Raw genomic sequence first — 57671 nt, forward strand, 5'->3', positions numbered from 1 at the left:
TCGACTGGGGGCTCGATGCGCAGCAGTCCGCCGGGCTCGTCGACTTCGGCGCAAGCAACAGCCCGACGACCACGATCGGCGGCGAGCATCCGAACGTCAACGCGGCGAACAACGGCGCGAACGATCCGCTGATCACGGGGCTGCTCGCGCTCGGGCACAAGGTGTCGACGTCCGCGCAGGCGAGCGGCGTCAACACCGTGATGCGCGTGACGGTCGGCCAGTCGCCTGCGTTGCAGGGCGGTACCGATCCGCGCCGTGAAGGCGTCGTGCTGGGCGATACGTTCCGGCCGTAATCGCGCGGAACGCACGCGGCCCCGATCTGCCTGTTGCTGCCAACAGGCGGCCGGGGCCGTGTTTCCTGAAGGGGCGGCAATGGCGCATGCGCATCTGCTTGAAATGGACACGGTCCTGTCGGCGCCGGGTTTTTTCGATTTCCTCGGCGATGTCGATTGCGACAGCGCGCTGGACCGTCGCGATGCCGGGCCGTTCGATGCGCAGTGGATGGCCGCATTCGACGCCACCGACGGCGATCCGGGTGCTGCGATCGATACGCCGGCGGTGGATGCGTTGCGCGAAAAGGCGTTCAAGCTCGCCTTCGTCGCATCGGGCAACGCCGGGGTGGCCGCATGCGTGTCCGACGATATCGAACTGATTGCGAGGAGCCGGTTGTCGGGCTGCGTCGACGGCTGGCCGGAACGCATCCTTTGGGATGCTTATAAAGACGGCCGGTTTCCCTGCTAGCCGTTTTGCCGGCGTGGATTCCCGATGCAGGGCGATCGGGAGTCCACACCGCGACCGCCATCGGGCTCGCGCCCGCCCGCCTGCAAGTACCCGACGCGTTTCGCCGCAACCCCCCGATTGTCAAACTGTGTGAGTCAATCGTCAGCATTTGCAACGGAAGTAACAGTCCCCGCAAATCAAGCGTTTTGCGCGCCGGCGCCGCTACATTAGCTCCACCTGCCGCACGTCGCGGCAAGGCATGCGACAAGCCGCACGAAGGCGGCCCGCAGCAACAACGTCTTTGGGGAGAATGACCATGAACAAGATTCGTACGATCCTGCTGGGCGCCGCACTGACGGCCGTGGCAACTTCGGCTGCTTTCGCACAGACGGCCCAGACGGGCGCAGCAGGTACGGCTGGCGTCGGCGCACAGGTTCAGACGCCGCTGCTCGGCGGCGGCGTGGGCGTGCAGGCGGGCGCCGGCGCGAACGCCGCAGGCTCGGGTTCGGGCGCGGGTAACGCCGTTGGCGGCGCGCTGAATGGCGTCGGCAAGACGGTGGGCGGCGTCGGCTCGGCAGCCGGCAATGCGGTGGGCGGCGCGACGCACGCGGTGGGTTCGGCGGCGGGCACGGCGAAGGATGCCGCGGCATCGGCCGCGCACACGACGAAGTCGCACGTGAAGCACGTCGCCGGCTCGGCGAAGAGCCACGCGCAAGGCGCGGTGTCGACGGCAGGCGACGTCGCGGGCGGTGCGAAGGCGAAAGCCGGCGAAGCGCTCGAAGGCGCGACGAATTCGGTGCAGGGCGGCGCGTCGGTCGGCGTCAAGGGCTCGGCATCGGCGCAAGGCGGCGCGCTGTAAGCGACACGCATCCCGTCAAGGCCCGGCCCGCTTCGATGCGGGCCGGGCTTTTTTCATGGCGCACGGCGCGTCATCCTCCTTCGCGCTATCGCGACATTTCTTCAGGACTTCGCACGGTCCGCGCGTCCAGTCCGGATCACGTCGAACTGCCTGTATGCGCTTGACGATCTCACTGCCGTCTGCGTAGAATCACCGCGCCCACGTTCCGTGGGCGTCATTTTTCCACGTTGAAGAAGGCTCATATGTTGGAGATTGCGGTAATCCGATAACCCAGACCCTGCGCAAGCAAGGGGTTTCGGTTATCGATGGGCAAAAAAGCCTGGCGAGCATCCATTCGATGCCCGCTGGTCGTGCACATTCAGATTACTGCGTTCGAATTTCCAACATGAACATCTCTCGGCCCGAGCAACGGACTCTCCACGTCCTCGCCAAAGGCGGTTGCATCGTGCATACGCGCGACGCGGCTGGCCACGTTACGTCCGTCCAGTGCTTTACCCGTGACGGGTACGTTCTTTCCGACTGCACGTTGTCCGTTTTCACCAGACTGAAGACCAAGCGTTTGATCGGATCCAGGGACGGTCAACCGTATCGGATCAATTCGGCCGGATTGCGTGCCGTCCGCCCGCAGCTGGACAACCGCTGACGCATCGGCCGGCCGTCGATCGCGCCGGCCGGCGGCGCATGCCGGCTCGTGATGACGTCCGGCAGGCTCATGGCGAGCTCCGCAACAACGTTTTGCGTCGCGAACCTTCACGGTTCGCGCGCCCCAACCGAGGTAACCGCATGCATTCCCGATTCTTCAGAATCGCCTTGATACTCGGCCTGCTCTCCGCGATCGGGCCGTTCGCCGTCGACATGTACCTGCCGGCGCTGCCGGTGATCAGCCGGAGCCTGGGCGCCGACATGAGCACCACCCAGTTGAGCTTGACGGCCTTCTTCGTGTCGCTGGGCGTCGGCCAGCTCGTCTATGGCCCGGTATCGGACGTCGTGGGTCGCAAGCCGCCGCTTTATTTCGGCCTCGCGTTGTTCGTCGTCGCGAGCATCGGCTGCGCACTGGCCACGAGCATCGACGCGCTTGTCGCGCTTCGCTTCGTGCAGGGTCTCGGTGCGGCCGCGGGCATGGTGATTCCGCGCGCCGTGGTGCGCGACCTGCATACCGGCAACGACGCCACGCGGCTGATGTCGCTGCTGATGCTGGTGCTCGGCATCTCGCCGATCCTCGCGCCGCTGGTCGGCAGCGTCGTCATCGCCCATACGAGCTGGCGCGGCGTTTTCTGGGCCGTGACGTTCGCGGCGCTGGCCGGACTGGTGTTGGCCGCGACGATGCTCGACGAATCGCGCACACGCGATGCCCGCATCGGCGGCGGTTTCGGCGCGACCTTGCGTGCGTACGCGCTGCTGCTGCGCGACGGCCGCTACCTGGGGCTGGTGCTCATCGGCAGTTGCGCGTTTGCGATCTTCTTCATCTTCCTCGCCAACTCGCCGTTCGTGCTGATCAACCACTATGGTTTGTCGCCGGCGCACTACGGCATGGCGTTCGGGATCAACGCCGCTTCGTTCTTCATCGCCGCGCAATTCAACGGCGCATTGTGCGAACGCTTCGGCATCGAGCGGGTGATCAAGGCCGGTGCATACGCGTGCGGCGCCGTCCTGCTGATCCTGCTGGCGTACTACGTTGCGATCGGCGACCGGTTGTGGGTATTGATCGCCCTTTACTTTCTCGCGAGTGCGTTCATGGGCATCGTGATCCCCACGACCGGCGTGCTTTCGCTGGAGCGGCACGGCCACATTGCGGGAACGGCTTCCGCGCTGCTGGGAACGGTGCAGATTCTGACCGGCGCGGTCGCAACGGCCGTGATGAGCGGGTTCGCGAGTGACGGTCCGTTGCCGATGGTCGCCGGCATGACGGCTTGCGGGTTGATTGCCGTCGGGTTGTCGTGGGTGACGCTGGGCGGCCGATCGGCAGCGAGCGTTCGCGCGATCTGATCGTGCGACGGGGCCGCCCACATCGTTGTTTTCAAACGCACGCCGCCGGAGGGGAGGTGCCTGCCGAAACCATGCGGGATGCGCGTCGTCGAGGCGCCGGCCGCCGCGCGCGGCTCGTGCATCAGGGGTAGATCGACGTATCCTCGCCGACGCTGATCAGGCGGACCTGTTCGAGGTGGTACGGAATGCGTACTTCGGCGCTCCATCGTTGATCGAGCGGAACGGTGGACTTCGCCATTGGCTCGCAGGCGTTGCCGATCCTGCAACGCACGATGAAGATCCGCAGCCGGTCGCCGTCCTTTTCGTAATCGACACCGGGCGAGTACTGCAGGCTTTCGGGCGGCACCCGGTAACGGATGGCGATCGCATCGTCGGCGACCCTGCTGACCGTGACGGGCTCGACCTGCGATCTCGCGTAGGCGGGGTGCAGAGGGGCCGCGCCGGCGCAGCCGGCGACGCCCAGCAGCGCGAGCATGGACAGAAAGGGCGTGAGATACGCGCGCCGCGCGCGCTGGCCATGTGGCGCCGCGAGACGGAGCATGGCGTCGTCAGCGCAGGGAATCCATCGCGAGTGCCTTGGCCAGGAAGCGGCGGCTGGCGGCGAGGATTTCCTTGCGCGTGCGTTCCGTCTCGACCGTGCGGGCGAGCACCAGCGCGCCGATGCACTGCGCCATGAGTGCCCACGCCGCATCGGAATCGCCCGTGCGGCTGCTCCAGCTTTTCTGGATCTGTTTGACCGCCTGCTCGACCGACGCGCGCACTTCAGGCGAAGCGCGCGAAATTTCCGGCCCGAGCGTCGGAAGGACGCAACCTTCCTCGGGGTGCAGCGCATGAAACGAGCTCAGATAGTTGCGCAGACACTTCGCGACGTGATCGTCGGGGGAGGTGTCGTCTCCGGCGAGCATCTCCGAGCTCTTCTCGACTTCCTCGTCAACCAGAGCCTGGAAGAGCGCCTGCTTCGACGGAAAGTGATTGTAAAAGGCGCCGCCGGTAAGCCCGATCGACGCCATCAGTTCGTCGATGCCCGTCGTCGCGAAGCCGCCGCGTTTCGCGATGGCGCGGCTGCTGGCGATGAGCTTCTGGCGAGTCTCTGCCTTGTGGGTGCTGGAGTAGCGCATGGTGGAGTTCCGCTCGAGTCGGGGCCGGGCCGACAGATACTGGCTCCATAGCATAACTGTCGTTTACCCATCGCTCAAGATCGCGTTAACACGGGCGTCCGGTGTTCGTGTCGTCACGCCGGCGCAATATTAGGGAAAGCGCTGACTAGGCATGGTCACGCTGCCGTCCTATAAGTAAACGATCGTTAATCAAAGGAGATGAGGATGGCAGGCGAAACGTCGAATAACCGGCCCGCGGCATTGGTGATCGGTGCGGGCGATGCGACCGGCGGTGCGATTGCCCGGCGGTTTGCGCGTGAAGGCATGGTGGCTTGCGTGGTGCGTCGCCATGCCGAGAAGCTCGAGCCGTTGGTCCGGCAGATCGAGGCGGAGGGGGCGCGGCGGTGGGGTTCGGGTCCGACGCGCGCAAGGAGGAGGACGTGATGGAGGTCGTGTCGCGCATCGAACGGGAGGTCGGTCCGATCGAGGCGATGGTGTTCAATATCGGCGCGAACGTGCCGTGCAGCATTCTCGACGAGACGGCCCGCAAGTACTTCAAGATCTGGGAGATGGCCTGCCTCGGCGGATTCCTGTACGGGCGGGAAGTGGCCAGGCGCATGGTCGCCCGCGGGCGCGGCACGATCATCTTCACGGGGGCGACCGCGTCGCTGCGCGGATCGGCCAATTTCGCGGCGTTTGCGGGGGCCAAGCATGCGCTGCGCGCACTGGCCCAGAGCATGGCGCGCGAGCTGGGGCCGAAGAACGTCCACGTCGCGCATGTGATCGTCGACGGGGCGATCGATACGGATTTCATCCGGGAGAATTTCCCGGAGCGGTACGCGCTGAAAAGCGAGGACGGCATCCTGAATCCGGAGCATATCGCCGACAACTACTGGCACCTGCATGCGCAGCCGCGCGATGCGTGGACGCACGAACTCGACCTTCGGCCCTGGCGCGAAACCTGGTGAAACACGTCGCTGATCTTCGCTGACCAAGGAACCGCCCATGTCAAAACGCATCGACTTCTACTTCGATTTCGGCAGCCCTGCCTCGTATCTAGCATGGACCCAGTTGCCGGCGATCGCCGCCGAGTACGGCGCCTTGCTGGCGTTCAAGCCGATGTTGCTCGGCGCCGTGCACAAGGCGACCCAGAACGCGTCGCCGGCGGCGATCCCGGCGAAAGCCGCATGGATGCGGCGCGATCTCGCGCGCTTCGCGCAGCGTTATGGCGTCCGCTACCAGCACAACCCGCATTTCCCGATCAACACGCTCGCGCTGATGAGGGGCGCGACCGGCACGCAGATGCGGGATGCCGCACTGTTCGAGCGTTATGTCTCGGTGATCTTCAGGGCGATGTGGGAAACGCCCCGCGATCTCGGCGATCCCGGGACGCTGGCGGGCGTGCTCGCACACGGCGAGATCGATCCGCAACTGATCCTGACCATCGTGCAGGACCCGTCGGTCAAGGACCAGCTCAAGGCCGACACGGACGCGGCGGTTGCTCGGGGAATCTTCGGGGCGCCGACGATGTTCGTCGGCGACGAGATGTTCTTCGGTCAGGATCGCCTCGATTTCGTCAGGGATGCATTGCAGCGCGAATGACGCAGGCCGATCGCGATTCGGCATCCGGTGTCGTCGGGCACGGCAGTTTCAGGAGGCGGATAAATGGAACGGATTTGGCAGGCGCGGTATCAGGAGGGCGTGCCTTTCGAGGTCGACCTGGCGGGACGCTCGTCGATCGTCGGGTTTCTCGAGCAGGCGCTGGCCGAGCGGCCCGACCAGGTGGCGTTCGCCTGCGCGGGGTCGTCGCTCGGCTACCGGGGGCTGGATGCGTTGAGTCGCGCCTTTGCCGGTTATCTGCGGGGCGTCGAAGGATTGGACAGCGGGGATCGTGTCGCCATCATGCTGCCGAATCTTCTCCACTATCCGGTCGTGGTGTTCGGTGCGTTGCGGGCCGGCCTGACGCTGGTCAATCTCAACCCGAACTACACCGCACGCGAAGTGCGGTTTCACCTGCAGGATAGCGGGGCGCGCGTGCTGGTCACGTGCGGAAGTTCGCTCGATGCGGTGCGGGACGCGGTCGATGGCATGCGGATCGGCATCGTCGTGGCGGAAGCGGACGAGATGCCTGCGTTCCAGGTGCTGGCCGCGGGTGGTGACGTACCGGCGTCCGCAACGGCGGCGCCGCCAGCCGGGCGCCGTTTCGTCGAGGCGCTTGCGGCGGGACGCGAACGCCCGTGTCCTGCGCCGTGCGTCACGCCCGACATGGCGGCGTTCCTGCAATATACCGGCGGTACGACCGGCAGGCAGAAGGCGGCTGTCCTCACGCATCGCAACCTGACGGCGAACCTGCTGATGATCCGCGACTGGTTCGCGGCCGGATTTGCGCGCGGCGATGAATGTCTGGCGACGATACTGCCGATCTATCACGTCATCGGGTTGTCGATCGGCTGCTTCTTCCCGGTCGCGATCGGGTGCAAGAACGTGCTGATTCCGAATCCCCGGAATCTCGGGCATTTCGTCGACGAACTGCGGGAGCACCGTGTGTCCTTTTTCGTCGGCGTGAATACGTTGTTCAACGCATTGCTCGAATACGAGCCGTTCCGGAACCTGAATCCCGGCTACCTTCGCCACACCTACGGCGCGGGCGCGCAGGTCGAACCCGACGTCGCGAAGCGCTGGCACGCGCTGACGGGCTGTCGCCTGCTGAGCGCATATGGCCTGACCGAAGCGTCGCCCGCCGTGTGCATGATGCCGCTCGATGCGGCGGGGCCTGCCGGCAGCGTCGGCCTGCCGCTGCCCTCGACCGACCTCAGGCTGCTGGACGGCGCGGGCGATGACGTGCCGCCGGGCACGTCGGGCGAAATCGCGGTCAAGGGGCCGCAGGTCATGACGCGCTACTGGAACCGGCCGGACGAGACGCGCGACGCGTTCACCGCGGACGGATTTCTGCTGACCGGCGATATCGGCACGATCGATCCGGACGGGTTCGTCAGGATCGTCGATCGAAAGAAGGACGTCGTGCTGGTATCGGGCTTCAACGTTTATCCGAACGAAATCGAAGCCGTGGTGGGCGCGCATCCGGGCGTGCTCGAATGCGCCTGCATCGGGGTGCCCGACGACCGGACCGGCGAGGCGCTCAGGGTGTTCGTGGTTGCGCGCGACCGCACGCTGACCGCCGACGCGCTTCAGCAGTTTTCCCGGGAACGCCTGACGGCGTACAAGGTGCCGCGGCAGTTCGAATTCGTCGATGCGCTGCCGAAGTCGTCGGTCGGCAAGGTGCTGCGCCGGGCGCTGCGAACGTGAGCGCAGGCGTTTCAGCCGCCTCGTCGCCCGCTGTTACACGTCGTGTCTGAAATCGGATAGTCGCCGCCGCCCATCCTCCCTAATCTCCGTGCATGCCGCGCGCCGCTACCGGCGCGCCTCTTCGTCACGGGAGACGGGAATGGTTACACGATGCATGCACGGTGTCGCGCTGATGATCATGCTCGCCGCGCTGACCACGGCCGGCGCGGCGCCGCCGCTGCGTACGGAGACGCTGAGCGTCGAGCCGGTACCGCAGCCGGGCCCTCACTGGGTCTACCTGATCGATGCCGCCAACAGCCACATGGTCGACGCGAAGCTGATCGTCTACGACGCCGATCGCCGGCGCATCGTCGCGCAGCTCGGCGCCGGCGCGTGGCCCGGCTTCGCGGCGGCGCCCGACCGCCGGGAGCACTACATCGCGACGAGCTACATGTCGCGCGGCACGCGTGGTGTGCGAACCGACGTCCTCGAGATCAACGACAACCGCACCTTCGAGAAAGCGGGCGAGGTCGTGCTGCCGCCGAAACACATGCAGGTCGTCACGGCGAGCTACGACACGACCGTCAGCGGCGACGGACGCTTCGCGTTCGTGTCGAACGTGACGCCCGCGATGTCGATCACCGTCGTCGATCTCGCGCACCGCCGGGTGGCCTCCGAAATCGACACGGCCGGTTGCGTGCTGGCCTATCCGTCAGGCGTTCGCCGCGTCACGGCGCTGTGCGAGAGCGGTCGTGCGCTGACCGTGACGATCGGCGACGACGGCCGCGAAACCGCGCGTCGCCAGAGCGACCCGTTCATCGACGTCGATCGCGATCCCTTCTACGTGAACGCGCGCCGCATCGGCGAGCGCTACCTGTTCCTGTCGCATCACGGCTGGCTGCGCGAAGCCGATTTCTCGCATGGCGCCGGGCGTTTCGGCACGCCGTGGAGCCTCGTGGACGAGCGGGAGCGTGCGGCCGGCTGGCGGCCGGGCGGCAACCAGCCGTTCGCGGTCAACACGCGCACCGGGCGGCTCTACGTCGCGATGCATCGGGGCGTCGACGGTTCGCACAAGGACCCCGGCACCGAAATCTGGGTGTACGACCTCGCGCATCACACCCGCCTTGCCCGCTGGAATCTCGCCGAGCGGCAGGTCGCGCCCGTCACGTCGCTCGAGGTATCGCAGGACGACCGGCCCGTCGTCTACGGCACGGGCGGCGCGGACCTGAGCGTATTCGATGGCGCGAGCGGCAAGCTGCTCGTCGACGAAAAGCAGATCGGAGAGAGCGTGGATCAGCTCGTCGCATTCTGAGCCTGGGAACGCCGTTGGGGGAGCAAGCAATGGGGTCGATCGATCCGGTGATACATGCCGCCGGCCTGGCGGCGAGCGCGGCGGTGTTCGGTATCGCGGCGTGGCGCAAATGGCGCAGGCTGCCTGCGTTCGAAACGGCTTTCGCCGCGTACGGGCTGTTGCCGGCTCGCGCCGCGCCGCTCGTGCCGCTGGCCGAGACGGCCGGCGTGATCGGCCTGCTGTACGGGCCGACGCGCGTCGCGGCCGCGCTGGGGCTGGAAGGGTTGCTCGTGTTGTTCGTGGTGGCGCTGATCGTCAACCTGCGCCGCGGCAACGACGCGATCGCCTGCGGCTGCGGCGGTTTCGCCGGTGCGGCTAACGACGACGCGACGGGCATCGGCTACCGGCATGTCGCCCGTGCGGCGGCGATCGGCCTGATTCCGCTACCGGTCCTGTTCGCGCCGGGCGAACGCACGCTGCTCGCCACCGACTATGCGACGGTGGCGTTCGCGACGCTGTTCGTGCTGGCGCTCGTTCATACGGTCGACTTCCTGTTCGCGCAGGCGGCCGACCTCGACAGAGGGAGGGTGAAGCCGTGATCGATGCATTGTGGATGTCGAACCTGCTGGCGTGGGTCGCGATCGTCGCGCTGATGCTGGTGGGTTTTGCGCTGGCGCGCCAGGTCGGCGTGCTGTCCGAGCGGCTGAAACCGGTCGGCGCGCTCGTGATCGACGCCGGTCCCGCGGTCGGCAGCGTCGCGCCTGTGTTCGAGCTGTTCGATCTCGCGCAGCGGGCCGTGCGGATCGGCGGCATCGATCGCGCCGGGGTCGGCACGTTGCTGTTCTTCGTGTCGCCGACCTGCCCGATCTGCAAGACGTTGCTGCCGCTGCTGCCGTCGGTCGTCGCGAACGAGCCGCGCGCGTACCGGGTCGTGCTCGCGAGCGACGGGGACGTGCGCGAGCACGCGGCGTTTCACCGCAACGCGGTCGCGCGCGATGGGCGCCGACACGGCATACGTGCTGTCGCAGGAACTGGGGCGCACGTACCAGATCGGCAAGCTGCCGTACGCGGTGCTGCTTGACGAACACGGGGTGGTCCGCGCGAAGGGGCTCGTCAATACGCGCGAGCACGTCGAAAGCCTGTTCGAGGCGCGCGAGGCCGGCGTCGCGTCGATCCAGGCCTACGCGGCCGGCAAGCGCGGTGCGGCAGAGGCCGCGTAACGACGCACGGCGATGTGTATCCATTGATCTCTTGCACGAGGAATGGCGATGAAATGGCTGGATGCAGTGTGTGAACGTTCCGTGCGCAGCGTCGCACGGCGCAGCTCGCGGCGCGGAATGCTCGCGCGTCTCGGCCGGTTTGCGGCCGGCGCGGCGCTTTTTCCGCTGCTGCCGTACGACCGTTCCGCCCGTGCGCAGGCGCGGGCGGCGTCCGCGCCGCACGGCGTGCCCGCGTCGGTCAACGATCCGAAGCACTGCGACTACTGGAAGCATTGCGCGATCGACGGCTGGCTGTGCAGCTGCTGCGGCGGCTCGTCGAGCAGTTGTCCGCCCGGCAGCACGCCGTCGCCGATCACGTGGATCGGCACCTGCCGCAATCCCAACGACGGCCGCGACTACATGGTGTCGTACAACGACTGCTGCGGCACGACGAGCTGCGGCCATTGCCTGTGCAGCCGCAATGAAGGGGAGAAGCCGCTCTACAAGCTGTCGCTCGACAACGACATCAACTGGTGCATGGCCAATCCGGTGTCGACCTATGTCTGTTCGGTGTCCTACATCCTCGGAGTTGCACAGAAATGATCCGGTTCATCGTCGGGATGATCGCGGCGGGCGCGTGCTGCATCGTGTTCGCAGGGGCCGCGCAGGCGGCGCACGACGCCGGCCGGGACGTATTCGCCGCGCGCTGCGCGGTCTGCCACCAGGCAGGCGGGCGCGGCATGGACGGGCTCGCGCCGCCGCTGACCACGTATCCGGCGCGCTACGCGGCGCTGGCCGAAGGCCGCGCACAACTTGTGCAGACCGTGCTCGACGGCATGTTCGGCGACGTGACGGTCGACGGCAAGCACTACAACTTCCGGATGCCGTCGTTCGCGGCGCTGTCCGATACCGAGATCGCCGACGTGCTGAACCATGTCGTGTTCGATCTCGCGGCGAAGCCTCCGGGGCGGGTTGCACCGATCAGTGCGTCGGACGTACGGGCGCAGCGCGCACGGCCGCTCGACGGCGCGCAGGTGCGCGAGCGGCGCGCCGCGTTGCTGCGGATGCTCGGACCATGACGGTCGCGCGGCGTGGTGCAGGGCGTGCCGGACGGCACGCGGTGGCCTGCATTGCCGCATGTGCGGCGTTCGGTGCGGTGCGCGCCGCCCCGGAGCAGGACACGGCGTCGCGCGTCCCGCAAGGCTATGTGCTGAACTGCATGGGATGCCATGGCCCGGCAGGTGCGGGCGTGCCGGGCCGGATTCCTCCGCTGCGCGATTCGCTCGGTTATTTCATGCGCATGCCGGAAGGCCGCGCATTCGCGGTGCGGGTGCCGGGTGCGTCGAATTCGGCGCTGAGCGACGCGGATCTCGCCAGGGTGCTGAACTGGATGCTGCTGCGCTACAACCGCGACCTGCTGCCGCGCGACTTCCGCCCCTACTCCGCCGACGAAGTCGCACGGCTGCGGCGGCCCGCGCTGATGGATGTCGCGAAGCGGCGCGCCTGGCTGATCGATGCGCTGCGTGCGCGAGGCAGCGGCAATGTGCCGCCGGCTTACTGAGGCGCCGCGTGCGCGCTGTCGCGACGCACGCGCTGCAGCGTGCGGGACGGCGGCTCGCCGAACATCGCGCGGTAGTCCTGTGCGAAGCGGCCGAAATGAACGAAACCCCAGCGCAGCGCCGCGTGCGTGACCGACGGCGCGTCGTACAACGATTGCCTGACCCGGTTCAGCCGGATCGCACGCAGGTAGTCGACCGGCCGCGCGCCCGTTACGTCGATGAAAGCGCGGTACAGCGCGTGCGACGGGACCTCGAGCCGCGCCGCGAGTTCGGACACCGACGCCGGGCACGCATTGGCCGTCTCGATCAGCTCGCGTGCCGCCGTGACGAGCGCCCAGTCGCGTGCCGCGCGCCGGCGCACGGGCCGTGGCCCGCACAGCTCGTCGTCGAGCAGCGCCGCGACGTCGAACGTGATCGCGCGCGCGTGATGGGTCTGCACGGCGGGGTCGGCAAGCGCCTCCGGTGCAGCCGAGGCCAGCCGGGTCAACGCGACGAGCCGCGCGCGCAGACCGTCGAGCAATGCACGGTCGACGGTCAGGATGCCCGGGCGCGCAGGCAGGTGCGCGCCGGCCGCCAGCCGCAAGCGCTCGGATGCGAGCGGGTCGGCCAGTGCGGCCGGATCGAATTCGACGTTGCAGTCGAGATAGCAGTCGGGCGACAGCAGTTCGAACGCGTCGCGTCCCGAGAACACGTGCAGGCCGTCGAGATCGCTGACATGCCCGCACATGCGGGCCTGCCCCGCAAGCTGCAGCGGGATGCCGAGCGCGATCCGGTCCGGCACGAAGCCGCGCTGGAACACGGTCCGGTTCATCCGCTCGACGTACACGCGCACGCCGCCGAGATCGATCGCGGTGACGGCGCCGTCGAATGCGCCGCGCGACAGTTGCCGATACGACTGGTGCCAGTCCGCGAGCATGCCGGCATGCAGATCGATGTCGTCACAGCTGCGCAGTGCGACGGCGGAAGCGATGGTGGCAGTCATCGGCCGTTCCCGGTCAATGCAGGCTCGCGCGGCCGCGCGGGATCGAACCGACGATGGCCCGTGCGTACAGCGCGAGCGCGTCGGTTGCGAAGTCGGGGAGCGACGCGTCGAGGCGGCCTGTCCGGTCCTTCCGGCAGCAGCGCATGCAAGAGCGGCCGCGCGTCATGGTGCGTTTCCAGTCATGGGTGCGCTCGAAGCGGCACATGGCGAACATTGTCATCCGGCAGCAGGGGAACTTGAATGTCCCGAAGGGGACAGGCGGAGAACACGGTGCACGGGGACCTGCATCCGGTTCCAGTATCAGACTGAAGTATGACCCGGCGATGGAGAGGGATCGCGCTCGCCGTTCTTTACCGGAGGATTGTCGGTGGTGGTGGTCTGACGGTCGCTACGCCGCATTCGTGCTGGATGTGAAGCTTTGAACAAGTCGGGGTGCTCGTGATTTGCGTTGATGCTGGTTGCCCGGCCTGCGTTTCCGGTGCTGCCCGGATAGGGTATCCATCGCATACCTGACGTCAATTACGCACCTGAAGCATCCCGGGTACGGTCGAGCACACCGATGAATTCTGATCGCATTGGCCGAGCAGGAATGATCCGCCGCACGACGTGACCTCGGGAGACAAATGCCCGCGGCGAGCGGCGGGTGCGCCCCCTGCCCATTGCCCGCCCGCCATGCTTAAATAGCGGGGCTCCCGGTTGCCGGGCGCCGCGATGGCGGCCCCGGCCGACGCGGGCAAGCACGTCCGATCGACACCGTGACGACAGACGACACAAAAACGCCGCTCCGGCTCGCCCGGCGCGGTCCGATAACATTCCGAGGCAACACGTCATGACCATCCTGTTCCGTCTTTTCGCGCTCGCCTGCGCACTCTGGCTGGCCGCCTGCGCCGCACCGCCTTCGCCGTCCGCCAGTACCGGCGCGTCCGCCGCCGCGCCGCAGGCGCCGGACGCCAGTGAACGCCGCGGGCTCGGCACCGCGTGGGGCGAGTCGGTACGATCCGAAACCCGCAACGTCGACTTCGAACGCGCGGATCCGGCGAAGCCGACGGATCTCGCGTCGGTCTACTACAACGACGCGTTGCCCGGGCATCCTCCCGCCTCCCAGGTTCGCCGGTTGCCGACCCGCGTCGCCCTCGCGAACGGCGACATCGCGCTGTCGTTTACCGACGAAAAAGGCGCACCGCTGCGTCTCGCACGCAGCAACGGCCGCTGGCACATGGCGGGCGTCGAGGGCTCGCGCTACATGATCGTGCTGCGCAACCAGGGGCGCCGCACGTTTGAAGTCGTGTCGACGGTCGACGGGCTCGACGTGCTGTCGGGGCGGCCGGGCAGCTACACGAACGGCGGTTACGTGCTGTACCCGGGCCGTACGCTGACGATCGAGGGCTTCCGCAAGAGCCGCGACGAAGTCGCCGCGTTCCGCTTCGCGTCGGTGCCCGACAGTTATGTCGCGAATTCGAAGTACGGCGATGCCGCGAACGTCGGCGTGATCGGCGTCGCGTTGTTCGCACAGAAGGAGAGCGAAGAGGAAGCGTTGCGCCGCAACGCGAATCCGTTCCCCGGCAACGACAACGGCTTTGCGCCGCCGCCCGTGCCGCGTGGCGAGTGATGGAGCGCGGCGGATCGGCCGCGTTCGTCGCGACGAACGACGTACACGGCGCGATCCATGCGAATACGGAACAGCCCGACGATGTCGGTTGCGGTGCCGGTGAAGAAGGCGCGCTGCACGTGCTGGAGCTGCGCCGCACCGCGTTTTTCGTTACCCGTTCAAAGCGGTCTTGATTCTGTTTCGCTCGAAACCGACGGCGAAGCGCAATCACCATATTTGGCGATTACGTGGCGTACCGCACCGGCAGGCATCGACATCCATCGGAAATATCTCGCGCACGGCGGCGCAACGCATCGCTTCCATCGTTGCTTGAACGGCACATGTGCCGAGGCCGAGGCGCGGCAGTAATACAGTCGTGCGATGGCACACCGGCTGTTCGAATTCGCATCGCGTGCTTCCCCTTCATCCGGATCGAGGAGAACCCCATGTCGTTACCCGCTTTCAGGTACCATCCCGACCCGCTGTCAACGGGCAGCGTGATCCGGTCGGACACGCGCTGTGTATGCTGCGGGGAAGCGCGCGGCCATGTCTACGCCGGCCCCGTGTACGCGGTCGACGAGTATGAGCAATGCATCTGCCCGTGGTGCATCGCCGACGGCTCGGCGCACGCGCGGCTCGAGGCAAGCTTTACCGACACGTACGAGATCGGCGGCGGCGAATGGGACGATGTACCCGAAGCGATCGTCGACGAGATCGCGTATCGCACGCCGGGCTTCCAGGGCTGGCAGCAGGAACGGTGGTGGACGCATTGCGGCGACGGCGCGCAATTCATCGGCCGCGCGGGTGCCGACGAATTGACGGCGCTCGGCCCGCAGGCCGTCGCGTCGATCCGGGAATCGACCGGGCTCGACGACGGCGCCGAGTGGGCGCGTTTCTTCGCGGCGCTCGACAAGGACGGCTCGCCGAGCGCGTATGTGTTTCGCTGCATTCATTGCGGCGAGTTGGGCGGTTACCAGGATAGCGATTGACGGCCGGGCCGGTGGCGTCGTGCGGCAGTCGCCTTCGTCATGAAACAGAGGAATCTTCGTGAAGTTCATCCACGCGGCAGACATTCACCTTGACAGCCCGTTGCACGGCCTGAGCGCGTATCCCGACGCACCGGCCGCGCAGTTGCGCAACGCGTCGCGCGAGGCGCTGCGGCAACTCGTGGATCGCGCGATCGAAGAGGAAGTCGCGTTCCTCGTCATCGCCGGCGATCTCTACGACGGCGACTGGAAGGATCACAACACCGGCATTTTCTTCGGCCAGCAGATGGGGCGCCTGCGCAAGGCCGGCATTCGTGCGTTCGTCCTCGGCGGCAACCACGATGCCGAAAGCGAAATGACGAAGAAGCTGACGCTGCCCGACAACGTCACCGTGTTCGGCCATCGCAAGCCGGAAACCCACAAGCTGCCGGAATTCGACGTCGCGCTGCACGGGCAGAGCTTCAAGGACAAGGCCGTCGTCGACAATCTCGCGATCGGCTATCCGGACCCGGTACCCGGGTACTACAACATCGGCGTGCTGCACACGGCGCTCGAAGGTTATGCGGCGCACGCGAACTATGCGCCGTGCACGCTGGCGGAACTGCACGCGAAAGGCTACGACTACTGGGCGCTCGGCCACGTGCACGAATTCCAGCAATGGTCGGGGTCGTCCACCGTCGTGTTTCCCGGCAACCTGCAGGGGCGTCATATCCGCGAGACGGGCCGCCGTGGCGCGGTGCTCGTGACGGTCGAGCAGGGCCGCACGCAGGTCGAGCGCCTGTATCTCGACGTGCTGCGCTGGGAAGCCGTGTCGGTCGATGCGTCCGATTGCGTCACGGTCGCCGATCTGTCGAGAAAGATCGGCCAGTCGCTGGAGGCGCTGCTGACCGTCGACGGTCACGTGCCGCGTGCGGTGCGCGTGACGGTCACCGGGCGCACGCCCGCGCACGGCCTCTTTTTCGGCCGCGCGCCGCAGTTGCGCGCGGAGGTGCTGAACCAGATCGGCATCATCGGCAACGAGCGACTGTGGCTCGAGAAGGTCCGCCTTGCGACGTCCGCCGCCGATCGGCAGCCGGGCGAGAGCGAACAGCTCGAGGCGCTGGAGGATCTCAAGCAGATCCTCGCCGACGCCGCGCACGATCCGGATTTCCTCGCGCTGCTCGAACGCGACCTGAAGCCGTTCGTCGGCAAGGTGCGCAGCGACGTGAAGGAGGAAGTGCCGTTGTTGGCGATGGCGCGCACGGGCGAGCTGACCGCGCTCGTCGAGCAGGTCGGGCCTGCGCTGCTCGCGCGGCTGGCGAGGGGGGAGTAAGCGATGCGCATCAGCCAGCTCGATCTGATCAAGTACGGCAAGTTCACCGACGAGACGCTGCGTTTCCCGTCGGCCGGCGAGGATTTTCACGTGATCGTCGGGCCGAACGAGGCCGGCAAGTCGACGATCCGCACGGCGGTGTCGGAGCTGCTGTTCGGGATGAAGCTGCAGACGCCGCTCGATTTCCTGCACAGCACACCCGAACTGCGGATCGGCGGCGTGCTCGAGAGTGCCGCCGGCGCGCTCGCGTTCCACCGCGCGCGCGGGCGCAGCTCGTTGCGCACGCCCGCCGACGACAAGCTGCCCGACGACTATCTGGCCGCGATCCTCGATGGCGCGACGCGCGAATTCTTCGAGCAGATGTTCGGGCTCGATCACGGGCGGCTGGTCGACGGCGGCCGGAGCATTCTCGATGCGTCCGACAAGCTCGGCCAGGTGCTGTTCGAATCGGCCGCCGGCGTCGGCAGTCTCGGGCCGGTGCGCGAGGAGCTCGAGGCGCGCTCGGGCGAGCTCTGGGCGCCGCGTCGTAGCGGCAGCGCCTTTGCGCTCGCCGAAACGTCGTTCAACGACGCCGTGACCGAACTGAAGGCGGTCCAGGTGCGCACGCGCGACTGGGCCGATCGCAAGGACGCGCGCGAAGCGGTCGAACAGCAGATCGAGCAGGCGCGCGCGGAACAGCGCCGGCTCGAATCGCTGCGCTCCAAGCTCGAACGCGTGCGGCGGCTGGCGCCGTACCTGAAGGAGCTGACGGTCAAGGACGCGGCGCTGGCCGAGCTGGGCGCGGTCGTCGAGTTGCCGCCGACCGCCTATGCGGATCTGCTGAAGGCGCAAGGCGATCTCGCAGCCGAACAGAAAGTGCTCGAAGAACGGCGCGCCGACCTGGTCGCGAAACGGCAGGCGCGTGAGGCGATCGACGCCGATGCCGACACGCTGGCGCTCGACGCGGATATCGAAGCGCTCGATCGGCTGCGCAGCGCGTGCATGAATCACGCGCAGGATCTGCTGTTGCTCGGTGCCGACGTCGAACGACACCTGTCCGCTGCATGCTCCGCGGCCGCCCAGCTCGGCTGGCCGACGGACGAAGCGTCGCTGCGCGCATCGCTGCCGACGGCGTTGTCGCTGCAGACGGTCGCGAACCTCCTGCGCGAACACGGCGCGCTGCATCAGGCCCGCGTCGGCGCACAAGAGTCGCTCGACGAACGCACACGCGAACTCGGGCAGGCGCAGGAGCAACTGGCGCGCCTGTCGACCGTCGACGTGCCGGAAGCGCTGCGCGCGGCGCTGGCCGATGCGCAAGGTTTTCGCAATAGCAGCCAGCGCGAGCAGGCGCTGGAACGCGAGATCGCCGCCGCCGAGCGCGTGCTGTCCGGTGCGCTCGATGCGCTCGGCCAGTGGCGCATGCCGGTCGAGGCGCTTCGTGCGCTCGATGTGCCGTCGGCGGCGCGGCTCGGCGCGTTGCTCAAGGAGGACGGCGAACGCGCGAGCGCGGCCGCGGCCGCGCGCGATGCGCGGGACGGCGCGCGTGAAGAGCTCGAGCGGCTCGAACTGCAGGAGAAGCATTTCGCGGAGAACCACAAGGTCGTCACGACCGCCGACGTGCTGGCGGCGCGCGCGCGGCGCGACGGCGCATGGGGGGACATCCGCAGCGGCGCCGTCGATCTTGCGACGGGCGCGCCGGCGGTCGACGACGCGATTCGCCTGGCCGACGAACTCGTCGACGTACAGCTCGGCGCCACGCAGGCGGCGGCGACGCTGCAATCGCTGCGTCAGCAGGTCGAATTCGCGCGTGCCGGCGTGACGCGCAGGCAAGCTGCGTCGGACGAGCGTGAGCGCGAGCTGGCTGCGCATCGCGACGCCTGGGCCGCGCTCGCGACGACGGCCGCGGTGCCCGGCATGCCGCTGGCGGCGATGGGCGACTGGCTCGCGAAGCGCGACACGGTGTTCGCCGCGCAGGCCGATCTCGACCGTCAGCGCCGCGAATTCGACACGATCCGCGCTGCGCGGGCCGGCGCCGAAGCCGTGCTGCGTGCGGCGTTGCGCACCGTGTCGCGCGGTGATGACGGGGACGCGCTGGCAGCGCTCGTGGCCATTGCCGAGACTTTCGTCCAGTCGGCCGAGAAAGCGATCGCGCAGAAGGACAGCCTCGAGGATCGTGCACGCGAAGCCGAACGCGGATGCGCGACGGCGCGATCGCGCGCCGGCCACGCGCAGGCGGCCTACGATGCATGGCACGCGCAATGGAACGACGCGCTGGCCGACGCGAAACTTGCCGCGAGCGCGGCGACGCTGGCCGCAGCGGAAGGTGCGCTCGGGCTCGCGAATGCTGTGACGGCCGAACTGGCCGACGCCGATGCGCCGCGCAACCGGATCGCCGCGATCCGCGCGGAGCTGGGCGCGCTCGAGGCCGGTGCGCGGCGGCTGGCCGAGGCGCTGGCCCCGGAATGGCTGATGAGCGGCGACTGGCCGGACGTGGCGCGCCGGCTGACGATGCGGCTTGCGGCCGCCAGGGAAATCGCGCGCTCGATCGAGCGTGCCGACGATGCCGTGCGGCAGGCCGACGGCAAGGTTGCGGATGCAACCGCCGCGGTGGCCGGTGCCGATGCGCGCATCCAGCCGTTGCTTCAACTGGCCGGCGTCACGTCGATCGACGCGGCGCTGCCGCTGGCAGAACGCTCGGATCGCCAGCGCCAGCTTCGGCAGGCGGTCGATGCCGCGCATGACACGCTGGTGCGCGACGGCGACGGCCTGGCGCGATCGGCCGTCGAGGCCGAGGTCGCGGAGCAGGATATAGCCGACGTGCCGGCGCACCTCGAAGCGGTGAAGCAGTCGCTGGGCGACGTCGGCAGGCGGCTGAACGAACTCGCGCAGCAGCAGGTCGTGGCCGACCAGGCGTTCGGCGCGATCGACGGCCAGGCGAATGCGGCCGTCGCCGAGGCGAAGCGGCAGGAAGCGCTGGCGGCGATGGGCGACGCGGCCGAACAGTATCTGGAGGCGGCCACGGCGAGCCGGTTGCTGAAGTGGGCGACGGATCGCTATCGCGACCAGAAGCAGGGGCCGATGCTCCGGCGCGCGGGCGAGATCTTCGCCGTGCTCACGCTGGGTGAATTCGCGAAGCTGACCGTCGATACCGAACGGACGCCGCCCGCGCTGTATGCGCGGCGCACGAAAGGCGCGTCGGTCGAGGTGGCCGGGTTGAGCGAAGGGACGCGCGACCAGTTGTTCCTCGCGCTGCGGATCGCGGCGCTGGAGTTGCAGCTCGGCAGCAGGACCGCGCTGCCGTTCGTGGCCGACGATCTCTTCATCAACTTCGACGACGCGCGCGCGAAGGCGGGGCTCGATGCGCTGCGCGATCTGTCGACGCGAACCCAGGTACTGTTCCTGACGCACCACGATCATTTGTTGCCGCTCGTGCGGGACGTATTCGGCGAGCGGGTCAACGTGGTCGAGCTGCAGCGCGGGCCGGCCGGCGCGTGATGCACGGCGGCGCGCGGGGATGCCGGTACACGGGGAGGGTCATCGCGTACAGGTAGTATGTGCGGTTCCGAAACGCACGCGGCCGGTTTTGCGGTCGCGGGACTGGCCACACGAGGGGGGAACATGAAAAAGCTGGTAGCCGCCATTGCGTTCGCGGCGGACAAGCATCGCAATCAGCGTCGCAAGGATGAAGAGGCGTCGCCGTACATCAATCATCCGATCGCGCTCGCCGACGTGCTGGCCAACGAGGCCGGCGTCGAGGACGAGCGCGTGATCGTCGCGGCCGTGCTGCACGACACGGTCGAGGATACGGAGACGACCGAGCAGGAACTGCTGCGATTGTTCGGCAAGGACGTGGCGGACATCGTGATGGAAGTCACGGACGACAAGTCGTTGCCGAAGGACGAGCGCAAGCGCCTGCAGGTCGAGCATGCGGCGACCATCAGCCGGCGCGCGAAGCTCGTGAAGCTGGCCGACAAGATCTGCAACCTGCGCGACATCGCGCGGCATCCGCCCGCGGACTGGCCGCTCGAGCGCAAGCAGGCGTACTTCGACTGGGCGAAGTCGGTCGTCGATCCGATGCGCGGCGTGCATCCCGGTCTGGAGGCGATCTTCGACGCCGCCTACGACGCGCGACCGGCAGACTGAGGCGCCGGCGTGCGATCGGCCCGATCCGTCGGATCTGCCGCGCGGCAATTGCTTGCCGTGGCGGGTGTCGATGTTGGCGGAGACAGGAAGCAATGCGATCTCGTGATCCTGCGCGGATCGGCGGTCGTCTGCCGCGAAGCGCGGATCGCGCCCGAGGCGTTGCCTGAACTGTGCCTCGCACATGACGTCGTGGCGGTCGGCGTCGACGCACCGAGCCTCTGGTGGGCCGGCGCCGGGCGCCGCGCAGCAGAACAGGCGCTGGCGCGCGAACGGATCTCGTGTTTTCCGACGCCGTCGCGCGAGCAGGCCGTCGCGAGCACGTCGGGCTTCTTCGACTGGATGTTCGTGGGAGAACGCGTCTACCGCGCGCTCGCGGATGCCTATCCGTTGCTGACCGATGCGCGATATGCGGGCGGCCGCGCGAGCTTCGAAACCTATCCTTACGCGATTACCTGCGCGCTGCTGGGCAAGGCGGTTGCGTCTGCGAAGCAGAAGCGCAACCAGCGCCGGCAACTACTGGAGCAACTGGGGATCGACGTATCGACGCTGCGTTCCGTCGATGCGCGAGACGCGACGCTCTGCGCGTTGACAGCGCAATACGTCGTCGACGGGAACGCGCATGCGTATGGCGATGCGGAGGGCGGATATATTCGTGTGCCGATCGTGAGCGAACCGATCGTGCTCGATTCGCCGTAGTTGCAACGCGCGGTCGCGCCCAGCGCAACTCAATCCTCGAGGATGGATTTCGGCACGCCGGACAGATCGCAGGCGTGCGCCTGCTCGAAGTAGCTTTGCGCGTCGTCGATCATCACGACCGCGACGTCGATCAGTTCGTCGAGCCGTTGCAGCAGCGATTCGCGCCACTCGACGTCTTCGTCACGCTCGGGCGTCTTGTCCATCTGCTCGATGATCGAATCGGCCGTCTGCAGGAAAGGGATGGCCTGCTGATAGTTTTCGATCGAGACCATGGCTGCATTGCGAGCGCCGACGAGCCGCTCGCGGTGCTCGTCCGCGAGTTCGGATTCGCCGCTGATCCGCGGCAAGAGGTCCGAGATGCGTTGCAGAAGCGGCGGGACCTGTTCTTCCAGGATGATGGCGCGCTCGCGCAGCGCTGCATATTCGTCGCGAAGATCGGTGTCGCCGGGTTGAGTGGTGCTGTCCATCGTCGATGTGAGTACGTAGTTCGGTCGCGGCATGATACTCGACAGCAGCCACGCTGCTTGTCCGTTCCGCGGCCTGGGCCGGCGAACCCGGAACCCGATTGAGCACGCAATGTCGCGGGTCCTCTACCTTCTATATATAGGATGAAAGAGAGGTTCGTCCTGTATCGATAGCGGGCGGTTCGCGCGGCGCCCCCTCGGCCCACCAAGCCCCAAGCCTCCGTGCGCGGCAGCGCACGGAGGCTTTTTCAAAATATTTTCACAAAGGGGCTTGCGCGGATGGTGCGCGGTGCATAGAATCACGCCTCTTTCGCGCTAACGGAAACGCAGCGCGGAAGAGGGAAGCGAAGTCGGTGGTGCGCAGCAGGTCAGGCGCGCAGCTGGCGCAGGAAGATGGGCCCAGCAGTCGCAACGAAGTAGTTAAAAAGTTGTTGACGAACTGCGAAACACGGTTCATAATCTCGCTTCTCTGCTGCTGAAAACGCGGCGCTGCTGAGAAATCAACGGTTTCTCGCAGAAATGCTCTTTAAAAATTAACAGCCGATAAGTGTGGGCGCTTGATGGAAGCGAGCTGATCTTCGGATCAGAAAGCGAAAGTATCAAGAGTCTCACACTAAAGTAAGTCAGGTTTATGAAGCAATTCATATTCCTGTCAGCTTTGAGTGAGCGACCGGTTCTTAACGGAACCGAAAACAGTAACAGGTTTGAACTGAAGAGTTTGATCCTGGCTCAGATTGAACGCTGGCGGCATGCCTTACACATGCAAGTCGAACGGCAGCACGGGTGCTTGCACCTGGTGGCGAGTGGCGAACGGGTGAGTAATACATCGGAACATGTCCTGTAGTGGGGGATAGCCCGGCGAAAGCCGGATTAATACCGCATACGATCTATGGATGAAAGCGGGGGACCTTCGGGCCTCGCGCTATAGGGTTGGCCGATGGCTGATTAGCTAGTTGGTGGGGTAAAGGCCTACCAAGGCGACGATCAGTAGCTGGTCTGAGAGGACGACCAGCCACACTGGGACTGAGACACGGCCCAGACTCCTACGGGAGGCAGCAGTGGGGAATTTTGGACAATGGGCGAAAGCCTGATCCAGCAATGCCGCGTGTGTGAAGAAGGCCTTCGGGTTGTAAAGCACTTTTGTCCGGAAAGAAATCCTTGGTTCTAATATAGCCGGGGGATGACGGTACCGGAAGAATAAGCACCGGCTAACTACGTGCCAGCAGCCGCGGTAATACGTAGGGTGCGAGCGTTAATCGGAATTACTGGGCGTAAAGCGTGCGCAGGCGGTTTGCTAAGACCGATGTGAAATCCCCGGGCTCAACCTGGGAACTGCATTGGTGACTGGCAGGCTAGAGTATGGCAGAGGGGGGTAGAATTCCACGTGTAGCAGTGAAATGCGTAGAGATGTGGAGGAATACCGATGGCGAAGGCAGCCCCCTGGGCCAATACTGACGCTCATGCACGAAAGCGTGGGGAGCAAACAGGATTAGATACCCTGGTAGTCCACGCCCTAAACGATGTCAACTAGTTGTTGGGGATTCATTTCCTTAGTAACGTAGCTAACGCGTGAAGTTGACCGCCTGGGGAGTACGGTCGCAAGATTAAAACTCAAAGGAATTGACGGGGACCCGCACAAGCGGTGGATGATGTGGATTAATTCGATGCAACGCGAAAAACCTTACCTACCCTTGACATGGTCGGAATCCTGCTGAGAGGTGGGAGTGCTCGAAAGAGAACCGATACACAGGTGCTGCATGGCTGTCGTCAGCTCGTGTCGTGAGATGTTGGGTTAAGTCCCGCAACGAGCGCAACCCTTGTCCTTAGTTGCTACGCAAGAGCACTCTAAGGAGACTGCCGGTGACAAACCGGAGGAAGGTGGGGATGACGTCAAGTCCTCATGGCCCTTATGGGTAGGGCTTCACACGTCATACAATGGTCGGAACAGAGGGTTGCCAACCCGCGAGGGGGAGCTAATCCCAGAAAACCGATCGTAGTCCGGATTGCACTCTGCAACTCGAGTGCATGAAGCTGGAATCGCTAGTAATCGCGGATCAGCATGCCGCGGTGAATACGTTCCCGGGTCTTGTACACACCGCCCGTCACACCATGGGAGTGGGTTTTACCAGAAGTGGCTAGTCTAACCGCAAGGAGGACGGTCACCACGGTAGGATTCATGACTGGGGTGAAGTCGTAACAAGGTAGCCGTATCGGAAGGTGCGGCTGGATCACCTCCTTTCCAGAGCTATCTCGCAAAGTTGAGCGCTCACGCTTATCGGCTGTAAATTAAAGACAGACTCAGGGGTCTGTAGCTCAGTCGGTTAGAGCACCGTCTTGATAAGGCGGGGGTCGTTGGTTCGAATCCAACCAGACCCACCAATGTCTTGTCTGGCGGTAGTACCTGAGGAATCTGTACTCATGGGGGCATAGCTCAGCTGGGAGAGCACCTGCTTTGCAAGCAGGGGGTCGTCGGTTCGATCCCGTCTGCCTCCACCAATCTTCAATGGGAAGCGTTTGGATCACACGAAAGTGACGTGTGAGACGAGCATTTGCCATTGGCGATTGAGCCAGTCAGAGTGATATGAGTAACACCATATCGGCTGTCGTTCTTTAACAATCTGGAAGAAGTAAGTAATTTGGATAGCGGAAGCGTCTTGAGATGGACGTGGAAGTTATCCGGGTTGTGATTGTATCGATGTATCTCAAGATGATTCGAACTCTATGTTTGACTCAATTGGAATACGGCACAACGCGAAAACTCAACCTGTAACGACTGTCGGAGAGACAGACTCGTTATAGGGTCAAGCGAACAAGTGCATGTGGTGGATGCCTTGGCGATCACAGGCGATGAAGGACGCGGTAGCCTGCGAAAAGCTACGGGGAGCTGGCAAACGAGCTTTGATCCGTAGATGTCCGAATGGGGAAACCCACTCCTTTTGGAGTATCCATGGCTGAATACATAGGCCATGCGAAGCGAACGCGGTGAACTGAAACATCTAAGTAACCGCAGGAAAAGAAATCAACCGAGATTCCCAAAGTAGTGGCGAGCGAAATGGGATGAGCCTTGCACTCTTTATTTGTATTGTTAGCCGAACGCTCTGGAAAGTGCGGCCATAGCGGGTGATAGCCCCGTAGGCGAAAACAGTATGAAAGAACTAGGTGTGCGACAAGTAGGGCGGGACACGTGAAATCCTGTCTGAAGATGGGGGGACCATCCTCCAAGGCTAAATACTCGTGATCGACCGATAGTGAACCAGTACCGTGAGGGAAAGGCGAAAAGAACCCCGGGAGGGGAGTGAAATAGATCCTGAAACCGCATGCATACAAACAGTCGGAGCCTCGTAAGGGGTGACGGCGTACCTTTTGTATAATGGGTCAGCGACTTACGTTCAGTAGCAAGCTTAACCGTATAGGGCAGGCGTAGCGAAAGCGAGTCCGAATAGGGCGTTCAGTTGCTGGGCGTAGACCCGAAACCAAGTGATCTATCCATGGCCAGGATGAAGGTGCGGTAACACGTACTGGAGGTCCGAACCCACTAACGTTGAAAAGTTAGGGGATGAGCTGTGGATAGGGGTGAAAGGCTAAACAAACTTGGAAATAGCTGGTTCTCTCCGAAAACTATTTAGGTAGTGCCTCGTGTCTCACCTTCGGGGTAGAGCACTGTCATGGTTGGGGGGTCTATTGCAGATTACCCCGCCATAGCAAACTCCGAATACCGAAGAGTGCAATCACGGGAGACAGACATCGGGTGCTAACGTCCGGTGTCAAGAGGGAAACAACCCAGACCGCCAGCTAAGGTCCCCAAATATAGCTAAGTGGGAAACGAAGTGGGAAGGCTAAAACAGTCAGGAGGTTGGCTTAGAAGCAGCCACCCTTTAAAGAAAGCGTAATAGCTCACTGATCGAGTCGTCCTGCGCGGAAGATGTAACGGGGCTAAGCTATATACCGAAGCTGCGGATGCGAGCTATGCTCGCATGGTAGGAGAGCGTTCTGTAAGCCTGCGAAGGTGTCTCGGAAGGGATGCTGGAGGTATCAGAAGTGCGAATGCTGACATGAGTAGCGATAAAGGGGGTGAAAGGCCCCCTCGCCGTAAGCCCAAGGTTTCCTACGCAACGTTCATCGGCGTAGGGTGAGTCGGCCCCTAAGGCGAGGCAGAAATGCGTAGCTGATGGGAAGCAGGTCAATATTCCTGCACCATTGTTAGATGCGATGGGGGGACGGATCGCGGAAGGTTGTCCGGGTGTTGGAAGTCCCGGTCGCTGCATTGGAGAAGGCGCTTAGGCAAATCCGGGCGCAGGATTCAAGGGTGTGGCGCGAGCTCCTTAGGGAGCGAAGCAATTGGAAGTGGTTCCAAGAAAAGCCTCTAAGCTTCAGTCTAACGATGACCGTACCGCAAACCGACACAGGTGGGCGAGATGAGTATTCTAAGGCGCTTGAGAGAACTCGGGAGAAGGAACTCGGCAAATTGGTACCGTAACTTCGGGATAAGGTACGCCCTTGTAGCTTGATGCCCCTGCGGGCAAAGGGTGAAGGGGTTGCAATAAACTGGTGGCTGCGACTGTTTAATAAAAACACAGCACTCTGCAAACACGAAAGTGGACGTATAGGGTGTGACGCCTGCCCGGTGCCGGAAGATTAAATGATGGGGTGCAAGCTCTTGATTGAAGTCCCGGTAAACGGCGGCCGTAACTATAACGGTCCTAAGGTAGCGAAATTCCTTGTCGGGTAAGTTCCGACCTGCACGAATGGCGTAACGATGGCCACACTGTCTCCTCCCGAGACTCAGCGAAGTTGAAGTGTTTGTGATGATGCAATCTACCCGCGGCTAGACGGAAAGACCCCATGAACCTTTACTGTAGCTTTGCATTGGACTTTGAACCGATCTGTGTAGGATAGGTGGGAGGCTATGAAACCGGAACGCTAGTTTCGGTGGAGCCGTCCTTGAAATACCACCCTGGTTTGTTTGAGGTTCTAACCTTGGCCCGTGATCCGGGTCGGGGACAGTGCATGGTAGGCAGTTTGACTGGGGCGGTCTCCTCCCAAAGCGTAACGGAGGAGTACGAAGGTACGCTAGGTACGGTCGGAAATCGTGCTGATAGTGCAATGGCATAAGCGTGCTTAACTGCGAGACCGACAAGTCGAGCAGGTGCGAAAGCAGGTCATAGTGATCCGGTGGTTCTGTATGGAAGGGCCATCGCTCAACGGATAAAAGGTACTCTGGGGATAACAGGCTGATACCGCCCAAGAGTTCATATCGACGGCGGTGTTTGGCACCTCGATGTCGGCTCATCTCATCCTGGGGCTGTAGCCGGTCCCAAGGGTATGGCTGTTCGCCATTTAAAGAGGTACGTGAGCTGGGTTTAAAACGTCGTGAGACAGTTTGGTCCCTATCTGCCGTGGGCGTTGGATATTTGAAGGGGGCTGCTCCTAGTACGAGAGGACCGGAGTGGACGAACCTCTGGTGTACCGGTTGTCACGCCAGTGGCATCGCCGGGTAGCTATGTTCGGAAGAGATAACCGCTGAAAGCATCTAAGCGGGAAACTCGCCTTAAGATGAGATATCCCTGGGGACTAGATCCCCTTGAAGGGTCGTTCGAGACCAGGACGTTGATAGGTCAGGTGTGTAAGCGCAGTAATGCGTTCAGCTAACTGATACTAATTGCCCGTAAGGCTTGATCCTATAACAAGTCTGTTTTACAGACAGCGGTTGAATGACCGCGATGTGCTGATACGCACAACCTCAAAAATTACTGCTTCTTCCCGATTGGTTGCGTTGCGAAGCAACGTGACAACCCTCTTTGCCTGATGACCATAGCGAGTCGGTCCCACCCCTTCCCATCCCGAACAGGACCGTGAAACGACTCTACGCCGATGATAGTGCGGATTCCCGTGTGAAAGTAGGTAATCGTCAGGCTCCCTAAGCCAGAAACCCCCGCCCGACCAGGCGGGGGTTTTTGCATTTCGGTGATGGAAATGTGTGCGCGAGAGGAGGGATAGCTTGGCCCGAGCTGGCCGCAGCGCGCCTCGAAACGTACCCGACGGGCCGGGGTTGACCTGCCCCCTTCGATAGGGCCACGGAGCTTCTAGTAAAGTCCTGTTCAAACATGCTCCTGCAAGACAGGAGCGCCTACTGGTGCCGGATGCTTCGCCGCGAATTCGGCCGGCGACTGGTAGTTCAATGCGCTGTGCGGCCGTGCCTCGTTGTAGTCCCGGCGCCATGCCGACACCACGGCCCGGGCGTGGGCGAGCGTCGTGAACCAGTGCTCGTTCAGACACTCGTCACGAAACTTGCCATTGAACGACTCGATGTACGCATTCTGCGTCGGCTTGCCCGCCTGAATCAATTTCAACGTCACGCCGTTGGCGTAGGCCCACTGGTCCAGCGCGCGGCTCGTGAATTCGGGTCCCTGGTCCGTGCGCAACGCTTTCGGGTAGCCCCTGAAGCGCGCCACCCGGTCCAGCACGCGCGTCACATACCGACCCGAGATGCCGTGGTCCACCACGATCTCGACCGCTTCCTTGGTGAAGTCGTCGACAATGGTCAGGCACTTCAGGCGACGCCCGTTGGACAATGCGTCCATCACGAAATCGAGGGACCACACCTCGTTCGGCGTACTCGGCAAAGCCAGCTGCTCGCGCTCGACCATCACGCCGTGGCGCCGTCGCCGGCGCCGCACGGCCAGTCCGGCCTCGCGATACAGCCGGTGCACGCGCTTGTGGTTTACGTGCCTTCCTTCGCGCGCCAGCAGCGCGTGTAGCCGCCGATAGCCGAAACGCCGCCTCTGGTGCCCCAGCTCGATGAGGCGCGCCTTGAGCGCCTCATTCTCGTGGTCCGGCTGCGCTTCATAATGCAGCACGCTGCGCGAAAGCCCGACAAGCCGGCAGGCACGGCGCTCGGAGACATTGACCTTCTGCCGAATCGCCGCGACCGCCTCGCGCCTGGCCTGCGGGCTCAGGGCTTTCCCTTCACGACCACCTTCAGGGCTTCCATATCGAGCATCGCCTCGGCCAGCAGCTTCTTCAGCCTCGCGTTCTCGGCTTCCAGCTCCTTGAGCCGACGGGCTTCCGACACCTCCATGCCGCCGAACTTCGCGCGCCACGTGTAGAACGAGGCGTCACTGAACCCATGCTTCCTGCACAGCTCCTTCACCGGCAGGCCCGCCTCCGCTTCCTTCAGGAAGCCGATGATCTGTTCTTCCGAAAAGCGCTTCTTCATGTCCGTCTTCCTCTCCGAAAACGGACTTTACTAGATTCCGACTGGCCCGGTTTACGGGGAGCAGGTCAGGGTCCCGCCATCCCCAAGAGGCCAAAGTCGTTCCGCAATGGCCGCTATCTTCCTCAATTCGACGGCTTATTGGCTGCATCTTCTGTCAAAATATTAGTCGCTTCACCCTTCCGTGCTTGCCCATCAGATGGTGATCCGCAGGATTGGGAAGAGCCTTCCCGGCACGACACTCGATTCCTTTGTGCCGATCTTTTCGGCTCCGAGCGTCAGATAAAACGGAACGGCGTTGGGATCTGCTTCGATCACAAAGCTTCTGATTCCCCTCGCTGCAGCCTCCCTTCGGATCTCCTCCCACAGCGCACGCGCGACGCCCCGGCCCATGTGATCGGGATGGACGAATAACCATCCGGGCGTCGGTTGATCCGAATCCGATGATGCCCGCACCCAGAATCCGATGATCGTCCCGGCGGATTCCGCGACATAACCGATCGCCCCTTCGATCGTCTCCGGCGAAATCGTCAGATCGCGCTGCCACAAATCGAGCCAGTCCTCCGGATAGCCCCAATGCGCCTTCGAAAGGCGCGCAAGTTTCGTGAGTTCGTCTGCGTCCGCAGTACGTGCAGCACGGACGGTAAATGGGTGATGCATCTCGTCTCCCCTTGCTGTCGACGTGCCGGCCTGTGTCGTCGTCGGTGCATCGTCCGGTGTGCATTGGCTCACTTCGTTTTACCTCTCGATTTTCAGTTTGCCCACTCGTCGGGCAATCGGGCGGCACCGTTCAACGGCGCACGTTTGGTTCGGCTACATGATCTGCGATGCATGTCCGGCGACGATGCGCCAGCCTGCGCCCGAGCGGCGCCACAGGCGCGTATAGGCAAATGTGCCATCGAAAGCCACGCCATCGAAACGGCCGGCGAGCGTTGCCTTCGTCGTGGTCAGGATCATCCCGTCGATCGCGGATGCTCGCGTTTCATGAAAGTCGAGCTTGTCCAGTCGCAGAAGTTTCGCGCGATGCGTGGCCAGATCGTCGTCTTTCGAGATGATCTGGCCGGACGGGATGGTGAACAGCAGATCGTCGTCCAGCAACGCATCGAGCGCCTCGACATCGTTGGTCAGCATCGCGGCCCGAAGCGCAGCTTCGTAAGGTTCGATGACGGTACGGATCGCATCCATGTGTGAGCCTCTCGTGATTGGTGCAGGGGTGTGATTTCATTCATCGGCGGCGAATGGCGCCTACCGTGCATTCGACAGCGATTGACGCCGGACCACCATCACCAGGCAGATGCCGATCGACGCGATGATGTTGACGGCCGGATAGAACGCGACCGCGACACTCCACGTGCTCAGCGCCAGCAACGCCAGCGCGTACTTGAGCACGCACAGCGCGAAATAGGCGAGGCTCTCGCTCCACGGATCGCGGAGCGTCTTGCGCACGGTCGGGCCGAGGCCGGCAAGCTCGATCAGCGTGACCAGACAGATCGCGATCGTCGGATCGTCGGTGAGCATCCAGAGCGGGATGGCCGAAAGGGCGGCGCACAGAAAAACCCAGTCGATGCGTGTCCAGCCGCGTTCGCCGCGGAAGATGCTGGCCACCAGCGTCAGAAAGCACGTGACGGCAATCGCCGCCGTGCACCACGCGGACGGCCCCGCACCCGCAACGAACTGGCCGGCGGCTGCGATCGCCGTGACGATCGACCATACGAGCCACGTGAACAGATGCGGACGCACGGTGCGCCGATAAATCGCGAGCGCATACGGAATCGCCGCCAGCAACGACACGGCAGTCCCGATAACGCCAAAGACCGAAGCGGCAGCCTGCTCGACACTCGCCATCGACGCAACCTCGTTCGTCCAGGCCGACCAGTATGTGGTCGGATGAGCCGCGGTGCAACGTCGTGCCTGCCACGCATCGCCGCGAGTTTCGCGTCGCATCGCACCGGAAGGCTGGTTTGGCCGAACGCAAACAAACGGCGCAGGAACCGTGAAGCGGCAGGAATTCCCACTGCACGACAGCCGAATGAATAGAAATAACCTCTTCAATGAGAAGAAAAACTGTTCTTTCAAATCTCTTTTTGATGGCCGACAGTTTGACAACCGGACGACTGCCGAGATTCAGGGCGGTCATCGACCTCGGTCATGCCCGCCGGCGTCTTTCGTCGGGTCGAATCCAGGTGGAGAACAACGCACAAGCGCCTGGTCGTCACAACGGAGTCTCGAATGAACCCAACTTCAACAGAAAACCTTCAGCTCGCGGACTGGAGACGACTCGCGGCGCAGGTCGTCCCGAGAACGCTCGCGCATATCGGCGGTCGCAGCGTGCCCGCCCGGAGCGGCCGGACGTTCGTCGCGATCAACCCGGCCACCGAGGCCGTCATCGCGGAAGTCGCGTCGTGCGACGCACCGGATGTGGACGACGCGGTGCGCGCAGCGCGCAACGCATTCGAATCCGGCGTCTGGTCGCGCTGCGCGCCGGCCGAGCGCAAGCGCGTGCTGTGCCGGCTCGGCGAACTCATCGCATCGCATGGCGCGGAGCTCGCGCTGCTCGATTCGCTCAACATGGGCAAGCGTGTCGCCGACGCGTTCAGCATCGACGTGCCGGCTGCAGGCGGCCTGTTCAGCTGGTACGGCGAGGCCGTCGACAAGCTGAATGGCGAAGTCGCATCGACCGAGCCGGGCAACCTTGCGGTCGTCACGCGCGAACCGCTTGGCGTGGTCGGCGCCGTGGTGCCTTGGAATTTCCCGCTCGACATGGTCGCGTGGAAGGTGGCGCCGGCGCTGGCGGCCGGCAACAGCGTCGTGCTGAAGCCCGCGGAGCAATCGCCGCTGTCCGCGCTGCGTCTCGCGGAGCTGGCGCTCGAAGCGGGGTTGCCGCCCGGCGTGCTGAACGTCGTGGCCGGGTACGGCGAGACTGCCGGGCGTGCGCTCGGTCTGCATCCCGACGTCGACGTGCTCGCGTTCACGGGATCGACGGCCGTCGGCAAGAAATTCCTCGAATATGCGGCGCAGTCGAACATGAAGCAGGTATGGCTCGAGTGCGGCGGCAAGAGCCCGAACCTGGTGTTCGACGATACGGACGATCTCGATCTCGCCGCACGCAAGGCGTGCTTCGGCATTTTCTTCAACCAGGGCGAAGTGTGTTCCGCGAACTCGCGACTGCTGGTTCAGCGCTCGATCCACGACGAATTCGTTGACCGGCTGATTTCGCATGCTGCCGCGTTCATGCCGGGCGATCCGCTCGATCCGTCGAGCGGGATGGGGGCCATCGTGGACGAGCAGCAGCACCGGCGGGTGCGCGAGTGGATCGCGCGCGGCCGCGACAGCGCGACGCTCGCGATCGGCGGAGGCGCGCCGCGCGTCGACGGCAAGGGCTACTTCATCGAGCCGACGATCTTCATCGATGTGAAGCATGACGACGCGATCGCGCGCGAGGAGATTTTCGGACCGGTGCTGTCGGTGATGGCGTTCGACACCGAGGACGAGGCCGTCCGGCTCGCGAACGACTCGATCTACGGCCTGGCCGCGTCGCTCTGGACCGGCAGCCTGTCGCGCGCGCATCGCGTGTCGGGCCGGCTGCGCGCCGGCACGGTGTCCGTCAACACGGTCGATGCGCTGAGCGCGCAGACGCCGTTCGGCGGGTTCCGCCAGTCGGGTTTCGGCCGCGATCTTTCGCTGCACGCGATCGACAAGTACACGGGTCTCAAGACGACCTGGATCAGCTATTGATTCGACGCGGCACAACCACGCTTCTTATTCATCAAACGAACCGGAGACTTGCCTATGAATGCGCCCGACTTTCCGCATCGCACGACGCAGGACTATCAACGCAGCGACGCCGCGCATCACCTGCATGCGTTCGTCGACCAGAAGGCACTGAACGAGGAAGGCGCGCGCGTGATGGTGCGCGGCGAAGGCGTTTATCTGTGGGACAACGACGGCAACCGCTATCTGGACGGCATGTCCGGGTTGTGGTGCACCAACGTCGGCTATGGCCGACCGGAACTGATCGACGCTGCCGCGCGGCAGATGAAGGAACTGTCCTACTACAACATGTTCTTTCATACGACGCACCCGTCGGTGATCGAACTGTCGGAACGGCTGTTCGCGTTGCTCGGCAATCGCTTCAGCCACGTCGTGTATACCAATTCGGGTTCCGAATCGAACGAAGTGCTGATTCGCACCGTGCGGCGGTTCTGGGACGTGATGGGCAAGCCGGAGAAGAAGGTGCTGATCGGCCGCGTGAACGGCTACCACGGCTCGACGGTCGGCAGCGCGTCGCTGGGCGGCATGGCGTTCATGCACGAAATGGGCGATCTGCCGATTCCGAACATCACGCACGTCGACGAACCATACTGGTACGCGAACGGCGGCGATCTGAGCCCCGAGGCGTTCGGCAAGCAGGCGGCGTTGTCGCTCGAACGCAAGATTCTCGAGATCGGCGCGGACCGCGTCGCCGCGTTCGTCGCGGAGCCGTTCCAGGGGGCGGGCGGGATGATCTTTCCGCCGGACGGCTATTGGCAGGAGATCGAGCGCATCTGTCGCCAGTACGACGTGCTGCTCTGCGCGGATGAAGTGATCGGCGGTTTCGGCCGCACCGGCGAGTGGTTCGCGCACCGTCACTTCGGCTTCGAGCCCGACCTGATCTGCATGGCCAAGGGGTTGACCTCGGGCTACGTGCCGATGGGCGGCCTGATCATGAGCCGGCGCGTCGGCGATGCGCTGGTCGACAAGGGCGGCGTCTACGCACACGGGCTGACCTATTCGGGGCATCCGGTCGCGGCCGCCGTCGCGCTGGCCAACCTCGACGTGCTCGAGCGCGAAGGCCTCGTCGGGCGCACGAAGACGGATACGGGGCCGTACCTGCAGAAGGCGCTGCGCGATGCGTTCGACGGCCATCCGCTCGTCGGCGAGATCCAGGGCGTGGGTGCGGTCGGCGCGATCCAGTTCGCGAAGAACAAGGCGACGCGCGAGCGCTTCGCGAACGAGGCCGATCTGACCTGGCACAGCCGGACGGTCGGGTTCGAACTCGGCGCGATCGTACGCTCGACGAACGGCCGCCTGATCGTTGCGCCGCCGCTGGTGATCGATCATGCGCAAATCGACGAGCTGGTCGGCACGATGCGCAAGGCGGTCGATGCGACGGCACGTGAAGTGCTCGGGATCGACTGCTGACCGACCGGGCGACGCGCTTTCGCCCGGTGGCAGACGGGCGAAAGCGCGTTTCGCGACAGACATCGCTGCGGGGGCGGCCGATTGCGGAATGTTTCCAGGGCCGTCGCCCGATACGCCGAAGATCGAACTTCAAGGTAACGGTGCACGGAAACGATGCCCGGGCGGCCGCGCATTATTAAGGAATGCAAATGACGATTTCCGATGATTGAAAACCGGAAACGTCATGCCGACCGGCGCGTCCGCATCGCGTCGAGAACGCTGGTCGGCTACTCGCGCACCCACGAAAATCACAACGGAAACAAGGAGACGAAATGAGTCAGGGCGAGTCCATTGCTCATCTCGAGGAAAGCACCATCCAGCCGATTCCGCTGACCGAGCGGCACGGCAGCGCGAAGGATCTGTTCACGATCTGGTTCGGCTCGAACATCATGATGCTGACGATCGTCACCGGATCGCTCGCGACGACGGTGTTCAAGCAGCCGTTCTGGTGGGCGGCGCTCGCCACGCTCGTCGGCAGCCTGATCGGCGCGGTCTTCATGGCGCTGCACTCCGCGCAGGGGCCGCAGCTCGGCGTGCCGCAGATGATCCAGACCCGCGGGCAGTTCGGGTCGTTCGGTGCGCTGCTCGTGGTCGGGTTGGTCGTCGTGATGTATGTCGGCTTCTTCGCGTCGAACTGCGTGTTCGGCGGGCAGGCGTTGCATAGCCTGAACGCGAGCATTCCGCTCGACGCCGGCGTCGTCGTCATCGGGCTGATCAGCCTGCTCGGATCGATCTACGGATACAAGCTGATCCACGCGTATGCGCGGCTGCTGAGCTGGTGCTCGGGCAGCGTGCTCGTGCTGGCCTTCGTGTGGATCATCTTCGTGCACGGCTTGCCGGCCGACACGTTCTCGAAGCATTCGCTGAACCTGTCGGGCTTTCTCGGCGCGATGTCGGTCGCCGCGCTGTGGCAGATCGCATATGCGCCTTACGTGTCGGACTATTCGCGCTACCTGCCGCCCGATACGGGGCCGCGCACTGCGTTCTGGTCGAGTTACTGGGGCTGCGTGCTCGGCTCGTTCTTCCCGATGCTGCTGGGTTGCCTCGTCGGACTCGCGACTCCCGACGGCAACGTCGTGAGCGGTCTCACGGGACTCACGCAGGGGATCAGCGTGCTGGTGATCGTCGTGCTGTCGTTCGGCATCGCGGCCAGTAACGCGATGGAGCTGTATTGCGGCGCGCTGTCGGCCATCACCGTGCTGCAGACGCTCTTTCCGTCGTGGTCGGGCAGGGCGCGCGCACGGGCGATCACCGCGATCGTCCTGTGCGGCATCGCGCTCGCGATCGCGCTGTTCGGGCAGGACAATTTCCTCGCCGGCTACACGAACTTCATCCTGCTGCTGCTGTACGTGCTCGTGCCGTGGACGGCGATCAACCTCGTCGACTACTACCTCGTCTGCCACGGCGAGTACGACGTCGATTCGTTCTTCCGGCAGGACGGCGGCATCTACGGGCGCTTCAATGCGATCGCCGTCGGGTCGTACTTCATCGGCATCGTCGCGCAGGCGCCGTTCATGGCGACCGATCTCTATACGGGAGAACTGGCGAGCCGGCTCGGTGGCGCGGATGTCTCGTGGATCGTCGGCCTGTCGCTCACGTCGCTCGTCTACTACGCGGGCTGCAAGCTGTTCTCGCGGCCGCTGCATGGCGTGGCCGCGAGCGTCGACGGCGTCTCCCGCTGAGTTCGCGTCGCTTCAAGAGCCGAACGCGCGCAGGCGTTCGGCATGGGCTTCGAACCCGTCGAGCCCGGGATGGCGACTGAGCTTGCCGACGCGCACCCGGGCTGCGTCGGCCGTTTGTCTGCTGCGTTTCAAGGCTCCTGCTGCGCCGCGTGCACGTCACGCCGGAACGCGCCGGGGCTCGTGCCCGTCCATTTGCGAAAGGCGCGATGAAACGCGCTCGGCTCGGTGAAACCGAGCTCGACCGCGATCTCGGCGACGCTGAGCGTGTGCCCGCGCAGCAACGACTGGGCCAGCACGCCGCGCAGTTCGTCCTTGAGCGCCGCGAAGCTTTGCCCTTCGCTGCGCAGGCGCCGCCGCAGCGTCGCGGGCGTCGTGCGGAGATGGCCGGCCAACGTATCGAAGTCGGGCCACTCGGCGGCCGGCAGCGCCTTCAGGTGGGCGCGCGTCTTCGCGACCCAGCCCGTGTCGTGCCGGTAGCGGACGAGCAGGTTGCCGGGCGCGCCGCGCAGGAACGTTTTCAGCGCTTGCTCGGAGCGGATCGTCGGCAACGCGAGATACGCGGCGTTGAACGCGAGCCGGCTGTCCGGCCGGTCGAAATGCACGGGCACGCCGAAGAACTGGTGATAGTCGCTGCGCTGATCGGGGCTCGGGCACGCGAAATCGATCCGCTGCAGCGGGATGCGCCGGCCGGTCAGCCAGCACGCGACGCCGAGCAGGATCAGCCAGAACGTCCGGTACGCGAACGCCGGGTACGGTGCGCCCGCTTGCGTCAGCACGATCTGCGCCTGCCCGTCGGCCACGACGAGCTCGCCGTGCGGCTCGTCCAGCACCACGCGCAGGAACTGCAGCGCCCGGCGCAGCGCCTTGTCGAGCGTGCCGGCGTGCAGCACCGCGTGGCACAGCAGCGTGAAGCTGCCTTGCCGCATCGGGCGCGCGGCGAGCCCGAAGAATTCGTCGTCGATCGTGCCGGCGATCGCGAGCCACAGCCGGCCGTATTGCTGCGGCGTGACGGGCTCGCGCACGGTGGCCGGCAGGCCGGCTGCGCGCAGCACGGGCTCCGTCGGGATGCGCTGCCGGCGCAGGCTCGCGAGCGCGTCGTCGACGAAATCCGGCGAAATCATCTGCGGCCCCATTTTCCTGCGTCCTCCCGACATGGCAAAAGCGATCACGATTCTAGATTCGGTTTGTCATTGATTGCAATGTGCCGGCTGTCTACCATCGATGTATCCCCGTCGTGCCACTGGCTCGCCGGCGGTCATAACGCACAGGAGACACGCATGCCTGATGGAGCAACCGCCCGGGCGGTGCCGGCCTACGCCGACGCCGTGGCCCGGTTCAGTATCGAGACCGCCGCGACGCATCTGCGCGGCGACCTGGAGCGCGGCCTGAACGCGTGCGTCGAATGCTGCGACCGGCATGCGTCGGCAGACGCGATCGCGCTCGACTGGATCGACGCGGGCGGGCGGCACCGCAGCTTCACGTTCGCGCAGATGCAGGCGCTGTCGGCGCGGGTCGCGAACCTGCTCGTCGCGCAGGGCGTGAAACCGGGCGACGTGGTGGCCGGCCTGTTGCCGCGCACGCCCGAACTCGTCGCGACGATCCTCGGCACGTGGCGCGCGGGCGCCGTCTACCAGCCGCTGTTCACCGCGTTCGGCCCGAAGGCGATCGAGCACCGGCTGCGCATGAGCGATGCGCGCCTGGTCGTGACCAACGTCGCGAATCGCGCGAAGCTCGACGAGATCGCCGATTGCCCGCCGGTCGCGACGGTGCGCGAGCCGGGCGAGGGTCTGCCGGAACGCGACATCGATTTCCGCGCGGCGCTCGACGCACAGTCCGACGCGTTTGAACCGGTGCTGCGCAAGGGGTCGGACCTGTTCATGATGATGTCGACGTCGGGCACGACCGGCTTGCCGAAGGGCGTGCCGGTGCCGCTGCGCGCGCTGCTCGCGTTCGGCGCGTACATGCGCGAAGCGGTCGACCTGCGCGAAGGCGACCGGTTCTGGAACATCGCCGATCCGGGCTGGGCGTACGGCCTTTATTACGCGATTACGGGCCCGCTGCTGCTCGGCCACGCGACGACGCTCTACGAGGGCGGCTTCACGGTCGACAGCACGTACGACGTGATCGAACGGCTCGGTATCACGAGCCTCGCCGGCTCGCCGACCGCATACCGGATGCTGATGGCCGCCGGCCGGGAAGCGGCGGCACGTATCGCCGGCAAGCTGCGCGTGGTCAGCAGCGCGGGCGAGCCGCTGAATCCGGAAGTCGTGCGCTGGTTCGACGCGGTGCTCGGCGCGCCGATCTACGATCACTACGGCCAGACCGAACTCGGGATGGTCGTGAACAACCATCACGGGCTCGCGCACGTCGTTCATTCCGGCTCGGCCGGTTTCGCGATGCCGGGCTACCGCGTCGCGGTGCTCGACGAGGCGGGCCGCGAACTCGGCCCAGGCGAGCCCGGCAATCTCGCGATCGACATCGCCCGCTCGCCGCTGCTGTGGTTCAGCGGCTACTGGCGTCAGGACACGCCGGCGATCGCGGGCGGCTATTACCGGACCGGCGACAACGTCGAGCTGGAGCCGGACGGCACCGTGAGCTTCATCGGCCGCGCGGACGACGTGATCACGTCGTCCGGCTACCGGATCGGCCCGTTCGACGTGGAAAGCGCGCTGATCGAGCATCCGGCCGTCAGCGAGGCCGCCGTCATCGGCGTGCCCGATCCGGAGCGCACGGAGATCGTCAAGGCGTTCGTCGTGCTGTCGAACGGCTTCGACGGCACGCCGGCGCTGGCCGACGAACTGAGCCAGCACGTGAAGCGGCGGCTGTCCGCCCACGCTTATCCCCGCGCGATCGAATTCGTCGACGCGCTGCCGAAAACCCCGAGCGGCAAGATCCAGCGCTTCGTGTTGCGCAAGATGGAAACCGAGAAGGCCGCTCAACCCTGAATACGGACTGCAGATGAATATCAAGGATCGCGTTTTTCTGATTACGGGCGCCGGTTCGGGCCTCGGCGCCGCGGTGGCGCGCATGGTGGTCGAGCAAGGCGGGAAGGCTGTGCTGCTGGACGTCAATGACGATGCCGGCGCGAGCCTCGCGCACGAACTGGGTGCTGCCGCGCGCTTCGTGAAGACCGACGTGACGAGCGAAGCCGACGGGCAGGCGGCGGTCGCCGCCGCGCGCGATGCGTTCGGCCGCATCGATGCGCTCGTCAACTGCGCGGGCGTCGCGCCGGGCGAGAAGGTCGTCGGCCGCGACGGCCCGCATTCGCTCGATCGTTTCGCGCGTGCGGTGTCGATCAATCTCGTCGGCACGTTCAACATGATCCGGTTGGCCGCCGAAGCGATGTCGAAGCAGGACGCCGATGCGCAAGGCGAGCGCGGCGTGATCGTCAACACCGCATCGGTCGCGGCGTTCGACGGGCAGATCGGGCAGGCCGCGTATGCGGCGTCGAAGAGCGGCGTGGTGGGCATGACGCTGCCGATCGCGCGCGAACTCGCGCGGTTCGGCATTCGCGTCGTGACGGTCGCGCCGGGCATCTTCGCGACGCCGATGATGGCCGGCATGCCGCAGGACGTGCAGGACGCGCTCGGCAAGAGCGTGCCGTTCCCGCCGCGGCTCGGCCGCCCGGAGGAATTTGCGGCGCTGGTGCGCCACATCGCCGAGAATACGATGCTGAACGGCGAAGTCATCCGTCTCGATGGTGCGTTGCGCATGGCACCGCGCTAATACTGGAGGAAACGAATCATGACGACTCAGGATCCGATCGTAATCGTTGGGGCGGCGCGTACGCCGATGGGTGGTTTTCAGGGCGACCTCGCCGCGGCGAGCGCGAGCGAGCTCGGCGCGGTCGCCATTCGTGCGGCGCTCGAGCGCGCGAACGTGCCGGCCGAACGTATCGACGAAATCGTGTTCGGCTGCGTGCTGCCTGCCGGCCAGGGCCAGGCGCCTGCCCGGCAGGCCGCGCTGAAGGCCGGGCTGCCGCTCGCGGCGGGCGCGACCACGGTCAACAAGATGTGCGGCTCCGGGATGAAGGCCGCGATGTTCGCGCACGACCTGCTGCTGGCGGGCTCGGCTGCCGTGGCCGTCGCAGGCGGGATGGAGAGCATGACGAATGCGCCGTACCTGCTGCCGAAGGCGCGCGCGGGGATGCGGATGGGCCACGGCCAGGTGCTCGACCACATGTTCCTCGACGGGCTCGAGGACGCCTATGAGAAGGGCCGCCTGATGGGCACGTTCGCCGAGGACTGCGCGCAGGCTTACCAGTTCACGCGCGAGGCGCAGGATGCGTTCGCGATCGCATCGCTCACGCGTGCGCAACGCGCGATCGCGGACGGGCATTTCGTGTCGGAGATTGCGCCGGTCACCGTGAAGGCAGGGAAAGCGGAAACCGTCGTGTCGATCGACGAGCAGCCGGGCAAGGCGAAGCTCGACAAGATCCCGACGCTGAAGCCGGCGTTTCGCGAAGGCGGCACGGTGACCGCGGCCAACGCATCGTCGATTTCCGACGGCGCGGCCGCGCTCGTGATGATGCGCCGCTCGGAAGCCGAGCGTCTGGGCCTCACGCCGAAGGCCGTGATCGTCGGGCATTCGACTTACGCGGACAAGCCGGGCCTGTTCGCGACGGCGCCGATCGGCGCGCTGCGCAAGCTGTCGGAGAAAACCGGCTGGAACCTGCGCGACGTCGATCTGTTCGAGATCAACGAAGCGTTCGCGGTGGTGCCGATGGCCGCGATGCGCGATCTCGACCTGCCGCACGAGAAGGTCAACGTGCATGGCGGCGCGTGTGCGCTCGGCCATCCGATCGGCGCATCGGGCGCGCGCGTGATGGTGACGCTGCTGGCCGCGCTCGAAACGTACGGTCTGAAACGCGGCATCGCCTCGCTGTGCATCGGCGGCGGCGAGGCGACGGCGATCGCGATCGAACGCGTGGCATAACGCGTCGCACGCACGCTACGACGCGTCTGCGCGATACGGCACGCTCGCCGTATCGCGACGCGGGCGACGGTGAGCATCGTGCAGGACACACCTGCGCGGTGCCCGTCGCCCGTTTTGTTTTCGGCGGCTCGCGTCGCTGCGCTAGCGCTTCGCGTGCGGCGACACCGCGCCGCATGCGCGTATCACGAGCTGCACGACCTGCTCGGTCTGCTCGTCGAACGACTTTTGCGTGAACGCGCGCTTGCCGCTCAGCGCGCGGATCTGCGCATCGAAATCGGCGTAGTGCTGCGTGGTTGCCCAGATCAGGTACATCAGCGCATGCGCATCGATCGGCGCGAGCAACCCGCGCGCGATCCAGCCGTCGATCACCTTCACGCGCGTGTCGAACCACGGCTTCACGCGTTGCGACAGGATGTCCTGCATGTGCTCCGCGCCCTGGATGATCTCGTTGGCCCAGACCTTCGAGCCGAGCGTGCGCCGACGCGACAGCGCCATCTTCGCGCGCACGTAGCCGCCGATCGCTTCCACCGGATCGTCGCCGGCCTCGAACGAGCCGGCCGCGCGATGCCAGTCCTCGAACAGGTCTTCCAGCACGCGGCGGTACAGCGCAAGCTTCGTCGGGAAGTAGTAATGCAGGTTCGCCTTCGGCAGGCCCGCGCGTTCCGCGATCATCGCGGTGCTCGCGCCGTCGAGCCCGCGCTCCGCGAACACGGCCTCCGCACAGGCGAGCAGATGCGCTTCGTTGGACTCGCGGATGTGCGCCTTGCGTCGCCGCAAAGGCGCGGACGTTTCGTCGCTGTCGGTCGCTTCGGCTGCCGCCTCGTCATGTCTCATCGTTACCCTCGCGCGGCGGGCATGCCGCGTTGGGCTTCATTCTAGCCGCTCAATTGCATCGAGCGCACGCGTGCGGACACAGCGCGTGCGCCGCGATGCTGCGTTGCGATGGCACGTTTCTCGCTCTGTCGAACGACGAAAGAAAGACATTGCTTTGGTCATTTTGATCGTCTAAAACCTGTCCAATCGGACAGGATTCGGCGAGCGGCGGAAGGCAGTGCCGGCGATTCGTCGGACGAACTTCGCGCATGACCGGGATATGCACCGCGCATGGGCGGGCATGCCCCGAATGAGGCATTGCACGCACCGGCACAGACCGGGCTGACGACATCACCGACCCCACAGGAGCGATACGAATGAACGCGGTATCGGAAGCAGTGAAGCGGCCAGTGTTCGACCCGTCGATCAAGGTCGACGGCAAGCGGTTGTGGGACAGCCTGATGGAGGTCGCCAAAATCGGTGCGACGCCGAAGGGCGGCGTGTGCCGCCTCGCGTTGACCGATCTCGACAAGGCCGGCCGTGACCTGATCGTCAGCTGGGCGAAGGCCGCCGGCTGCACGGTGACGGTCGACACGATGGGCAACGTGTTCATGCGCCGCGCGGGCCGCGTGGCCGACGCGGCGCCGGTCGTCACCGGCTCGCACGCGGATTCGCAGCCGACGGGCGGCCGTTTCGACGGCATCTACGGCGTGCTCGGCGGCCTCGAAGTGATTCGCAGTCTCAACGATCACGGCATCGAGACCGAGCATCCGGTCGAAGTGGTGATCTGGACCAACGAGGAGGGCTCGCGCTTCGCGCCCGCGATGGTCGCCTCCGGCGTGTTCGCGGGCGTGTTCCCGCTCGAATACGGGCTGTCGCGCAAGGATGTCGACGGCAAGACGATCGGCGAGGAGCTGGCGCGCATCGGCTACGCGGGCGACGTGCCGTGCGGCGGGCGCAAGCTGCATGCGGCGTTCGAACTGCATATCGAGCAGGGCCCGATTCTCGAAGCGGAATGCAAGACGATCGGCGTCGTGACCGATGCGCAAGGGCAGCGCTGGTACGAGATCACGTTCACCGGCCAGGAAGCGCATGCGGGCCCGACGCCGATGCCGCGCCGCCGCGACGCGCTGCTCGGCGCATCGCGCGTGGTCGATCTCGTCAACCGGATCGGCCTCGACCATGCGCCGTTCGGCTGCGCGACGGTCGGCATGATGCAGGTCTACCCGAACTCGCGCAACGTGATTCCCGGCCGCGTGTTCTTCACCGTCGATTTCCGTCATCCGGACGACGCCGTGCTCGCGAAGATGGACGCCGCGCTGCGCGACGGCGTCGCGCGCATCGCAGCCGACATCGGGCTCGAAACGGCGCTCGAGCAGATCTTCTACTACAAGCCCGTCGCGTTCGATCCGGCGTGCGTCGCCGCCGTGCGCGGCGCGGCCGAGCGCTTCGGCTACTCGCATCGCGACATCGTGTCGGGCGCGGGCCACGACGCGTGTTATCTCGCGCAGGTCGCGCCGACGTCGATGGTGTTCGTGCCGTGTGTCGACGGCATCAGCCACAACGAGATCGAAGACGCGACGCCTGCGTGGATCGAGGCCGGCGCGAACGTGCTGCTGCACGCGATGCTGTCGCGCGCATGCGAGCCGGCTTCATGACGCATCGGTCGTAGCAGCCGGCAGGCCGCGCATCGCCTGACCGCAGGATTCCCAAGCATCACCGCCCCGACTGTGCATTCGCAGCCGGCGGGGACGGCTTTGTCTCCACCCAGTCGAAGGAACGCGTATGACCACCAAGCCAACCGGCGATATCGCCGCGCATCGCCTGTCGTCCACGCAACTCTCGTGCGAATTCGCCGATATCGCGCCGCTGCTCGATCCGACTGCCGCGGCGGCGGCCGCCAGCCGCTGCCACTACTGCTACGACGCGCCGTGTGTACAGGCGTGCCCGACGCAGATCGACATCCCGAGCTTCATCCGCAAGATCGGCAACGGCAACCTGAAGGGCGCCGCGACCGACATTCTCTCCGCGAATCCGCTCGGCGGGATGTGCGCGCGCGTGTGCCCGACCGAGATCCTGTGCGAAGGCGCATGCGTGCGCAACCATCAGGATTCGCAACCGGTCGCGATCGGCGCGCTGCAGCGGCACGCGACCGACTGGGCGATGGAGACCGGCGCGGTGCGCTTCAAACGCGCGCCCGATACGGGCCGTCATGTCGCGGTGGTCGGCGCGGGGCCGGCCGGGCTCGCGTGCGCGCACCGGCTCGCACTCGCCGGGCATCGCGTCACGCTGTTCGACGCGCGGCAGAAGGCCGGCGGCCTCAATGAATACGGGATCGCCGCATACAAGACCGTCGACGATTTCGCGCAGCGCGAAGTCGAGTGGCTGCTGTCGGTCGGCGGGATCACGCTGCAAACGGGCGTGGCGCTCGGGCGTGACGTGACGCTCGACGCGTTGCGCGAGCAGCACGACGCAGTGTTTCTCGCGATGGGCCTCGGCGGCGTGCGCGCGCTGGCGATCGACGGCGAGCAACTGGCCGGCGTGATGAACGCGGTCGACTTCATCGAGCAGGTGCGGCAGGCCGACGCGCTGGAGAACGTGCCGGTCGGGCGGCGCGTGGTCGTGATCGGCGGCGGCAACACGGCCATCGACGCGGCCGTGCAAAGCCGCAAGCTCGGCGCCGAGCGTGTGACGATGGTCTACCGGCGCGGCGTGGACACGATGAGCGCGACGTGGGCCGAGCGCGAGTTCGCGCAGAAGAGCGGCGTCACGCTCGTCACGCACGCGAAGCCGGTGCGCATGGCGGGCGCGAACGGGCAGGTGACGGGCGTCGAATTCGAGGCGGCATCGGGCGAGCGCTTCACCGTCGACGCGGACATGGTGCTGAAGGCGATCGGCCAGACGCTCGCGCCCAATGGCGTCGAGCCGGCGTTGCTGACGGCGGACGGTACGCGCATCGCGGTGGATGCGGACGGCCGCACCGCATGGCCCGACGTGTGGGCCGGCGGCGACTGCGCGGCAACGGACGGCATCGACCTCACGGTGCAGGCCGTGCAGGACGGCAAGCGCGCGGCCGCATCGATCGATGCCGCGCTCGCGCAGCGCGACGCGAAGGCTGCGTGAACGCGCGACACGCCGAGCACACCCGGACACAACGATAGCGACCCCACTCTCACGGAGCCGAACATGGCCGACCTTCGCTGCACCATCGCGGGCATCACTTCGCCGAACCCCTTCTGGCTGGCGTCCGCGCCGCCGACCGACAAGGCCTACAACGTCAACCGCGCGTTCGAGGCGGGCTGGGGCGGCGTGGTCTGGAAAACGCTCGGGCTCGATCCGCACGTCGTCAACGTCAGTTCGCGCTACGGCGCCGTGCAATGGAACGGCCAGCGCATCGCGGGGCTGAACAACATCGAGCTGATCACCGACCGCCCGCTCGACGTGAACCTGAGAGAGATCGCGCAAGTGAAGCGCGACTGGCCCGACCGCGCGCTGATCGTGTCGCTGATGGTGCCGTGCAACGAGCGCGACTGGAAATGGATCCTGCCGCTCGTCGAGGATACCGGCGCCGATGCGGTCGAACTGAACTTCGGCTGTCCGCACGGGATGAGCGAGCGCGGGATGGGCGCGGCCGTCGGGCAGGTGCCCGAATACGTCGAGATGGTCACGCGCTGGGTGAAGGAAGGCACGAAGCTGCCGTGCCTCGTGAAGCTCACGCCGAACATCAGCGACATCCGGATGGGCTCGCGCGCCGCATACAAGGGCGGCGCGGACGGCGTGTCGCTGATCAACACGATCAACTCGATCGTCGCAGTCGATCTCGATCACATGGCGCCGATGCCGACCGTCGACGGCAAGGGCACGCACGGCGGTTATTGCGGCCCGGCGGTCAAGCCGATCGCATTGAACATGGTCGCGGAAATCGCGCGTGACCCGGAAACGCCGAACCTGCCGATCTCGGGCATCGGCGGCATCTCGACGTGGCGCGACGCGGCCGAATTCATGGTGCTCGGCGCCGGCAGCGTGCAGGTGTGCACCGCCGCGATGCATTACGGCTTCCGGATCGTGTCGGATCTCGCCGACGGGCTGTCGAACTGGATGGACGAGAAGGGCTACGCGACGCTCGACGACGTGCGCGGCCGCGCGGTGCCGAACGTGACCGACTGGAAATACCTGAACCTGAAGTACGACATCAAGGCGCGCATCGACCAGGACCGCTGCATCCAGTGCGGGCTGTGCCATATCGCGTGCGAGGACACGTCGCATCAGGCGATCACGCGCGAGAAGGACGGCGTGCGGCACTTCGAAGTGATCGATGCGGAGTGCGTCGGGTGCAATCTTTGCATGCATGTGTGTCCGGTCGAGCAATGCATCACGATGGAGCGCGTCGACTCGGGCGAATATGCGAACTGGACCACGCATCCGAACAATCCGGCGCGCGCCGACACGGGGGCGAACCCGGCGGCGCCCGAGAAACACGCGAAGGCGGCTTGACCGGTATCCGGCGGCGCGGGATTGTCAGGGCCGCCGTTTTTCGTCTCTCCGGGCCGGCATCGTGCGATGCCGGCGCTGACGTTTACGTGGAGTGCGTTCGATGAAATCCGCAGCGAATCCCGCCGAGCCCGACAGCGCCACGGCGCCGGGCGGCAGCCTGTACAACGACGACCTCGCGCCGACGACGCCGGCGCAGCGCACGTGGAAGTGGTATCACTTCGCGGCGCTGTGGGTCGGGATGGTGATGAACATCGCGTCGTACATGCTCGCGGCCGGGCTGATCCAGGAAGGCATGTCGCCGTGGCAGGCGGTCATGACCGTGCTGCTCGGCAACCTGATCGTGCTCGTGCCGATGCTGCTGATCGGTCATGCGGGCGCGAAGCACGGGATTCCGTACGCGGTGCTCGTGCGCGCGTCGTTCGGCACGCAGGGGGCGAAGCTGCCGGCGCTGTTGCGCGCGATCGTCGCGTGCGGCTGGTACGGCATCCAGACCTGGCTCGGCGGCAGCGCGATCTATACGCTGCTGAACATCCTGACCGGCAATGCGCTGCACGGCGCGGCGCTGCCGGTCATCGGCATCTCGTTCGGGCAGCTCGCGTGCTTCCTCGTGTTCTGGGCGCTGCAGTTGTACTTCATCTGGCACGGCACCGATTCGATCCGCTGGCTCGAGAGCTGGTCTGCGCCGATCAAGGTCGTGATGTGCGTGGCGCTCGTGTGGTGGGCGACGTCGAAGGCGGGCGGTTTCGGCTCGATGCTGTCGGCGCCGTCGCAGTTCGCGGCGGGCGGCAAGAAAGCCGGGCTGTTCTGGGCGACGTTCTGGCCGGGCCTGACCGCGATGGTCGGCTTCTGGGCCACGCTCGCGCTGAACATTCCCGATTTCACGCGTTTCGCGCATTCGCAGCGCGACCAGATGATCGGGCAGTCGATCGGGCTGCCGCTGCCGATGGCGCTGCTGTCGGTGGTGTCGGTCGTCGTGACGTCGGCGACCGTCGTGATCTACGGCAACGCGATCTGGGACCCGATCGACCTGACGAGCCGGATGACGGGCATCGGCGTGGGCATCGCGCTCGTGATCCTCACGCTCGACACGATGTGCTGCAACCTCGCCGCGAATCTCGTCGGCCCCGCGTACGACTTCTCGAGCCTGTGGCCGAAGGCGATCTCGTACCGCGCGGGCGGGATGATCACCGCGACGATCGCGATCGTGATGATGCCGTGGAAGATCCTCGCGACGACCGACGGCTACATCTTCACCTGGCTCGTCGGGTATTCGGCGCTGCTCGGGCCCGTCGCGGGCATCCTGATGGTCGACTACTTCCTGATTCGCGGCACGCGGCTCGACACGCGCGCACTGTTCGACGAACGCGGCGACTTCAGCTACGCGCGCGGCTGGAACCCGGCCGCACTGATCGCGCTCGCGGTCGGCGTGCTGCCGAACCTGCCGGGCTTCCTGCACACCGCATTTCCGGCGTCGTTCCCGAACGTGCCGGCGTTCTTCAATACGCTCTACACGTACGCGTGGTTCGTCGGCCTCGTGCTGGCGTCGGGCGTGTACGGCACCTGGATGAAGTGGCGCGCCGGACAGCGCGCGCAGATCGCGAGCGCATGACGCGCGACGTTCGCCGCATGCGGCACCCGACAGTCAACGAGGAGGCAACGAAATGGCAATCCTGATTCGCGGCGGCACCGTGGTCGATGCAGACCGCTCCTATCGCGCGGACGTCCTGTGCGCGGACCCGCAGGACGGCGGGACGATCCTGCAGATCGCCGAGAAGATCGACGCGCCGGCCGGCGCGACCGTCGTCGACGCGCACGACCAGTACGTGATGCCCGGCGGCATCGATCCGCACACGCACATGGAACTGCCGTTCATGGGCACGACGGCGAGCGACGATTTCTACTCGGGCACGGCCGCCGGGCTGTCGGGCGGCACGACGAGCATCATCGACTTCGTGATCCCGAGCCCGAAACAGCCGCTGATGGACGCGTTCCACGCATGGCGCGGCTGGGCCGAGAAAGCGGCATCCGACTACGGTTTTCACGTGGCGGTGACGTGGTGGGACGAGAGCGTGCACCGCGACATGGGCACGCTCGTGCGCGAGCACGGCGTGTCGAGCTTCAAGCACTTCATGGCGTACAAGAACGCGATCATGGCCGACGACGAGGTGCTCGTGAACAGCTTCTCGCGTTCGCTCGAACTCGGCGCGCTGCCGACCGTGCACGCGGAGAACGGCGAGCTCGTGTTCCAGTTGCAGAAGGCGCTGCTCGCGCGCGGGATGACCGGGCCGGAGGCGCATCCGCTGTCGCGGCCGCCGGAGGTCGAGGGCGAAGCCGCGAACCGCGCGATCCGCATCGCGCAGGTGCTCGGCGTGCCGGTGTATATCGTGCACGTGTCGGCGAAGGATGCGGTCGACGCGATCACGCGCGCACGTAGCGAAGGGCTGCGCGTGTTCGGCGAAGTGCTGCCGGGCCACCTCGTGATCGACGAGGCCGTCTATCGCGACCCGGACTGGACGCGCGCGGCCGCGCACGTGATGAGCCCGCCGTTCCGCTCGGCCGAGCATCGCGAAGCGCTGTGGCGCGGGCTGCAGTCGGGGCAGCTGCATACGACCGCGACCGATCACTGCGTGTTCTGCGCGTCGCAGAAGGCGATGGGCCGCGAAGATTTCACGAAGATTCCGAACGGCTGCGGCGGCGTCGAGGATCGCATGTCGGTGCTGTGGCATCACGGCGTGAATCATGGCCGCATCACGCCGAACGAGTTCGTGCGGATCACGTCGACGAACGCCGCGCAGATCTTCAACCTGTATCCGCGCAAGGGCGCCGTGCAGGTGGGCGCCGATGCCGACCTCGTCGTGTGGGACCCGGCCGCGACGAAGACGATCTCGGTGAAGACCCATCACCAGCAGGTCGACTTCAACGTGTTCGAGGGGATGACGGTGCAGGGCGTCGCGACGCACACGCTCACGCGCGGCGCGCTCGCATGGGCCGACGGCGAGCTGCGCGCGGTGCGTGGCGCGGGCCGCTATCTGAAGCGCCCGCCGGCCGCCGGCTACTACGAGGCCGCGCGCATTGCGAACCGGCTGCGCGAACCGCATCCGGTCGAGCGCGCCGGCTGAGCGGCGCAGGTGATGCGGGGCGTGTCCGTTCGGGCGGCGAACGGCACGCCCCGCGCGTTTTTGCGCGGTAGATAGACATACTGAGCAAGCCGGAGAAGCGAAAAAAAAGCAACGATCGACGGCACTGGCGACAGCGATTTTGACGGCGTTGCCGCCACGCATATCAAGCGGGTAACATCCACCCACCCCATGCAGGGCCGCGGGCTTCGGGCCGCCCGCCGGACAGTTCAAATAGTGAGAAAGGAGCACAAGGTGGATATTCTGCGCAGTCTCCTGGGCATGCTGTTCCTGTTGCTGGTGGCTTACCTGCTGTCGAACAACCGGCGCGCGGTGAGCGGGCGGACCATGATCGCCGCGCTGCTCACGCAGCTTGCGATCGGCGCGCTGGTGCTGTTCGTGCCGAGCGGGCGCGCGGTGCTGGCCGCGGCCGCGAACGGCGTCAATCGCGTGCTCGACATGGGCAATCACGGTATCGCGTTCGTGTTCGGCGGGCTGGTCGACAGCCGGATGTTCCAGCTGTTCGGCGACGGCGGCTTCGTGTTCGGCCTGCGCGTGCTGCCGATGATCATCTTCGTCACTGCGCTGATCGCGGTGCTGTACTACATCGGCGTGATGAAGTGGATCGTCGCGATCCTCGGCGCCGGGCTGTCGAAAGTGCTCGGCGTGAGCCGCATCGAGGCGTGCTCGGCCGTCGCGACGATCTTCCTCGGACAGAGCGAGATGCCCGCGCTCGTGAAGCCGTTCGTGCGGAACATGACGAGCGCCGAGATCTTCACCGTGATGGCGAGCGGCATGGCGTCGGTTGCGGGCTCGGTGCTGGTCGGCTACGCCGGCCTCGGTGTGAAGATGGAATATCTGCTCGCCGCGTCGTTCATGGCGGTGCCGGGCGGCCTGCTGTTCGGCAAGCTGCTGTTTCCGACCGTCGAGCCGAGCCGCGTGGTGGTCGACGGTCTCGATTTCGACGACAAGCGGGCCGCCAACGTGATCGAGGCGGCGGCGTCCGGTGCATCGGTCGGCCTGCGGATCGCGATCAACGTCGGCGCGATGCTGATCGCGTTCGTCGGGCTGATCGCGCTGATGAACCTCATCGTCGGCGGCGTGGCCACGTTCGCGGGCTTTCCGCAGATCACGCTGGTGAGCCTCATCGGCCACCTGTTCGCGCCGCTGGCCTGGATCATCGGCGTGCCGTGGCACGATGCGATGCTGGCCGGCAACTTCATCGGCGAGAAACTGATCTTCAACGAGTTCGTCGCCTACGGCGACCTGTCGCCGTATCTGAAGGGCAGCACGCATGTCGCGGCGGCCGGCCTGCAGGTGCTCGACCCGAAGACGCTCGCGATCGTGTCGTTCGCGCTGTGCGGCTTCGCGAACTTCTCGTCGATCGCGATTCTCGCCGGCGGCTTCAGCGCAGTCGCGCCCGAGCGTCGCTCCGAAGTCGCGCGGCACGGCTTGCGCGCGCTGACGGCCGCGACATTATCGAACTTGATGAGCGCCGCGATTGCCGGCCTGTTCTTTTCCCTGCATTGAACCGTGCAGCGGCCGCTGACCGATCGAGGAGACGCACGATGTTTCTACCGCAGGAATTCATCCGCCAGAAGCGCAACCGGCAGCCGCTCGATCGCGACGGGATAACCGCGTTCGTGCGCGGCGTGACCGACGGCAGCGTGACCGAAGGCCAGGTGGCCGCGTTCGCGATGGCCGTGTATTTCAACGACCTGAGCGTCGACGAGCGCGTCGCGCTGACCCTCGCGCAGCGCGACTCGGGCGACGTGCTCGACTGGCGTGCGCTCGATCTCGACGGGCCGGTGATCGACAAGCATTCGACCGGCGGCGTCGGCGATGTCGTGTCGCTGATGCTCGGGCCGATGGTGGCCGCTTGCGGCGGGTACGTGCCGATGATTTCGGGGCGCGGGCTCGGCCATACCGGCGGCACGCTCGACAAGCTCGGCGCGATTCCCGGTTACGACGTGACGCCCGATACGGACGCGTTTCGCCGCACGGTGCGCGACGTCGGCGTCGCGATCATCGGGCAGACCGCGCGGCTCGCGCCGGCCGACAAGCGCATCTACGCGATTCGCGACGTGACGGCGACGGTCGAGTCGGTCGCGATGATCACCGCGTCGATCCTGTCGAAGAAACTCGCGGCGGGACTCGACGGGCTCGTGATGGACGTCAAGGTCGGCTCCGGCGCGTTCATGCCGACCGTCGAGCAATCGGCGGAACTCGCGCGCAGCATCGTCGACGTCGGCAACGGCGCCGGCATGAAGACGACCGCGATCCTCACCGACATGAACCAGTCGCTTGCGCCGTGCGCGGGCAATGCGCTCGAAGTGGCGTGCGCGATCGACTACCTGACGGGCCGGTCGCGGCCGGCCCGCCTGCATGACGTCACGATGGCGCTTGCGGCGGAGTTGCTCGTCACCGGCGGGCTGGCGCGCGATACCGCACAGGCGCGCGCGATGCTGCAGCGAGCGCTCGATTCGGGCGCGGCGGCGGAGCGTTTCGCGAGGATGATCGCGGCGCTCGGCGGCCCCGCGGACCTGATCGAGGCGCCCGGGCGTCATCTTGCGCCGGCGGTGGTGGTCGTGCCGGTGCCGGCGCGCGCGAGCGGCGTCGTGCGGCGGGTCGATTGCCGCGCGCTTGGGCTCGCGGTCGTCGCGCTCGGCGGCGGGCGCACGCGCGCGGAAGATGCGATCGACCACAGCGTCGGCCTGACGGCGCTCGCGGAGATCGGGCAGCGCGTCGAGGCCGGGCAGCCGCTGGGCTGCGTGCACGCCCGCGACGATGCCGCCGCGGCACGCGCGGTGGAAGCGGTCCGGCACGGCTACGTGCTGGGCGAGACAGGCGACGCGCCGCCGACCATTCACCAGCGGATCGGCTGACCGATAACCGCTGCCGGCACGGGAGACACGTGCGCGCGGCGGCTTCACATCACGGGGAGTATCGCGCGCGCCGGGATGCGGCTGCGCCGATGCATCCCGGCCCACTAGCGGAGGCACCATGGCAACGGAACGGGACGCACTGATCGAACAGGCCAAGGCGGCGCGCGAACGCGCGTATGCGCCGTATTCGCGCTTCAAGGTCGGCGCGGCGCTGCAGGCGCGCGACGGGACGATTTTTCACGGCTGCAACGTCGAGAACGCGTCGTACGGGCTGTGCAATTGCGCGGAGCGCACGGCGATGTTTGCGGCGATCGCGGCCGGCTATCGTCCGGGGGACTTCGCGCGGCTCGCGGTCGTCGGCGACACGGACGGCCCGATCGCACCGTGCGGCGCGTGCCGCCAGGTGATCATCGAGATTGGCCTGCCGGATATCGAAGTGATCCTGGGCAACCTGCAAGGCGCGGTCGAGGTCACGACGGCGCACGCGTTGCTGCCGGGCGCGTTCCGGTTGTGACGGCATGCGTCGCGGCGCACCCGCGACGCACGGATCATGCGCCGTCGCGCGCTTCGCGGATCGGGATCACGGTGCGTGCGCCGCACTGGCGCAGCAGGTCGCGCAGCTCGTTGATGACCGGAAACACTTCGTGGTTCCAGTCGGCGCCCTGGCGATCGTGCGCTTCCTGCTCGCGCTCGACGATCCAGCGATCCTCGCGGAAGATGCGCTCGGTGAACCACACGAGCAGCGGCCATGCGAGATCGAGCGCGAACGGGATGCCGGGCTTGTGGATCGACAGCATGCCGAACGTGCGATTGGTGCGTTGCTCGGCGTCGAGCGGCACGTAGACGATCCACAGATCCATCACGAGCGTGCCTTCGCTCGAACGGATCTGCAGTGTCTGGTACGGATAGCCGGTGCGCACCGTCATCACGCTCTTGTCGGACTGGTCGGCCGGCTTCTTGCTTGCGCCGAACACGAGTGCCTCGCCGACCGGCTGCTTGCCCTCCATCCGCGCGAACGTGTAGTCGACCTCGACCCAGTCGTCGCCGCGGCGACGGCCCACCGAGCGCGCGCGCATCTGTCCCATCTGCTTGCGGTGCAGGAACTGATGGTTCATGTCCATCAGGTTCTCGTGCATGAACGAGTAGTGGCACTTGACCTCGCGGCCGAAGCGGCGAGTTTTGTACGCGCGGTTGTCCGCCGATTCGAGCGCGGGGAACGGCCGCGTGTCGGCGAGCGTCGCGTCGCCGGGAAACACGAAGATCAGCCCGTGCGATTCGCGGCACGGGTACGCGCGCACGCCGTTCGGCAAGCGCTCGCGGCCGAGATAGGGCACGTCGACGCAGCGGCCGCTGTCGCACGCGTAGGTCCACCCGTGATAGCAGCAGCGCAGCGTTTCGCCGCTCACGACGCCCGCATGCAGCGGCACCTGGCGGTGCGCGCAACGATCTTCGAGCGCGTACACGGCGCCCGATTCGGTGCGCACGAGTACGATCGGATCGCCGGCGAAGCGCACGCCGAGCGTCTTGCCGCGCTTGAGCTCGCGCGACCACGCGAGCGGATACCAGTGATCGGGATGAATCGGCACGCGGCGCAGATCGCGCACGCCGGTGCCGGAAGAGGGTTCTCCGACGGTGCTGCTGTCAGGCAAGGGCACTGCGAGCATGCGTGACGCCTCCTGGCTGGGCGGGTGTTCCGAACGCCGCATGGCGCGGCGTGGATCAGGAGAAGTCTACGCGAAGTTACCCGTTGCGGCGGACGCGATGCGGGTTTGCCCCGGCACGGCAGGCGCGATTTCCTTGATGCGGCGCAACCCGGGCCGCACGTGAGGCGCCCGGCCCGGGCCGCGCGGCGGGCAGTCCCCGTCACGCGGCCGGTTGCCGGTCACGAACCGGTATCGCGCCACAGCACCGCGTCGGAGCGGTACAGCGCCGGGAAGCGCTGCTTCAGCCCGGCGACCTTCGGCAGGTCGTTGAACGCGATATACGGCGCGTCGGGATGCAGCTCGAGGTAGTTCTGGTGATAGGCCTCGGCCGGATAGAACCCCTTGTAGGCCTCGACGCGCGTGACGACGGGCGCGGGAAACACGTGCGCGCCGCCGAGCTGCGCGATGTACGCGGTCGCGACCGCGCGTTGCTGCGCGGTGGTCGGGAAGATCGCGGAGCGGTACTGCGGCCCATCGTCGGGGCCTTGCCGGTTGAGCTCGGTCGGATCGTGCGCGACCGAGAAGAACACCTGCAGCAGCCGGCCGTACGTGACCTGCGTCGGGTCGTAGACGATGCGGACCGATTCCGCGTGCCCCGTCAGCCCGGAGCCGACGAGCGCGTAGTGCGCGGTTTCGGACGCGCCGCCCGCATAACCGGCCGTGACCTGCTTCACGCCCTTCACGTGCTCGAACACGCCCTGCACGCCCCAGAAGCAGCCGCCGGCGAACACGGCCGTCTCGTCGTGCGACGCGCCGGGCGTTTCGTCGAGCGTCGGCGCGGGCACGGTGCGCATCGGTTCGGCGGAATTGACGATGCGCTGGAAGCCGAACACGGCGGCGGCCGCGACGGCGATCGCGCCGATGCGGCGCAGCATGGCCGCGCGCCGTCGCGGCGCGGCATCGCGGGGGGGAATCGGGTTCATCGTTTGCTCCTTCGGAATGCGGGTGGAAGACGGTGCGCGGATGACGGGGCGCCCGCGTTCAACCGAAAGTGAATGCGTACGCATCGACACCGCGATCGAGAAACTCGATCGCGAACGTGCGGTCGGCGATCGCGCCGGGCTGCCTGACGAGCTGGTACAGGCGCTGCCCGGTGACGGTGCCGTAGCCCTGCGCATCGATGTCGGCACCGTGCGCGGCGCCGGGCGCCGCGCCGTCGAGCGTCACGCGAAAGCGCACCGGCTGGCCGTTCTCGCCGGGGCCGAGCACGAGGTGCAGGTCGCGCGCATGGAAGCGGTAGACGATCCGGCCGGCCGGTGCGGCGAGCGTCGCGCGCTCGGCGCCGACCTGCCACGTGCCGGCGAGGCCCCAGTCGTTGAGATCGGGGCGCGCCGGCGCGTCGTAGCGGTGCGCCGCATCGCGCACGACGCCGCCCGGCGACGTGAAGTCCTCCGCGCGCGCATAACCGACATAGGTTTCGGGCGAGCGCACGTCCGCGGCGTCCGCCGCCGCGAGCGCGCCCTTCGCGGGCGCACCGGCCAGCCCGAGCGGCACGTTCAATGCTTCCGGATGGCCGGCTTCGGCGAGCAGAGACTGGATCGCGCGTTCCGACTGCGCGTATTCGCCTTCGCCGAAGTGGTGATGGCGGATGCGTCCCTGCGCGTCGACGAAGTAGTGCGCCGGCCAGTATTCGTTGCCGAACGCGCGCCAGATCGAATAGCCGTTGTCGATCGCGACCGGGTAGTCGATACCGAGGTCGTGCACGGCCTTCTTCACGTTGCCGATGTCGCGCTCGAACGCGAATTCCGGCGCATGCACGCCGATCACGACGAGCCCGTACGGCGCGTACTTGCGCGCCCACGCGTTCGTGTAAGGCAGCGTGCGCAGGCAGTTGATGCACGAGTACGTCCAGAAATCGACGAGCACGACCTTGCCGCGCAGGCCGGCCGCGGTCAGCGGCGGCGAGTTCAGCCACTGCACGGCCCCGTCGAGCGACGGCAGCGTGCCTTCGACGGGCAGCGCGGACGGCGTCGAGCCGACCGCGCGCATCATTGCGCCGCCGGGCTGCGCGCCATCGGCGGTCGCCGCCATCATCGCGCCGCCCGCCGCGTTGCCGGCGGCATCGCCGGTCGCGGCCATCGCCGCCGGCGTGCCGTTCGAGCGGCCGCCGAGCCGGTCGATGAGCTTCGTCTCGAGCCCGCCCGTCGCGACGGTCGACAGTTGCGCGAGTGCGCCGGTATCGAGGCCGAGCGCGATCGCGCCGACGCCGGCCAGCAGCGCTACGCCGATGCCGCGCCGGATCCATTCGCCGGCGCCGAGCGAGCGCTTCATCGCGGCGAACACCTTGCCGCCGATCACGAGCGCGACGGCGAGCGATGTCGCCGCGCCGGCCGCATATGCGACGAGCAGCAGCGTCGTGCCGACGCTCGCGCCGCGCAGCGCGGCGCCGGTCAGCACGAGCCCGAGGATCGGGCCTGCGCAGGGCGCCCACAGCAGGCCCGTCGCGACGCCGAGCAGCAGCGACGACGCGGGGCCGGCCGGGCGGCCGTCGCGCTGCGCGAGCCCGGTGAGCCGGTTGCCGGCAGCGACGAGCGGGCGCGTCAGGTGTTCCGCGAAGCGCGGCATCAGCAGCGTCAGGCCGAACACGGCGAGCAGCACGATCGCGATCCAGCGGCCGGCCTGGTTGGCCTGCGCGACCCAGCCGCCGCCGACGGCGGCGAGCGTCGCGACGACGGCGAACGTGAGCGCCATGCCGGCGAGCAGCGGCAGGCCGGTGCGCACGAACGGCTGGTCAGCGCGCGCGAACACGAATGGCAGCACGGGCAGGATGCACGGGCTCAGGATCGTGAGCACGCCGCCGAGATAGGCAAGGACGATGAGCAGCATGGTGCGTTCTCCAGTCGGTCGAAGCAGGGCCGGATCAGGCGGCGGCCGGGTGGAAGGCGAGCGCGAGCCCGTTCATGCAGTAGCGCAGGCCGGTCGGCGCCGGGCCGTCGTCGAACACGTGCCCGAGATGGCCGCCGCAGCGGCGGCAGTGCACTTCGGTGCGGATCATCCCGAACGACGCGTCGGTGTTGGTCGCGACCGCGTGGTCGAGCGGCTTCCAGAAGCTCGGCCAGCCCGTGTGGCTGTCGAACTTGGCGGCCGACGAGAACAGCGCGAGGTCGCAGCCGGCGCACGCGAACGTGCCGTGCCGGTGCTCGTCGTTCAGCGGGCTGCTGTACGGCCGCTCGGTGCCGGCGTCGCGCAGGACGTCGTACTGGGCGGGCGTGAGCCGGCGATGCCATTCGGCGTCGCTGAGCGTGATTTCGAAGCGGGTGCCCGGCTGCGGGGTGGCCGGCGGCGCAGCGAACGCGCGGCCGACCAGCGCGCGGCGGCCGGCGGACGACAGTGCCGCGAGCGCGGCGAGGCCGGTGGCGCCGGCGAACAGCAGATGTCTGCGGGTGGGCATGATGGGCTCCTGGAAGCAGGTCCTGAAAACATGCGCCCATCGTAGGCGGCAGCCGGTGTCGAAGTCCTCACGG

At 66.1% G+C, this 57671-nt stretch carries 48 protein-coding genes, 2 tRNA genes, 3 rRNA genes and 2 pseudogenes (1 of these 55 only partly in view); 40 read left to right on the forward strand and 15 right to left on the reverse strand.

The annotated features are described in order from the left end of the window. From BBJ41_RS34610 to BBJ41_RS34625, 5 genes are all read left to right on the forward strand, one after another. Positions 1-293, forward strand: partial view of a gamma-glutamyltransferase family protein gene (locus tag BBJ41_RS34610; protein ID WP_069750829.1) — the final stretch only. It extends 1696 nt beyond the left edge of the window; 293 of the gene's 1989 nt are visible here — the last part of the coding sequence; its start codon lies off the left edge, out of view; its stop codon occupies positions 291-293. A gap of 79 nt (positions 294-372) precedes the next feature. After that, positions 373-741, forward strand: coding sequence for a hypothetical protein (locus BBJ41_RS34615; RefSeq protein ID WP_069750830.1), 369 nt, complete (start codon positions 373-375; stop codon positions 739-741). A 295-nt stretch (positions 742-1036) separates the two neighbouring features. After that, positions 1037-1579, forward strand: a complete 543-nt coding sequence (locus BBJ41_RS34620; protein WP_069750831.1) for a hypothetical protein — start codon at positions 1037-1039, stop codon at positions 1577-1579. 385 nt (positions 1580-1964) lie between these two features. Further along, positions 1965-2222, forward strand: a complete 258-nt coding sequence (locus BBJ41_RS42160; RefSeq protein ID WP_083282105.1) for a YjhX family toxin — start codon at positions 1965-1967, stop codon at positions 2220-2222. A gap of 140 nt (positions 2223-2362) precedes the next feature. Beyond that, positions 2363-3565: a multidrug effflux MFS transporter gene (locus BBJ41_RS34625; RefSeq protein ID WP_083282106.1), complete on the forward strand. Its 1203-nt coding sequence runs from the start codon at positions 2363-2365 to the stop codon at positions 3563-3565. Positions 3566-3686: 121 nt separating this feature from the next. Here the strand turns inward: BBJ41_RS34625 and BBJ41_RS34630 are convergent, their stop codons facing one another. After that, positions 3687-4106 (reverse strand): hypothetical protein, encoded by a 420-nt coding sequence (locus tag BBJ41_RS34630; RefSeq protein WP_069750832.1) that lies wholly within the window; start codon positions 4104-4106, stop codon positions 3687-3689. A 7-nt stretch (positions 4107-4113) separates the two neighbouring features. Continuing rightward, positions 4114-4683: a TetR/AcrR family transcriptional regulator gene (locus BBJ41_RS34635; protein ID WP_069750833.1), complete on the reverse strand. Its 570-nt coding sequence runs from the start codon at positions 4681-4683 to the stop codon at positions 4114-4116. A 204-nt stretch (positions 4684-4887) separates the two neighbouring features. Here BBJ41_RS34635 and BBJ41_RS34640 point away from each other — a divergent pair. The 9 genes and pseudogenes from BBJ41_RS34640 to BBJ41_RS34680 all read left to right on the forward strand — a co-directional run bounded on the left by BBJ41_RS34640 (position 4888) and on the right by BBJ41_RS34680 (position 11998). Next, positions 4888-5630 (forward strand): annotated as a pseudogene (locus tag BBJ41_RS34640) (SDR family oxidoreductase). A 37-nt stretch (positions 5631-5667) separates the two neighbouring features. Continuing rightward, positions 5668-6264 carry a 2-hydroxychromene-2-carboxylate isomerase gene (locus BBJ41_RS34645; RefSeq protein ID WP_069750834.1) on the forward strand — a complete coding sequence of 199 codons (597 nt, stop codon included), beginning with the start codon at positions 5668-5670 and terminating at the stop codon, positions 6262-6264. Positions 6265-6327: 63 nt separating this feature from the next. Next, positions 6328-7968 (forward strand): AMP-binding protein, encoded by a 1641-nt coding sequence (locus tag BBJ41_RS34650; protein WP_069750835.1) that lies wholly within the window; start codon positions 6328-6330, stop codon positions 7966-7968. 139 nt (positions 7969-8107) lie between these two features. Further along, positions 8108-9259, forward strand: coding sequence for an amine dehydrogenase large subunit (locus BBJ41_RS34655; RefSeq protein ID WP_069750836.1), 1152 nt, complete (start codon positions 8108-8110; stop codon positions 9257-9259). A gap of 29 nt (positions 9260-9288) precedes the next feature. Then, positions 9289-9837 (forward strand): MauE/DoxX family redox-associated membrane protein, encoded by a 549-nt coding sequence (locus BBJ41_RS34660; protein ID WP_069750837.1) that lies wholly within the window; start codon positions 9289-9291, stop codon positions 9835-9837. A 14-nt stretch (positions 9838-9851) separates the two neighbouring features. Beyond that, positions 9852-10458 (forward strand): annotated as a pseudogene (gene mauD, locus BBJ41_RS34665) (methylamine dehydrogenase accessory protein MauD). Between the two features lie 48 nt (positions 10459-10506). Further along, the gene (locus BBJ41_RS34670; RefSeq protein WP_069751453.1) at positions 10507-11040 is read left to right on the forward strand and encodes a methylamine dehydrogenase light chain; all 534 of its coding nucleotides are present in this window, start codon (positions 10507-10509) and stop codon (positions 11038-11040) included. After that, on the forward strand, positions 11037-11516 hold the full coding sequence (locus tag BBJ41_RS34675; protein WP_069750838.1) for a c-type cytochrome: 480 nt from the start codon (positions 11037-11039) through the stop codon (positions 11514-11516). Before BBJ41_RS34670 ends, BBJ41_RS34675 begins: the two co-directional genes overlap by 4 nt. A 41-nt stretch (positions 11517-11557) precedes the next feature. Next, on the forward strand, positions 11558-11998 hold the full coding sequence (locus tag BBJ41_RS34680; RefSeq protein ID WP_236872204.1) for a c-type cytochrome: 441 nt from the start codon (positions 11558-11560) through the stop codon (positions 11996-11998). On the opposite strand, the gene BBJ41_RS34685 is transcribed toward BBJ41_RS34680, so the two are convergent. Together BBJ41_RS34685 and BBJ41_RS34690 are read right to left on the reverse strand one after the other, a co-directional pair. Beyond that, complete coding sequence (locus BBJ41_RS34685; protein WP_069750840.1) at positions 11992-12978, reverse strand: helix-turn-helix domain-containing protein; 987 nt, start codon at positions 12976-12978, stop codon at positions 11992-11994. The genes BBJ41_RS34680 and BBJ41_RS34685 overlap by 7 nt on opposite strands. A 13-nt stretch (positions 12979-12991) precedes the next feature. Further along, positions 12992-13192 (reverse strand): hypothetical protein, encoded by a 201-nt coding sequence (locus BBJ41_RS34690; RefSeq protein WP_069750841.1) that lies wholly within the window; start codon positions 13190-13192, stop codon positions 12992-12994. A gap of 615 nt (positions 13193-13807) precedes the next feature. Here BBJ41_RS34690 and BBJ41_RS34695 point away from each other — a divergent pair. The 7 genes from BBJ41_RS34695 to BBJ41_RS34720 all read left to right on the forward strand — a co-directional run bounded on the left by BBJ41_RS34695 (position 13808) and on the right by BBJ41_RS34720 (position 21682). Next, positions 13808-14587, forward strand: a complete 780-nt coding sequence (locus tag BBJ41_RS34695; RefSeq protein ID WP_069750842.1) for a hypothetical protein — start codon at positions 13808-13810, stop codon at positions 14585-14587. Next, entirely contained in the window at positions 14587-14760 is a 174-nt protein-coding gene (locus BBJ41_RS40875) for a hypothetical protein (RefSeq protein WP_156814970.1), read from the forward strand. The genes BBJ41_RS34695 and BBJ41_RS40875 overlap by 1 nt, the downstream gene beginning before the upstream one ends. A 252-nt stretch (positions 14761-15012) precedes the next feature. Next, positions 15013-15555: a CbrC family protein gene (locus BBJ41_RS34700; protein ID WP_083282107.1), complete on the forward strand. Its 543-nt coding sequence runs from the start codon at positions 15013-15015 to the stop codon at positions 15553-15555. Positions 15556-15613: 58 nt separating this feature from the next. Then, positions 15614-16864: a metallophosphoesterase family protein gene (locus BBJ41_RS34705; RefSeq protein ID WP_069750843.1), complete on the forward strand. Its 1251-nt coding sequence runs from the start codon at positions 15614-15616 to the stop codon at positions 16862-16864. Positions 16865-16867: 3 nt separating this feature from the next. After that, on the forward strand, positions 16868-20338 hold the full coding sequence (locus BBJ41_RS34710) for an ATP-binding protein (RefSeq protein ID WP_069750844.1): 3471 nt from the start codon (positions 16868-16870) through the stop codon (positions 20336-20338). A gap of 123 nt (positions 20339-20461) precedes the next feature. Then, positions 20462-20986, forward strand: a complete 525-nt coding sequence (locus BBJ41_RS34715; RefSeq protein ID WP_047904598.1) for an HD domain-containing protein — start codon at positions 20462-20464, stop codon at positions 20984-20986. A 9-nt stretch (positions 20987-20995) separates the two neighbouring features. Next, the gene (locus BBJ41_RS34720; protein ID WP_069750845.1) at positions 20996-21682 is read left to right on the forward strand and encodes a DUF429 domain-containing protein; all 687 of its coding nucleotides are present in this window, start codon (positions 20996-20998) and stop codon (positions 21680-21682) included. Positions 21683-21711: 29 nt separating this feature from the next. Here BBJ41_RS34720 and BBJ41_RS34725 read toward each other — a convergent pair whose 3' ends face one another. Then, positions 21712-22182, reverse strand: coding sequence for an ATPase (locus BBJ41_RS34725; RefSeq protein ID WP_069750846.1), 471 nt, complete (start codon positions 22180-22182; stop codon positions 21712-21714). A 670-nt stretch (positions 22183-22852) separates the two neighbouring features. Here BBJ41_RS34725 and BBJ41_RS34730 point away from each other — a divergent pair. From BBJ41_RS34730 to rrf, 5 genes are all read left to right on the forward strand, one after another. Beyond that, positions 22853-24385, forward strand: a 16S ribosomal RNA gene (locus tag BBJ41_RS34730). A 63-nt stretch (positions 24386-24448) separates the two neighbouring features. Further along, a tRNA-Ile gene (locus tag BBJ41_RS34735) sits at positions 24449-24525 on the forward strand. A 41-nt stretch (positions 24526-24566) separates the two neighbouring features. Continuing rightward, a tRNA-Ala gene (locus tag BBJ41_RS34740) sits at positions 24567-24642 on the forward strand. 303 nt (positions 24643-24945) lie between these two features. Next, positions 24946-27826, forward strand: a 23S ribosomal RNA gene (locus BBJ41_RS34745). A 121-nt stretch (positions 27827-27947) separates the two neighbouring features. Further along, positions 27948-28060, forward strand: a 5S ribosomal RNA gene (rrf, locus tag BBJ41_RS34750). The 16S, 23S and 5S rRNA genes sit together here with 2 tRNA genes alongside, the layout of an rRNA operon. 184 nt (positions 28061-28244) lie before the next feature. Here rrf and BBJ41_RS34755 read toward each other — a convergent pair. The 4 genes from BBJ41_RS34755 to BBJ41_RS34775 form a co-directional block, all read right to left on the reverse strand. After that, positions 28245-29362, reverse strand: a protein-coding gene (locus BBJ41_RS34755) for an IS3 family transposase (protein ID WP_370512851.1) whose coding sequence is annotated in 2 segments (ribosomal slippage) — positions 28245-29104 and positions 29104-29362 — 1119 coding nt in all. Because the reading frame shifts where the segments join, the coding sequence is not laid out codon by codon here. Between the two features lie 192 nt (positions 29363-29554). After that, positions 29555-30019 (reverse strand): GNAT family N-acetyltransferase, encoded by a 465-nt coding sequence (locus tag BBJ41_RS34765; protein ID WP_069750847.1) that lies wholly within the window; start codon positions 30017-30019, stop codon positions 29555-29557. A 153-nt stretch (positions 30020-30172) separates the two neighbouring features. Then, a complete protein-coding gene (locus BBJ41_RS34770) occupies positions 30173-30544 on the reverse strand; it encodes a nuclear transport factor 2 family protein (RefSeq protein ID WP_069750848.1) in 372 nt (123 codons plus the stop codon). Between the two features lie 60 nt (positions 30545-30604). Then, positions 30605-31204, reverse strand: coding sequence for a hypothetical protein (locus tag BBJ41_RS34775; protein ID WP_069750849.1), 600 nt, complete (start codon positions 31202-31204; stop codon positions 30605-30607). A gap of 384 nt (positions 31205-31588) precedes the next feature. On the opposite strand from BBJ41_RS34775, the gene BBJ41_RS34780 reads away from it, so the two are divergent. From BBJ41_RS34780 to BBJ41_RS34790, 3 genes are all read left to right on the forward strand, one after another. Beyond that, on the forward strand, positions 31589-33094 hold the full coding sequence (locus BBJ41_RS34780; protein WP_069750850.1) for an aldehyde dehydrogenase: 1506 nt from the start codon (positions 31589-31591) through the stop codon (positions 33092-33094). A gap of 54 nt (positions 33095-33148) precedes the next feature. Beyond that, entirely contained in the window at positions 33149-34540 is a 1392-nt protein-coding gene (locus tag BBJ41_RS34785; protein WP_069750851.1) for an aspartate aminotransferase family protein, read from the forward strand. A gap of 311 nt (positions 34541-34851) precedes the next feature. After that, positions 34852-36261, forward strand: a complete 1410-nt coding sequence (locus BBJ41_RS34790) for a purine-cytosine permease family protein (protein WP_069750852.1) — start codon at positions 34852-34854, stop codon at positions 36259-36261. A 128-nt stretch (positions 36262-36389) separates the two neighbouring features. Here the strand turns inward: BBJ41_RS34790 and BBJ41_RS34795 are convergent, their stop codons facing one another. Then, positions 36390-37394: an AraC family transcriptional regulator gene (locus tag BBJ41_RS34795; RefSeq protein ID WP_069750853.1), complete on the reverse strand. Its 1005-nt coding sequence runs from the start codon at positions 37392-37394 to the stop codon at positions 36390-36392. A 144-nt stretch (positions 37395-37538) separates the two neighbouring features. On the opposite strand from BBJ41_RS34795, the gene BBJ41_RS34800 reads away from it, so the two are divergent. From BBJ41_RS34800 to BBJ41_RS34810, 3 genes are read left to right on the forward strand one after another with little or no spacing between them, the layout of a single operon-like run. Beyond that, positions 37539-39206, forward strand: a complete 1668-nt coding sequence (locus BBJ41_RS34800) for an acyl-CoA synthetase (protein ID WP_069750854.1) — start codon at positions 37539-37541, stop codon at positions 39204-39206. A gap of 13 nt (positions 39207-39219) precedes the next feature. Continuing rightward, positions 39220-39987, forward strand: coding sequence for a 3-hydroxyacyl-CoA dehydrogenase (locus BBJ41_RS34805; RefSeq protein ID WP_069750855.1), 768 nt, complete (start codon positions 39220-39222; stop codon positions 39985-39987). 18 nt (positions 39988-40005) lie between these two features. Further along, the gene (locus BBJ41_RS34810; RefSeq protein WP_069750856.1) at positions 40006-41196 is read left to right on the forward strand and encodes an acetyl-CoA C-acetyltransferase; all 1191 of its coding nucleotides are present in this window, start codon (positions 40006-40008) and stop codon (positions 41194-41196) included. A 141-nt stretch (positions 41197-41337) separates the two neighbouring features. On the opposite strand, the gene BBJ41_RS34815 is transcribed toward BBJ41_RS34810, so the two are convergent. Continuing rightward, positions 41338-42030: a TetR/AcrR family transcriptional regulator gene (locus BBJ41_RS34815; RefSeq protein ID WP_069750857.1), complete on the reverse strand. Its 693-nt coding sequence runs from the start codon at positions 42028-42030 to the stop codon at positions 41338-41340. 356 nt (positions 42031-42386) lie between these two features. Here BBJ41_RS34815 and BBJ41_RS34820 point away from each other — a divergent pair, with 356 nt between their 5' ends. The 8 genes from BBJ41_RS34820 to BBJ41_RS34855 all read left to right on the forward strand — a co-directional run bounded on the left by BBJ41_RS34820 (position 42387) and on the right by BBJ41_RS34855 (position 53018). Then, positions 42387-43667: a Zn-dependent hydrolase gene (locus BBJ41_RS34820; RefSeq protein WP_069750858.1), complete on the forward strand. Its 1281-nt coding sequence runs from the start codon at positions 42387-42389 to the stop codon at positions 43665-43667. Positions 43668-43794: 127 nt separating this feature from the next. Next, a complete protein-coding gene (locus tag BBJ41_RS34825) occupies positions 43795-45132 on the forward strand; it encodes an NAD(P)-dependent oxidoreductase (RefSeq protein WP_069750859.1) in 1338 nt (445 codons plus the stop codon). Positions 45133-45195: 63 nt separating this feature from the next. Next, entirely contained in the window at positions 45196-46503 is a 1308-nt protein-coding gene (gene preA / locus BBJ41_RS34830; protein ID WP_069750860.1) for an NAD-dependent dihydropyrimidine dehydrogenase subunit PreA, read from the forward strand. Between the two features lie 100 nt (positions 46504-46603). Further along, on the forward strand, positions 46604-48112 hold the full coding sequence (locus tag BBJ41_RS34835) for an NCS1 family nucleobase:cation symporter-1 (protein WP_069751455.1): 1509 nt from the start codon (positions 46604-46606) through the stop codon (positions 48110-48112). Between the two features lie 52 nt (positions 48113-48164). After that, positions 48165-49622: a dihydropyrimidinase gene (gene hydA / locus BBJ41_RS34840; protein ID WP_069750861.1), complete on the forward strand. Its 1458-nt coding sequence runs from the start codon at positions 48165-48167 to the stop codon at positions 49620-49622. A 252-nt stretch (positions 49623-49874) separates the two neighbouring features. Further along, positions 49875-51149, forward strand: a complete 1275-nt coding sequence (locus tag BBJ41_RS34845) for a NupC/NupG family nucleoside CNT transporter (protein ID WP_069750862.1) — start codon at positions 49875-49877, stop codon at positions 51147-51149. 38 nt (positions 51150-51187) lie between these two features. Then, positions 51188-52504: a thymidine phosphorylase gene (gene deoA, locus BBJ41_RS34850; protein ID WP_069750863.1), complete on the forward strand. Its 1317-nt coding sequence runs from the start codon at positions 51188-51190 to the stop codon at positions 52502-52504. Positions 52505-52622: 118 nt separating this feature from the next. Next, positions 52623-53018, forward strand: coding sequence for a cytidine deaminase (locus tag BBJ41_RS34855; protein WP_069750864.1), 396 nt, complete (start codon positions 52623-52625; stop codon positions 53016-53018). A gap of 34 nt (positions 53019-53052) precedes the next feature. Here BBJ41_RS34855 and BBJ41_RS34860 read toward each other — a convergent pair whose 3' ends face one another. The 4 genes from BBJ41_RS34860 to msrB all read right to left on the reverse strand — a co-directional run bounded on the left by BBJ41_RS34860 (position 53053) and on the right by msrB (position 57598). Beyond that, entirely contained in the window at positions 53053-54168 is a 1116-nt protein-coding gene (locus tag BBJ41_RS34860; RefSeq protein ID WP_069750865.1) for an aromatic ring-hydroxylating oxygenase subunit alpha, read from the reverse strand. 218 nt (positions 54169-54386) lie between these two features. Then, positions 54387-55130 (reverse strand): peptide-methionine (S)-S-oxide reductase MsrA, encoded by a 744-nt coding sequence (gene msrA, locus BBJ41_RS34865; RefSeq protein WP_069750866.1) that lies wholly within the window; start codon positions 55128-55130, stop codon positions 54387-54389. 58 nt (positions 55131-55188) lie between these two features. After that, positions 55189-57033: a cytochrome c biogenesis protein DipZ gene (locus BBJ41_RS34870; protein WP_069750867.1), complete on the reverse strand. Its 1845-nt coding sequence runs from the start codon at positions 57031-57033 to the stop codon at positions 55189-55191. A gap of 34 nt (positions 57034-57067) precedes the next feature. Beyond that, a complete protein-coding gene (gene msrB, locus BBJ41_RS34875) occupies positions 57068-57598 on the reverse strand; it encodes a peptide-methionine (R)-S-oxide reductase MsrB (protein WP_069750868.1) in 531 nt (176 codons plus the stop codon). Positions 57599-57671: the final 73 nt, after the last annotated feature.

The organism is Burkholderia stabilis, assembly GCF_001742165.1.
Lineage (GTDB): Bacteria > Pseudomonadota > Gammaproteobacteria > Burkholderiales > Burkholderiaceae > Burkholderia > Burkholderia stabilis.

Excerpts from the sequence above, each read along its gene's own strand:
- BBJ41_RS34615 (WP_069750830.1), top strand. The coding sequence starts at position 373 with ATGGCGCATGCGCATCTGCTTGAAATGGACACGGTCCTGTCGGCGCCG.
- BBJ41_RS34620 (WP_069750831.1), top strand. The coding sequence starts at position 1,037 with ATGAACAAGATTCGTACGATCCTGCTGGGCGCCGCACTGACGGCCGTG.
- BBJ41_RS42160 (WP_083282105.1), top strand. The coding sequence starts at position 1,965 with ATGAACATCTCTCGGCCCGAGCAACGGACTCTCCACGTCCTCGCCAAA.
- BBJ41_RS34625 (WP_083282106.1), top strand. The coding sequence starts at position 2,363 with ATGCATTCCCGATTCTTCAGAATCGCCTTGATACTCGGCCTGCTCTCC.
- BBJ41_RS34630 (WP_069750832.1), bottom strand. The coding sequence starts at position 4,106 with ATGCTCCGTCTCGCGGCGCCACATGGCCAGCGCGCGCGGCGCGCGTAT.
- BBJ41_RS34635 (WP_069750833.1), bottom strand. The coding sequence starts at position 4,683 with ATGCGCTACTCCAGCACCCACAAGGCAGAGACTCGCCAGAAGCTCATC.
- BBJ41_RS34645 (WP_069750834.1), top strand. The coding sequence starts at position 5,668 with ATGTCAAAACGCATCGACTTCTACTTCGATTTCGGCAGCCCTGCCTCG.
- BBJ41_RS34650 (WP_069750835.1), top strand. The coding sequence starts at position 6,328 with ATGGAACGGATTTGGCAGGCGCGGTATCAGGAGGGCGTGCCTTTCGAG.
- BBJ41_RS34655 (WP_069750836.1), top strand. The coding sequence starts at position 8,108 with ATGGTTACACGATGCATGCACGGTGTCGCGCTGATGATCATGCTCGCC.
- BBJ41_RS34660 (WP_069750837.1), top strand. The coding sequence starts at position 9,289 with ATGGGGTCGATCGATCCGGTGATACATGCCGCCGGCCTGGCGGCGAGC.
- BBJ41_RS34670 (WP_069751453.1), top strand. The coding sequence starts at position 10,507 with ATGAAATGGCTGGATGCAGTGTGTGAACGTTCCGTGCGCAGCGTCGCA.
- BBJ41_RS34675 (WP_069750838.1), top strand. The coding sequence starts at position 11,037 with ATGATCCGGTTCATCGTCGGGATGATCGCGGCGGGCGCGTGCTGCATC.
- BBJ41_RS34685 (WP_069750840.1), bottom strand. The coding sequence starts at position 12,978 with ATGACTGCCACCATCGCTTCCGCCGTCGCACTGCGCAGCTGTGACGAC.
- BBJ41_RS34690 (WP_069750841.1), bottom strand. The coding sequence starts at position 13,192 with ATGTTCGCCATGTGCCGCTTCGAGCGCACCCATGACTGGAAACGCACC.
- BBJ41_RS34695 (WP_069750842.1), top strand. The coding sequence starts at position 13,808 with ATGACCATCCTGTTCCGTCTTTTCGCGCTCGCCTGCGCACTCTGGCTG.
- BBJ41_RS40875 (WP_156814970.1), top strand. The coding sequence starts at position 14,587 with ATGGAGCGCGGCGGATCGGCCGCGTTCGTCGCGACGAACGACGTACAC.
- BBJ41_RS34700 (WP_083282107.1), top strand. The coding sequence starts at position 15,013 with ATGTCGTTACCCGCTTTCAGGTACCATCCCGACCCGCTGTCAACGGGC.
- BBJ41_RS34710 (WP_069750844.1), top strand. The coding sequence starts at position 16,868 with ATGCGCATCAGCCAGCTCGATCTGATCAAGTACGGCAAGTTCACCGAC.
- BBJ41_RS34715 (WP_047904598.1), top strand. The coding sequence starts at position 20,462 with ATGAAAAAGCTGGTAGCCGCCATTGCGTTCGCGGCGGACAAGCATCGC.
- BBJ41_RS34725 (WP_069750846.1), bottom strand. The coding sequence starts at position 22,182 with ATGCCGCGACCGAACTACGTACTCACATCGACGATGGACAGCACCACT.
- BBJ41_RS34765 (WP_069750847.1), bottom strand. The coding sequence starts at position 30,019 with ATGCATCACCCATTTACCGTCCGTGCTGCACGTACTGCGGACGCAGAC.
- BBJ41_RS34770 (WP_069750848.1), bottom strand. The coding sequence starts at position 30,544 with ATGGATGCGATCCGTACCGTCATCGAACCTTACGAAGCTGCGCTTCGG.
- BBJ41_RS34775 (WP_069750849.1), bottom strand. The coding sequence starts at position 31,204 with ATGGCGAGTGTCGAGCAGGCTGCCGCTTCGGTCTTTGGCGTTATCGGG.
- BBJ41_RS34780 (WP_069750850.1), top strand. The coding sequence starts at position 31,589 with ATGAACCCAACTTCAACAGAAAACCTTCAGCTCGCGGACTGGAGACGA.
- BBJ41_RS34785 (WP_069750851.1), top strand. The coding sequence starts at position 33,149 with ATGAATGCGCCCGACTTTCCGCATCGCACGACGCAGGACTATCAACGC.
- BBJ41_RS34790 (WP_069750852.1), top strand. The coding sequence starts at position 34,852 with ATGAGTCAGGGCGAGTCCATTGCTCATCTCGAGGAAAGCACCATCCAG.
- BBJ41_RS34795 (WP_069750853.1), bottom strand. The coding sequence starts at position 37,394 with ATGGGGCCGCAGATGATTTCGCCGGATTTCGTCGACGACGCGCTCGCG.
- BBJ41_RS34800 (WP_069750854.1), top strand. The coding sequence starts at position 37,539 with ATGCCTGATGGAGCAACCGCCCGGGCGGTGCCGGCCTACGCCGACGCC.
- BBJ41_RS34805 (WP_069750855.1), top strand. The coding sequence starts at position 39,220 with ATGAATATCAAGGATCGCGTTTTTCTGATTACGGGCGCCGGTTCGGGC.
- BBJ41_RS34810 (WP_069750856.1), top strand. The coding sequence starts at position 40,006 with ATGACGACTCAGGATCCGATCGTAATCGTTGGGGCGGCGCGTACGCCG.
- BBJ41_RS34815 (WP_069750857.1), bottom strand. The coding sequence starts at position 42,030 with ATGAGACATGACGAGGCGGCAGCCGAAGCGACCGACAGCGACGAAACG.
- BBJ41_RS34820 (WP_069750858.1), top strand. The coding sequence starts at position 42,387 with ATGAACGCGGTATCGGAAGCAGTGAAGCGGCCAGTGTTCGACCCGTCG.
- BBJ41_RS34825 (WP_069750859.1), top strand. The coding sequence starts at position 43,795 with ATGACCACCAAGCCAACCGGCGATATCGCCGCGCATCGCCTGTCGTCC.
- preA (WP_069750860.1), top strand. The coding sequence starts at position 45,196 with ATGGCCGACCTTCGCTGCACCATCGCGGGCATCACTTCGCCGAACCCC.
- BBJ41_RS34835 (WP_069751455.1), top strand. The coding sequence starts at position 46,604 with ATGAAATCCGCAGCGAATCCCGCCGAGCCCGACAGCGCCACGGCGCCG.
- hydA (WP_069750861.1), top strand. The coding sequence starts at position 48,165 with ATGGCAATCCTGATTCGCGGCGGCACCGTGGTCGATGCAGACCGCTCC.
- deoA (WP_069750863.1), top strand. The coding sequence starts at position 51,188 with ATGTTTCTACCGCAGGAATTCATCCGCCAGAAGCGCAACCGGCAGCCG.
- BBJ41_RS34855 (WP_069750864.1), top strand. The coding sequence starts at position 52,623 with ATGGCAACGGAACGGGACGCACTGATCGAACAGGCCAAGGCGGCGCGC.
- BBJ41_RS34860 (WP_069750865.1), bottom strand. The coding sequence starts at position 54,168 with ATGCTCGCAGTGCCCTTGCCTGACAGCAGCACCGTCGGAGAACCCTCT.
- msrA (WP_069750866.1), bottom strand. The coding sequence starts at position 55,130 with ATGAACCCGATTCCCCCCCGCGATGCCGCGCCGCGACGGCGCGCGGCC.
- BBJ41_RS34870 (WP_069750867.1), bottom strand. The coding sequence starts at position 57,033 with ATGCTGCTCATCGTCCTTGCCTATCTCGGCGGCGTGCTCACGATCCTG.
- msrB (WP_069750868.1), bottom strand. The coding sequence starts at position 57,598 with ATGCCCACCCGCAGACATCTGCTGTTCGCCGGCGCCACCGGCCTCGCC.